This window comes from Pandoraea eparura (genome assembly GCF_902459725.1).
In the GTDB taxonomy this organism is placed as follows: Bacteria; Pseudomonadota; Gammaproteobacteria; order Burkholderiales; family Burkholderiaceae; genus Pandoraea; species Pandoraea eparura.
In genome coordinates this window covers 341,818-399,488 of record NZ_CABPSH010000004.1, presented here as the reverse complement: position 1 = coordinate 399,488, position 57,671 = coordinate 341,818, and the positions used below count along the sequence as shown (strand labels likewise).

Annotated in this window: 44 protein-coding genes (1 of these 44 running past the window's edge); 9 read left to right on the top strand and 35 right to left on the bottom strand. The window is 63.4% G+C overall.

Features of this window, described 5'->3' with window-relative positions:
* From PEP31012_RS12465 to PEP31012_RS12340, 26 genes are all read right to left on the bottom strand, one after another.
* On the bottom strand, positions 1 to 1,208 hold the 5' portion of the coding sequence (locus PEP31012_RS12465) for an NAD-dependent succinate-semialdehyde dehydrogenase (protein WP_174978216.1). 226 nt of this gene lie to the left of the window's left edge; only the first 1,208 of its 1,434 coding nucleotides appear in the window; its start codon is at positions 1,206 to 1,208; its stop codon lies beyond the left edge, outside the window.
* Between the two features lie 236 nt (positions 1,209 to 1,444).
* Complete coding sequence (hisC, locus tag PEP31012_RS12460) at positions 1,445 to 2,515, bottom strand: histidinol-phosphate transaminase (protein ID WP_150589636.1); 1,071 nt, start codon at positions 2,513 to 2,515, stop codon at positions 1,445 to 1,447.
* Positions 2,516 to 2,529: 14 nt separating this feature from the next.
* On the bottom strand, positions 2,530 to 3,717 hold the full coding sequence (locus tag PEP31012_RS12455) for an O-succinylhomoserine sulfhydrylase (RefSeq protein ID WP_150589635.1): 1,188 nt from the start codon (positions 3,715 to 3,717) through the stop codon (positions 2,530 to 2,532).
* 224 nt (positions 3,718 to 3,941) lie between these two features.
* Complete coding sequence (gene purF, locus PEP31012_RS12450) at positions 3,942 to 5,462, bottom strand: amidophosphoribosyltransferase (protein ID WP_150589634.1); 1,521 nt, start codon at positions 5,460 to 5,462, stop codon at positions 3,942 to 3,944.
* A 55-nt stretch (positions 5,463 to 5,517) separates the two neighbouring features.
* Positions 5,518 to 6,372, bottom strand: coding sequence for a CvpA family protein (locus tag PEP31012_RS23835; RefSeq protein WP_246171260.1), 855 nt, complete (start codon positions 6,370 to 6,372; stop codon positions 5,518 to 5,520).
* Position 6,373: 1 nt separating this feature from the next.
* Positions 6,374 to 7,321 (bottom strand): SPOR domain-containing protein, encoded by a 948-nt coding sequence (locus PEP31012_RS12440; protein ID WP_174978215.1) that lies wholly within the window; start codon positions 7,319 to 7,321, stop codon positions 6,374 to 6,376.
* A 116-nt stretch (positions 7,322 to 7,437) separates the two neighbouring features.
* Positions 7,438 to 8,736 carry a bifunctional tetrahydrofolate synthase/dihydrofolate synthase gene (folC, locus tag PEP31012_RS12435; RefSeq protein ID WP_150589632.1) on the bottom strand — a complete coding sequence of 433 codons (1,299 nt, stop codon included), beginning with the start codon at positions 8,734 to 8,736 and terminating at the stop codon, positions 7,438 to 7,440.
* Positions 8,737 to 8,923: 187 nt separating this feature from the next.
* Complete coding sequence (gene accD, locus PEP31012_RS12430; RefSeq protein ID WP_150589631.1) at positions 8,924 to 9,799, bottom strand: acetyl-CoA carboxylase, carboxyltransferase subunit beta; 876 nt, start codon at positions 9,797 to 9,799, stop codon at positions 8,924 to 8,926.
* 194 nt (positions 9,800 to 9,993) lie between these two features.
* Positions 9,994 to 10,818 carry a tryptophan synthase subunit alpha gene (gene trpA, locus PEP31012_RS12425; protein WP_150589630.1) on the bottom strand — a complete coding sequence of 275 codons (825 nt, stop codon included), beginning with the start codon at positions 10,816 to 10,818 and terminating at the stop codon, positions 9,994 to 9,996.
* Complete coding sequence (locus tag PEP31012_RS12420) at positions 10,772 to 11,644, bottom strand: DNA-methyltransferase (protein WP_150589688.1); 873 nt, start codon at positions 11,642 to 11,644, stop codon at positions 10,772 to 10,774. Before PEP31012_RS12420 ends, trpA begins: the two co-directional genes overlap by 47 nt.
* A gap of 195 nt (positions 11,645 to 11,839) precedes the next feature.
* Positions 11,840 to 13,042: a tryptophan synthase subunit beta gene (trpB, locus tag PEP31012_RS12415; RefSeq protein WP_150589629.1), complete on the bottom strand. Its 1,203-nt coding sequence runs from the start codon at positions 13,040 to 13,042 to the stop codon at positions 11,840 to 11,842.
* A gap of 57 nt (positions 13,043 to 13,099) precedes the next feature.
* Entirely contained in the window at positions 13,100 to 13,756 is a 657-nt protein-coding gene (locus tag PEP31012_RS12410; RefSeq protein WP_150589628.1) for a phosphoribosylanthranilate isomerase, read from the bottom strand.
* Positions 13,753 to 14,553 carry a tRNA pseudouridine(38-40) synthase TruA gene (gene truA, locus PEP31012_RS12405; RefSeq protein ID WP_150589627.1) on the bottom strand — a complete coding sequence of 267 codons (801 nt, stop codon included), beginning with the start codon at positions 14,551 to 14,553 and terminating at the stop codon, positions 13,753 to 13,755. The genes PEP31012_RS12410 and truA overlap by 4 nt, the downstream gene beginning before the upstream one ends.
* Positions 14,554 to 14,650: 97 nt before the next feature.
* Positions 14,651 to 17,830 (bottom strand): motility hub landmark protein FimV, encoded by a 3,180-nt coding sequence (locus PEP31012_RS12400; RefSeq protein ID WP_150589626.1) that lies wholly within the window; start codon positions 17,828 to 17,830, stop codon positions 14,651 to 14,653.
* Between the two features lie 125 nt (positions 17,831 to 17,955).
* A complete protein-coding gene (gene asd, locus PEP31012_RS12395) occupies positions 17,956 to 19,086 on the bottom strand; it encodes an aspartate-semialdehyde dehydrogenase (RefSeq protein ID WP_150589625.1) in 1,131 nt (376 codons plus the stop codon).
* A 60-nt stretch (positions 19,087 to 19,146) separates the two neighbouring features.
* The gene (leuB, locus tag PEP31012_RS12390) at positions 19,147 to 20,214 is read right to left on the bottom strand and encodes a 3-isopropylmalate dehydrogenase (RefSeq protein WP_150589624.1); all 1,068 of its coding nucleotides are present in this window, start codon (positions 20,212 to 20,214) and stop codon (positions 19,147 to 19,149) included.
* 24 nt (positions 20,215 to 20,238) lie between these two features.
* Complete coding sequence (gene leuD / locus PEP31012_RS12385) at positions 20,239 to 20,889, bottom strand: 3-isopropylmalate dehydratase small subunit (protein ID WP_150589623.1); 651 nt, start codon at positions 20,887 to 20,889, stop codon at positions 20,239 to 20,241.
* Positions 20,890 to 21,010: 121 nt separating this feature from the next.
* Positions 21,011 to 21,139 carry an entericidin A/B family lipoprotein gene (locus PEP31012_RS12380; protein ID WP_150589622.1) on the bottom strand — a complete coding sequence of 43 codons (129 nt, stop codon included), beginning with the start codon at positions 21,137 to 21,139 and terminating at the stop codon, positions 21,011 to 21,013.
* Between the two features lie 99 nt (positions 21,140 to 21,238).
* Positions 21,239 to 22,648: a 3-isopropylmalate dehydratase large subunit gene (gene leuC, locus PEP31012_RS12375; protein WP_150589621.1), complete on the bottom strand. Its 1,410-nt coding sequence runs from the start codon at positions 22,646 to 22,648 to the stop codon at positions 21,239 to 21,241.
* Positions 22,649 to 22,928: 280 nt separating this feature from the next.
* Positions 22,929 to 24,230, bottom strand: a complete 1,302-nt coding sequence (locus tag PEP31012_RS12370) for a citrate synthase (RefSeq protein WP_150589620.1) — start codon at positions 24,228 to 24,230, stop codon at positions 22,929 to 22,931.
* A gap of 29 nt (positions 24,231 to 24,259) precedes the next feature.
* Positions 24,260 to 24,532: an FAD assembly factor SdhE gene (locus tag PEP31012_RS12365; RefSeq protein ID WP_150589619.1), complete on the bottom strand. Its 273-nt coding sequence runs from the start codon at positions 24,530 to 24,532 to the stop codon at positions 24,260 to 24,262.
* A gap of 10 nt (positions 24,533 to 24,542) precedes the next feature.
* Entirely contained in the window at positions 24,543 to 25,247 is a 705-nt protein-coding gene (locus PEP31012_RS12360; RefSeq protein ID WP_026131782.1) for a succinate dehydrogenase iron-sulfur subunit, read from the bottom strand.
* Between the two features lie 12 nt (positions 25,248 to 25,259).
* Positions 25,260 to 27,035, bottom strand: a complete 1,776-nt coding sequence (gene sdhA, locus PEP31012_RS12355; protein WP_150589618.1) for a succinate dehydrogenase flavoprotein subunit — start codon at positions 27,033 to 27,035, stop codon at positions 25,260 to 25,262.
* A gap of 3 nt (positions 27,036 to 27,038) precedes the next feature.
* Positions 27,039 to 27,404, bottom strand: a complete 366-nt coding sequence (gene sdhD, locus PEP31012_RS12350; protein WP_150589617.1) for a succinate dehydrogenase, hydrophobic membrane anchor protein — start codon at positions 27,402 to 27,404, stop codon at positions 27,039 to 27,041.
* A 1-nt stretch (position 27,405) separates the two neighbouring features.
* On the bottom strand, positions 27,406 to 27,819 hold the full coding sequence (gene sdhC / locus PEP31012_RS12345; protein ID WP_150589616.1) for a succinate dehydrogenase, cytochrome b556 subunit: 414 nt from the start codon (positions 27,817 to 27,819) through the stop codon (positions 27,406 to 27,408).
* A gap of 184 nt (positions 27,820 to 28,003) precedes the next feature.
* Positions 28,004 to 28,846, bottom strand: coding sequence for a GntR family transcriptional regulator (locus tag PEP31012_RS12340; protein ID WP_150589615.1), 843 nt, complete (start codon positions 28,844 to 28,846; stop codon positions 28,004 to 28,006).
* Positions 28,847 to 29,186: 340 nt separating this feature from the next.
* Between PEP31012_RS12340 and PEP31012_RS12335 the strand changes: the two genes are divergently transcribed.
* From PEP31012_RS12335 to acnA, 3 genes are all read left to right on the top strand, one after another.
* Positions 29,187 to 30,170 (top strand): malate dehydrogenase, encoded by a 984-nt coding sequence (locus tag PEP31012_RS12335; protein WP_150589614.1) that lies wholly within the window; start codon positions 29,187 to 29,189, stop codon positions 30,168 to 30,170.
* A 630-nt stretch (positions 30,171 to 30,800) separates the two neighbouring features.
* The gene (locus PEP31012_RS12330; RefSeq protein WP_150589613.1) at positions 30,801 to 31,298 is read left to right on the top strand and encodes a hypothetical protein; all 498 of its coding nucleotides are present in this window, start codon (positions 30,801 to 30,803) and stop codon (positions 31,296 to 31,298) included.
* A gap of 217 nt (positions 31,299 to 31,515) precedes the next feature.
* A complete protein-coding gene (acnA, locus tag PEP31012_RS12325; RefSeq protein WP_150589612.1) occupies positions 31,516 to 34,224 on the top strand; it encodes an aconitate hydratase AcnA in 2,709 nt (902 codons plus the stop codon).
* Positions 34,225 to 34,348: 124 nt separating this feature from the next.
* Here acnA and PEP31012_RS12320 read toward each other — a convergent pair whose 3' ends face one another.
* From PEP31012_RS12320 to PEP31012_RS12300, 5 genes are all read right to left on the bottom strand, one after another.
* The gene (locus PEP31012_RS12320) at positions 34,349 to 35,701 is read right to left on the bottom strand and encodes a TolC family outer membrane protein (RefSeq protein ID WP_150589611.1); all 1,353 of its coding nucleotides are present in this window, start codon (positions 35,699 to 35,701) and stop codon (positions 34,349 to 34,351) included.
* A 156-nt stretch (positions 35,702 to 35,857) separates the two neighbouring features.
* Complete coding sequence (locus tag PEP31012_RS12315; protein ID WP_150589610.1) at positions 35,858 to 42,631, bottom strand: S8 family serine peptidase; 6,774 nt, start codon at positions 42,629 to 42,631, stop codon at positions 35,858 to 35,860.
* A gap of 22 nt (positions 42,632 to 42,653) precedes the next feature.
* Positions 42,654 to 43,235, bottom strand: coding sequence for a hypothetical protein (locus PEP31012_RS12310; RefSeq protein WP_150589609.1), 582 nt, complete (start codon positions 43,233 to 43,235; stop codon positions 42,654 to 42,656).
* A 17-nt stretch (positions 43,236 to 43,252) separates the two neighbouring features.
* Positions 43,253 to 44,680, bottom strand: coding sequence for an HlyD family type I secretion periplasmic adaptor subunit (locus tag PEP31012_RS12305; RefSeq protein ID WP_150589608.1), 1,428 nt, complete (start codon positions 44,678 to 44,680; stop codon positions 43,253 to 43,255).
* Positions 44,681 to 44,682: 2 nt separating this feature from the next.
* Positions 44,683 to 46,848, bottom strand: coding sequence for a type I secretion system permease/ATPase (locus PEP31012_RS12300; RefSeq protein WP_150589607.1), 2,166 nt, complete (start codon positions 46,846 to 46,848; stop codon positions 44,683 to 44,685).
* A gap of 314 nt (positions 46,849 to 47,162) precedes the next feature.
* On the opposite strand from PEP31012_RS12300, the gene PEP31012_RS12295 reads away from it, so the two are divergent.
* The 3 genes from PEP31012_RS12295 to PEP31012_RS12285 all read left to right on the top strand — a co-directional run bounded on the left by PEP31012_RS12295 (position 47,163) and on the right by PEP31012_RS12285 (position 50,522).
* Complete coding sequence (locus PEP31012_RS12295) at positions 47,163 to 48,650, top strand: DNA-3-methyladenine glycosylase 2 (protein WP_150589606.1); 1,488 nt, start codon at positions 47,163 to 47,165, stop codon at positions 48,648 to 48,650.
* Positions 48,647 to 49,210 carry a methylated-DNA--[protein]-cysteine S-methyltransferase gene (locus PEP31012_RS12290; protein ID WP_150589605.1) on the top strand — a complete coding sequence of 188 codons (564 nt, stop codon included), beginning with the start codon at positions 48,647 to 48,649 and terminating at the stop codon, positions 49,208 to 49,210. Before PEP31012_RS12295 ends, PEP31012_RS12290 begins: the two co-directional genes overlap by 4 nt.
* 133 nt (positions 49,211 to 49,343) lie before the next feature.
* Positions 49,344 to 50,522 carry a DUF2863 family protein gene (locus tag PEP31012_RS12285; RefSeq protein WP_150589604.1) on the top strand — a complete coding sequence of 393 codons (1,179 nt, stop codon included), beginning with the start codon at positions 49,344 to 49,346 and terminating at the stop codon, positions 50,520 to 50,522.
* Between the two features lie 168 nt (positions 50,523 to 50,690).
* Here the strand turns inward: PEP31012_RS12285 and trmB are convergent, their stop codons facing one another.
* Positions 50,691 to 51,410, bottom strand: a complete 720-nt coding sequence (trmB, locus tag PEP31012_RS12280) for a tRNA (guanine(46)-N(7))-methyltransferase TrmB (RefSeq protein ID WP_150589603.1) — start codon at positions 51,408 to 51,410, stop codon at positions 50,691 to 50,693.
* A 424-nt stretch (positions 51,411 to 51,834) separates the two neighbouring features.
* On the opposite strand from trmB, the gene PEP31012_RS12275 reads away from it, so the two are divergent.
* Positions 51,835 to 52,509, top strand: a complete 675-nt coding sequence (locus tag PEP31012_RS12275) for a BspC domain-containing protein (protein WP_150589602.1) — start codon at positions 51,835 to 51,837, stop codon at positions 52,507 to 52,509.
* Positions 52,510 to 52,662: 153 nt separating this feature from the next.
* Here PEP31012_RS12275 and PEP31012_RS12270 read toward each other — a convergent pair whose 3' ends face one another.
* Together PEP31012_RS12270 and yaaA are read right to left on the bottom strand one after the other, a co-directional pair.
* Positions 52,663 to 53,811: a M14 family metallopeptidase gene (locus PEP31012_RS12270; RefSeq protein ID WP_150589601.1), complete on the bottom strand. Its 1,149-nt coding sequence runs from the start codon at positions 53,809 to 53,811 to the stop codon at positions 52,663 to 52,665.
* A 65-nt stretch (positions 53,812 to 53,876) separates the two neighbouring features.
* Complete coding sequence (gene yaaA / locus PEP31012_RS12265; protein ID WP_150589600.1) at positions 53,877 to 54,656, bottom strand: peroxide stress protein YaaA; 780 nt, start codon at positions 54,654 to 54,656, stop codon at positions 53,877 to 53,879.
* Positions 54,657 to 54,703: 47 nt separating this feature from the next.
* On the opposite strand from yaaA, the gene PEP31012_RS12260 reads away from it, so the two are divergent.
* Together PEP31012_RS12260 and PEP31012_RS12255 are read left to right on the top strand one after the other, a co-directional pair.
* Positions 54,704 to 55,216: a putative toxin-antitoxin system toxin component, PIN family gene (locus tag PEP31012_RS12260; RefSeq protein ID WP_150589599.1), complete on the top strand. Its 513-nt coding sequence runs from the start codon at positions 54,704 to 54,706 to the stop codon at positions 55,214 to 55,216.
* A gap of 239 nt (positions 55,217 to 55,455) precedes the next feature.
* Positions 55,456 to 56,652 (top strand): pyridoxal phosphate-dependent aminotransferase, encoded by a 1,197-nt coding sequence (locus tag PEP31012_RS12255; protein ID WP_246171258.1) that lies wholly within the window; start codon positions 55,456 to 55,458, stop codon positions 56,650 to 56,652.
* Between the two features lie 202 nt (positions 56,653 to 56,854).
* Here PEP31012_RS12255 and PEP31012_RS12250 read toward each other — a convergent pair whose 3' ends face one another.
* Entirely contained in the window at positions 56,855 to 57,511 is a 657-nt protein-coding gene (locus tag PEP31012_RS12250; protein ID WP_150589598.1) for a glutathione S-transferase family protein, read from the bottom strand.
* Positions 57,512 to 57,671: the final 160 nt, after the last annotated feature.

The window sequence follows — 57,671 nt, the reverse complement described above, 5'->3', positions numbered from 1 at the left end:
CGGTTCGCCTCGGCGATGGCTTCGTCTTCCGTGTCGAACGGGTTGATGATCGCCACCGGGCCGAACGGCTCTTCGTGCATGATCTTCGCGCTCATCGGCACATTGCACAGCACCGTCGGCGCGTAGAAGTGGCCGCCTTCGGCCGCGCGCTTGCCGCCGGTCTTGAGCTGCGCGCCCTGGGCGACGGCATCCATGACGATGGCGCTGATCGCCTCGAAACGCTTGCCATTGACCAGCGGCCCCATCGTCGTCTCCGGATCCAGCCCGTTGCCCACGCGCACTGCTTCGGCAGCCTTCACGAAGGCGTCGACGAATTGATCGTACACGCCGCGCTGCACGAGGAAACGCGTCGGCGCGATACACACCTGACCGGCGTTGCGGAACTTGCCCGCGGCAAGATTGCGCACCGCAGCGGCAATATCGGCATCGTTGAAAATCAGCACCGGCGCATGCCCGCCGAGCTCCATCGTCACGCGCTTCATGTGCAGGCCGGCCATCGCCGCCAGTTGCTTGCCCACCGGCGTGGAGCCCGTGAACGACACCTTGCGGATCGTCGGATGCGGAATCAAATACGACGAGATTTCGGCCGGCACGCCGTACACGAGGTTCAGCACACCGTCGGGCAGCCCGGCGTCGGCGAAGGCGCGAATCAGCCCGGCCGGCGAGGCAGGCGTTTCTTCCGGTGCCTTGACGATCACGGAGCAACCGGCGGCCAGCGCGGCCGAGACCTTGCGCACCACCTGATTGACCGGGAAGTTCCACGGCGTAAATGCCGCGACCGGGCCCACTGGCGACGGAATCACCATCTGGTAGACGTTCGGCACGCGGGCCGGCACCAGACGACCATAGGCGCGCTTGCCCTCTTCCGCGAAGAATTCGATGATGTCGGCGGCCGAGAGCAGTTCGCCCTTGGCCTCGCCGATCGGCTTGCCCTGCTCCATCGTCATCTGACGTGCGATGTCGCCGACGCGTTCACGCAGCAGTCCGGCGGCCTTGCGCATGAGCTTGGCGCGCTCGAACGGCGCGATTTCGCGCCACTTGGCAAAGCCGGCTTCGGCCGCTGCCAGGGCCGCGTCCAGATCCGGCTGGGTCGCGCGTGCTACCGTGCCGATGGTTTCGCCAGTGGCCGGGTTTTCGATCGGCAGCGTAAGGCCTTCCGCGCCCCCCTTCCACTGCCCGTTAATGAAAAGCTCTACGTTGTGCGACATGCTGAAGTCTCCGGTTGGCAACACGCCCAACAGCATAACGCAGCCGGCCGATTCCTGTTGCCCTCCCATCGCAGCCAAGCCCGTGCGTTTCCCGAGGCCTGCGCAGACATCTCATCTCATGAAACAAAAGGGCCGGCAGCCCAGGAAACGTTCCACGTCCCCATGCTGCCGGCCCCTGGAGGATCAGTCGTCCCGCCCCTGCCCTCTTGCGGGACGTCGAAGCGCCCCAAGACATGTCAGCTCACCAGAATTTCCTTCAATGCGTCCGTGAACGCCACGCACTGCGCTTGCGTGCCGACCGTGATGCGAAGGAACTGGGCCACGCGCGCCTGCTTGAAGTGGCGCACGATGATCGAGCGTTCGCGCAGCGCCGCCGCCAGTTGGGCCGCGTCGTGCGACGGATGGCGCGCGAACACGAAGTTCGCCGTCGACGGCAGCACGTCGAAGCCGAGCGCCGTCAGACGCGCGACCAGCGCCTCGCGGCTCGCGATCACCGCCCGACGCGTTTCGTCGAAATACGCCTCGTCCTCGATGGCTGCCACACCGGCCGCTTGCGCGAGACGGTCGAGCGGGTACGAGTTGAAACTGTTCTTCACGCGCTCGAGCGCTTCGATCAGGTCCGGATGACCGATGGCAAAGCCCAGACGCAGTCCCGCCAGCGAGCGCGACTTCGAGAGCGTTTGCACCACGAGCAGGTTCGGATACGTCGCGATCAGCCCTGCAGCACTCTCGCCGCCGAAGTCGATGTAGGCCTCGTCGATCACCACCACCGAATCCGGATTCCCCGCCAGCAGGCGCTCGATCTCGCCACCGGCCAGCACGCGACCGGTCGGCGCATTCGGATTCGGGAAGATGATGCCGCCGTTCGGCTTGAGGTAGTCGTCGACGCGAATCTCGAACGTGTCCGTCAGCGGCACGTTCTCGAACGCCACCCCGTACAACCCGCAGTACACCGGATAGAAGCTGTAGGTGATGTCCGGGAACAGGATCGGCTTGTCGTGCTTGAGCAGTCCCTGAAACACGTTCGCCAGCACTTCGTCGGACCCGTTGCCCACGTGCACATTGGCCACGTCGATGCCGAAGCGATTGGCGATGGCCTGCTTGAAGCGACGCGCGTCGGGATCGGGGTAAAGCTTGAGCGCATCGGCGTCGCCGCCGAGCGCCTCGCGAATCGCGGCGAGCACGCGCGGCGACGGACCGTACGGGTTCTCGTTGGTGTTGAGCTTGATCAGACGCTGCATCTGCGGCTGCTCACCGGGCACATAGGGCGTCAGTTCGGCAACGCCCGCACTCCAGAATCGACTCATGACGACCGCTCCGCTCAGCGCACGAAACCGCGAGCCAGATCGGCCCGGATATCGGCCGGCGACTCCAGACCGACCGCCAGACGGATCAGGCCTTCGGTGATGCCCGCCGCGGCACGCGCCTGCGGCGTGATGCGGCCGTGCGTGGTACTCGCCGGATGCGTAATCGTCGTGCGCGTATCGCCAAGGTTGCCCGTGATCGAGCACACGCGCGTGTTGTCGATCACACGCCAGGCGTTCTCACGCTGCTCGGCGGGCGTGGCGCCCTTGAGTTCGAACGCGACAATCGCCCCCCCAGCCTTCTGCTGGCGCTGTGCGAGCGCGTACTGCGGGTGCGACGGCAGTCCCGGGTAGAACACGCGGCCGACCTGCGGCTGCTGCTCCAGCCACTGTGCGATCGCCAGCGCGTTCTCCGATTGCTTCTCGACGCGCAGCGACAACGTCTCCAGTCCCTTGAGCAACACCCAGGCGTTGAACGCGGACAGCGTCGGGCCCGCGCTGCGCACGTATGTGAACACCTTGCCCATGATGAATTCCTTCGTGCCGACGATCGCACCGCCGAGCACGCGGCCCTGACCGTCGAGGAACTTCGTCGCCGAGTGAACGACGACGTCCGCGCCGTACTCGATGGGCCGTTGCAGCGCCGGCGTGCAGAAACAGTTGTCGACGACGAACAACGCCCCCGCTTCCTTCGCGATCTGACCGATGGCAGCAATGTCGGCGATGTCGGTGAGCGGGTTGGACGGCGTCTCGAGGAAGAACATCTTCGTGTTCGGACGGATCGCGGCACGCCAGGCGTCGAGATCGGTCGGGTCGACGAACGTCGTCTCGACACCGAAGCGGTTGAAGATCGTGGAGAAGACGTTGAGCGTGGAGCCGAAAATGCTCTGCGAGCTCACGAGGTGATCGCCGGCCGACAGCGCCGCCATCACCACCGAGACGATCGCGCTCATGCCCGAGGCGGTCGCCATGCAGGCCTCACCGCCCTCAAGCGCGGCCAGACGATCCTGGAACATCGACACGGTCGGGTTGGTAAAGCGCGAGTAGGTGAAGCCCTCCTCCGAATGCGCAAAGCGTTCGGCGGCCTCGGCCGCGCTCTTGAATACGAAGCTCGAGGTCAGGTACAGCGCCTCGGAATGCTCACCAAATTCGGAGCGCTGCGTGCCTGCGCGCACCGCCAGGGTATCGAAGTCGAAGGAGTCCATCGTGTGTCTCGTCATCAGGTTGGCCCGACCGCCGGCCAAAAAAAGAAAAGCCCGTTTCGCTGGTCAGCAAAACGGGCTCGAAATCCATCTGTCTAGGCCTCGCTTTAGCTGTTTCGGGGAAGATCCCCACGTCCGCAAGCTGAAATCAAATCGACGTGAAATCGAGTGTAGCACGTTGCAGGCGGGGAAGGAAAATCCCCGCCGCCGGCCTGCCCCGGTTCGACTCAGAGGCCGAGCTGCGCTCCGCGCGGCTCATTGTCGTCGCCTTCGCCAGACTCCACCACCGGCGCCTTCGGCGCCTTGCGCTGCTGTTCCAGACGATTCAGGTACTCTGGCGTGACGTCGCCCGTGATGTAGTTGCCGTCGAAACACGAGGCGTCGAAGTCGGCCAGCGCCGGGTTGATGTCACGCACGGCGGCCTTCATGTCCTCGACGTCCTGATAGATCAGTTCGTCCGCGCCGATGATGCGCGCCACTTCCGCATCGCTGCGGTCATGGGCCACCAGCTCGCTGCGCGTGGGCATGTCGATGCCATACACGTTCGGGAACTTCACCGGCGGTGCGGCCGATGCGAAGATCACCTTGCGAGCGCCGGCGTCACGCGCCATCTGCACGATTTCCTGACTGGTCGTGCCGCGCACGATCGAGTCGTCGACGATCAGCACGTTCTTGTCCTTGAACTCGACGCGCATGGCGTTGAGCTTCTGGCGCACCGACTTCTTGCGCATCGCCTGGCCGGGCATGATGAAGGTACGGCCGACGTAGCGGTTCTTGAAGAAGCCCTCGCGATAGTTCAGGCCCAGTCGCTTGGCGACCTGCATCGCGGCCGGACGGCTGGAGTCCGGGATCGGCATGACGACGTCGATGTCCTGGTAGTCGATTTCGCGGCGAATCTTCTCGGCGAGGTAGTCGCCCATGCGCAGGCGCGCATCGTAGACCGGCACGCCGTCGAGCACCGAGTCCGGACGGGCCAGGTACACGAGTTCGAAAATGCACGGATGCAACGATGCGGCTTCGGCGCACAACTGCGACGACAGTTCGCCGTCGTTGCTGATGAAGACCGCCTCGCCCGGCTTGACGTCGCGCTCGAACGCGAAGCCCATGCCCTCGAGCGCCACCGACTCCGACGCCACCATCCACTCCGTGCCGTTCGGGCCGTCGAAGCGGCCGATGCACAACGGGCGGATGCCGTGCGGATCGCGGAACGCGAGCAGACCGAAGCCGGAAATGATGGAGACGATGGCGTACGAGCCGCGCAACCGGCCATGCACCTTGCCCACCGCCTCGAACAACGACCCGACGCTCAGGCCATCACGCGCGCTGTCCTGCAGTTCGTGCGCGAGCACGTTAAGCAGCACTTCGGAATCGGAGGTGGTGTTGATGTGGCGACGATCGACACGGAACATCTCGTCCTTGAGCTGTTCCCAGTTCGTCAGGTTGCCGTTGTGGGCAAGCACGATGCCGTATGGCGCATTCACGTAGAACGGCTGGGCCTGTGCGGCGCTCGATGAACCGGCCGTCGGGTAACGCACCTGACCGATACCGACGTTGCCTGGCAAGTCGCGCATGTTGCGCGTGCGGAACACGTCCCGCACCATGCCGTTGCCCTTGTGCATGTAGAAGGAGTGGCCATCCGTCGTCGCGATACCGGCGGCGTCCTGGCCGCGGTGCTGCAGCAGCAGCAGACTATCGTAGATGAACTGGTTGACCGGGGACTTGGAAACTACACCGACGATGCCACACATGGCATGAATCCTTCAAAAAACATCGAAATCTGCAACTAACGGACCGTATTATCCGTCATTCGGAAACCTTGTGCAGGCCGGTCGACGGCGTGGCCGATCCACCCGCCCCTCCCGCCGCGCCGCTGCGCATGCCCCACCCCTGCGACTGACCGGTCGTGCTCTGGCCATGCAGGCCCTCGCTCGTCAGTCCCGTGCCGAGACTGCCGCCGCCAAGCACACCCACGCTCGTCGAGCCGCCCGTGCCTGACACCCCGGACATTCCGGAAGTCCCGCCACCGCGCTCACCATCTGGATGGGCCGACCCGCCCGATTCCGGCGTGCCGCGATACGGCGCCAACTGGGGCAAGGGAATCGGCGTTCCCAGCGGATTGGCACTCGGCACCGCCGCTTCGGGATTGTGCAGATAGTGCTGCACCGGCTCCGGCAGGTACGGCATGAGCCGCGACAATCCCGCTTCCACCCACGGACGTACCAGCGACTGCTGCCAGACCGGTTGTTGCGGCAATGCCGTCAACTTGGCGGCGACCATCAACAACATCAAGAGCAACATGCCGCGCACGATGCCGAACAGCATGCCCAGTCCGCGATCGGCCGGGCGCAAACCGATCATGTCGGTCATGCGTCCCACCAGCGCGCTGACGATACCCGCGCCGAACACCACCGCGACGAGCACCAGCAGAAAACCGAGGGCGCCCTGCGTCATCTCGCCGCCGGGCAAATCGGCAGGCAGCCAATGCGCAACATCCGGGCCGAAGGCACGCGCCACGAAGAACGCCACGACCCAGCCCACCAGATTGAACAGCTCGCGCACCAGACCGCGCAGCATGCCCAGCAGCATCGAGCCGAGGAGGACCGCGATGGCCGCGTAATCCACCACGGTCAGCAGAGCGCTATGCACCGGATCGCTCAACTCAGCCCGCCTCTGCGACCTGCGCCGTCAGTCCGGCGTCGCGAATCTTCTTGCCCGCCGCCTCCGCGCTGGGACGATCGGGGAACGGCCCGGCGCGCAGCAGGTAAAGCTCACGGCCGCCGACCTTGCTCTTGACCATATAGCTCGGCACGTTCACGAGCTTGAGCTTGACGAGCCAGGCCTGCGCGCGATCCTGCGTCGAGAAGGCACCGATGCGCACCAGGTACTTGCCGCCAGACGCCGCCGGCTTCTGCGCACTGTCGTGACTATCCGCCGACTTGGCGGGCTTGGTCGTCGCATTGTTCTGCGCGAACTGCGCAATCGGATCGGCGACGTTGTTGTTCGGCTGCGCCTTGGCTTGCGCCTTTGGCGTGTCGTGCGACTCCGGCTTCGCGGCCGGTTTCGTCTCGACATGCGCTTCCGGCTTCTTGGCCTCGGGCTTGGTGTCCGGCTGCGCTTGCGCCACCACCGGTGCCGGCACTGCACTCGGGGCCGGCGGCACGGCCGTCGGTGCCGGGGCGGGCGTCGCGGGCGTAGCCGTGGCTGGCTTGGCCGCGTTGGCACCAGCCAACGTATTGCTGTCGAGCGCCACTTCGCCCTTGTCGAGCGACGCGTCGGTCGACGGCGCGGCTGCCGCCTGAGGCTTCACGCGCACGGGCGGCGAGTTGGTGTCTTTTCCGGGTATCTGGATGGCGATGTCGTCGGCCGACGGCTTTGGTTCGGGCGCCAGCACCATCGGCAGAATGATGACGGCCGCGAGCACCAGCGCCAACGCACCGACCAGTCGGCGGCGCGCGCGTTGCTTCTCGGGCAGCAGCGGGTCGAGTTGCTCGTGCTCGCTGTACTCGCCCCCTCCCGCCGCACGGGTGCCGGTTCGGCCGCTCCGGCGGCTACCGCGCTTGGGGGGAACGGCTTCGGCGTCTTTCTTGCGGAAGGAAAACAATCCCATAGGCCCTTGGCTCAGGTCGTAACTCGCGTCGTTGGACGGATGATGATCGCGCATCGGCGGCCCCCTGCGCATGACATTTCTCGTAAGCCAATGTCACGGCAAACGCCCCTCATGCGTCAATGGCGCTGCAATTTGCGGTGCGACATGACGCCTGCCACCGTAAAGAACGATCCGAAAACCACGATTCTATCATTCTCCCCGCACTGCTCGAGCGCGGCGGCATAGGCTTTCTCGGGGGATTCGAAGGTTTCGACCGAATGATCGGCGTCCGGCGCGAACCCCACGGCACGTAGCTTCTCTTCCAACATCTGCGGACTCGCGGCACGCTCGGTCGGCAGCGCACACAGGCGCCAGTGATCGACCTTGTCGATGAGATGCCGCAACACGCCCTCGATGTCCTTGTCAGCCATCGCCCCGAACACCGCATACGTGTAAGGGAAGTAACCCATGCCATCGAGATTGTGGCCGAGCGCGGCGGCGGCGTGCGGGTTATGCGCCACGTCGAGCACCACGGCCGGACGCCCCGGCAGCACCTGAAACCGGCCCGGCAACTCGACCGATGCGAGCCCCAGACGAATGTCCTGCGCGGACACCGGCAGCGTGTCGCGCATCGATTCGAGCGCGGCCAGCGCCGCCGACGCGTTGAGCAACTGGTTCGCGCCGCGCAGGGCCGGATAGGCCAGCGCCGGGCGGCGCATCTGGCGTCCGCCGTAGCTCCACTGTTGCTTGTCGCCCTGGTAGTTGAAATCGCGGCCGAACAGCCACAAGTCCGCGCCGATACGCTCCGCCTCGGCCAGCAGCGTGGCCGGCGGCATCGGATCGCCGCAGATCGCCGGCTTGCCCGCGCGGAAAATGCCCGCCTTCTCGATGGCGATCGCCTCGCGCGTGTTCCCGAGGTACTGGGCGTGATCGATGTCGATGCTGGTGACAACGGCGCAGTCGGGATCGACGATGTTGACCGCATCGAGGCGCCCGCCCAGGCCGACTTCCAGAATCACGGCATCGAGCCCAGCGGTGGCGAACAAGTGCATGATCGCCAGCGTGGTGAACTCGAAATACGTGAGCGAGACCGGCTCGTCGAAGCTAGTGCGCGCGGCTTCGACCGCCTCGAAATGCTTGAGCAGCGTGGCGTCGTCGACGTTCTCGCCGTTCAGGCGAGCTCGCTCGTTGAACGAGATCAGATGCGGAGAGGTATGACAGCCCACGCGATAGCCCGCCGAGAGCAGGATGGCTTCGATGATCGCGCAGGTCGATCCCTTGCCGTTGGTGCCGCCCACCGTGAAGACGGGGCACGGGAATTGCAGTCCGAGAGCCGCTTTCACGCGGCCAATGCGCGTGAGGCCCATATCGATGCCCACAGGGTGGGCGGTTTCCAGATGGGCGAGCCAGGCGTCGAGAGTGGAGTAAGTCGGCATGAATGGTCGGGCAGAAAAACAAAAACGCGGACGTCACGTAACGTCCGCGCTTGCTATCCTGCTGAGTGATGCGTTCAAGCGCCGCATGCGCGGCGCGGCGTGGCGTTGCGACATTCTACGCCGTTGCACTGCCCTTTGGGGCACCGCAGCGGCGCACGACGCCATCGCGCGCGTGAAGCGTCCGCGCTCAGGCGACGGCGTCCGCCGGCTGGCACTGCATCAGGGCGATCAGGCGAGCGATCTCTTCGCGCATCTTGCGACGGTCGACGATCATGTCGATCGCGCCCTTTTGCAGCAGGAACTCCGAGCGCTGGAAGCCTTCCGGCAGCTTCTCGCGCACGGTCTGCTCGATCACGCGCGGGCCGGCGAAGCCGATCAGCGCCTTGGGCTCGGCGATCACCACGTCGCCGAGGAAGGCGAAGCTGGCCGACACGCCGCCCATCGTCGGGTCGGTCAGCACGGAGATGAACGGCAGCTTGGCGTTGGACAGCTTGGTAAGCATGGCCGTGGTCTTCGCCATCTGCATGAGCGAGAGCAGGCTTTCCTGCATGCGCGCGCCGCCCGAAGCGGTCACGCAGACGAACGGCACGCCCTGCTCCAGTGCGTTCTGCGCGCCACGCACGAAGCGCTCGCCGACCACCGACCCCATCGAGCCGCCCATGAACGCGAATTCGAAGCAGGCGACCACAACCGGCAGCGTGTGGATCGCACCGCCCATGACCACCATCGCGTCGGTCTCGCCGGTGTCGTCCATCGCTTCCTTGATGCGGTCCGGGTACTTGCGGCTGTCCTTGAACTTCAGCGCGTCGACCGGCACGATCTCCTGGCCGAGTTCGTAACGGCCTTCCGGATCGAGCAGCGCGTCCAGACGCGCACGGGCGCCGATACGCATATGGTGATCGCACTTCGGGCAGACGTGCAGATTCGCTTCCACGTCGTTGCGATACAGCACCGCCTCACACGACGGGCACTTGATCCACAGCCCTTCCGGGATGCTCTTGTTGCGCTGCGTCGGATCGGTTTGCTTGATCTTCGGGGGCAGCAGCTTATCGAGCCAGCTCATAGTTTCTCCTTGGCAAACGCCCGCACCAGACGGGGCGGGCGTTTCGGGCGACCGTGCAACACGGCCGTGTCAATTCAGCGTTTCACCGGGCGGGCCGGCGAATCGTCGCCGCGGACGATACCGACGAAATTACGCCGCGAATTTACGCCGCGAATTTACGCCGCGAATTTACGCCGCGAATTTACGCCGCGAATTTACGCCGATTTGGCGCCCTCGTCGAGCGCCTGGCGAATACCGCCGATGAATTCAGCGAGCGATTTTACCGCGTTCTGGCCTTCGAGATCACGCGGCGTGTTCTCCAGACGCTGCACGATGGCGCTGCCGATGACCACGGCGTCCGCCACACTCGCGATGGCGCGTGCCGTCGCGGCGTCGCGAATACCGAAGCCCACGCCCACCGGCAGGGGCGCGACGGCCTTGATTTCCGGGATCTTCGCGGCCACGCTGTCCAGATCCAGGCTGGCAGCGCCCGTCACCCCTTTCAGGGAGACGTAATACAGATACCCGCTGGCCTGACGCGCCACGGCGGCCATCCGCGCCTCGGTCGACGTCGGGGCGAGCAAGAAGATCGGATCGATACCATGCGCGCGCACCGCGCCCGCGTAGGCCTCGGCCTCCTCGGGCGGGTAGTCGACCACCAGCACGCCATCCACACCGGCCCTGGCGGCCCGCTCGGCGAAGGTGTCGAGTCCCATCGCCTCGATCGGATTGGCGTAGCCCATGAGCACGACCGGCGTCCGGTCGTTGGTCTGACGGAACACCGCCACATAGCCGAGCACCTCGGCCAGGCTTACGCCGCGTGCCAGCGCGCGCTCGGACGCGCGCTGAATCACCGGGCCGTCGGCCATCGGGTCGGAGAACGGCACGCCGAGTTCGATGACGTCGGCGCCGTTGTCGGCCAACGCATGCATCAACTTGACCGTCCAGCCCGGTTCGGGATCGCCGGCGGTGATGAACGGAATGAGGCCCTTTTTACCCTGCGCTTGCAAGGCTTGGAACGTCGCTTGAATGCGGGACATGATCGGAAAGTCTCTGAAGTCTTTGGTTGGCGAGCGCGTGGTAATGCGCGTTCAGCTCGAAGCCGACGAAACGCCGGCCGTGCAGCGCGCAAGCCACGGCCGTCGTGCCGCTACCCATGAACGGGTCGAGCACGAGACCGCCGGGCGGGCAACTGGCCAGCACCATGCGCTCGATGATATGCAGCGGTTTTTGCGTCGGATGATCGACGCGCTCGGGGTCTTGCCGGTGCAATCGCGAGATCGACCACAGATCCTTGGGGTTGTACCCCAGCTCCAGCCACTTGCTGCCCTCGAAGATACGGCGCGAGCGCGCCTTCTTCGTGGCGGCGTCGTACGGCACGCGCACCGCATCGAGGTCGAAGTAGTAATCCTTCGACACCGCGAAAAAGCCGATATTGTCGTGTACCGACGAGAACCGCCGGGTGCTCCCGCCCATGCTGGGCACGCGGCGATCCCAGATGATCTCGTTGATCATCAGCATGCGCTGCTTCAGGAACACGAACAGCTCCGGGGCGTACTGCCACGTGCAGAACAGGTACAGCGAGCCGCGCGGCGCGAGCTTCGGCAGCGCCGCTTCGAGCCAGCCATACGTCCAGCCGAGGAAGTCCTCGCCGGAGCGCTTGTCGGAATCGTTGCCATAGTCCTTGCCCAGCCCGTACGGTGGGTCGGCAAGAATCAGGTCGACGCTGCCGTCGTCCAGTTCGTGCAAGTGCGCCAGAAAGTCGGCATGACGCAAGGTGATGTCGCCCGGCGCCCAACGCGCGCGCAGCTCGCCGGCCGCTTCCCTGGCCTCGAGACGTGCGGCGGCGGCGTCGGTGGCGTCCATGGGGCGCTCGCCCACGAGGACGTCAAGCGGTGCCTTGCGATCAGTCAGATCGGTCATGCGGGTTCTGGTGTCCTTAAGGCAACTCAGGGAGCTGCGGGGGCTGAAAACGGGATATCGTGGAATCTGCGGTTCGGCCATCGATGGCGTCTCGCGACGCCACCTGCACGGCATTGACCGTCCATACCGCCTGTGCCGCTATGCCCCGCCCGGCGCGGGCTTGGCCAGCGCCATCACGGTGTGCATGTCTTTGTCGCCGCGGCCCGAGAGATTGACCAGCACGATCTGATCGCTCGGCAGCGTCGGCGCCAGCTTGCACGCATAGGCGAGCGCGTGGCTCGACTCCAGTGCCGGAATGATGCCTTCGATCCGGCAGCAGTCATGGAACGCGCGCAGGGCTTCGGTATCGGTCACGCCCACGTACTCGGCACGCTTGATGTCATGCAGCCATGCGTGCTCTGGACCCACCCCGGGGTAGTCCAGACCGGCCGAGATCGAATGCGTCTCGGTAATCTGGCCGTTGGCGTCCTGCAGCAGGTAGGTGCGGTTGCCGTGGAGCACGCCGGGCGTGCCGCCGATGATCGATGCCGCGTGGCGGCCGGTCTCGATACCGTCACCGGCCGCTTCCACGCCCACGAGCTTGACGTCCGGCACGTCGATGTACGGATAGAAAATGCCCATGGCGTTCGAGCCGCCGCCCACGCAGGCGAGCACGTAATCGGGCTGACGGCCGGCCAGTTCGGGCATCTGCACCTTGCACTCTTCGCCGATCACGCACTGGAAATCGCGCACGAGCATCGGATACGGGTGCGGTCCGGCCACGGTACCGATGATATAGAACGTGCTCTCGACGTTGGTCACCCAGTCGCGCATGGCTTCGTTCAGGGCGTCCTTGAGCGTCTTGGAGCCCGACTCCACCGGCACCACGGTCGCGCCCAGCAGTTGCATGCGGTAGACGTTGGCCGCCTGACGCTTGACGTCTTCCGCGCCCATGTAGACCACACACTCCATGCCGAAGCGCGCTGCAATGGTGGCCGTGGCCACGCCGTGCTGACCGGCGCCGGTTTCCGCAATCACGCGGCGCTTGCCCATGCGACGGGCCAGCAACGCCTGCCCGATCACGTTGTTCACCTTGTGCGCGCCGGTGTGGTTCAGGTCTTCGCGCTTGAGGTACACCTGCGCGCCACCCAGTTCCTGGCTCCAGCGCTTGGCGTGATAGATCGGCGACGGACGGCCGACGTAGTGCTTCAGTTCGTAATGGAATTCTTCGAGAAAGGCCGGATCGTGCTGATACTTGGCATAAGCCTCGCGCAGCTCGTCGAGCGCGTGAATCAGCGTCTCGGCCACAAAGACACCGCCGTACGGGCCGAAATGGCCGCGGGCGTCAGGCAAATCGTACATGGTCGTCACTCTTCGCAGTACCGGTGCGCGGCTCAAGCGGCCGCCCCGGCGGGTTGCTCATTCGGCGTCGGCGGCACGCACCGCGTGCACGAACGCCGTCATGCGGGCGTGATCCTTCACGCCCCGCGACGCCTCCACACCGCTCGACACGTCGACGGCGTAAGGCGTCACCCGGCCGATGGCTTCAGCAACGTTGTGTGCGTTCAAGCCACCACTCAAAACGGCCCGACGCGCGATGTCTTTTGGAATAAGTGACCAATCGAAAACCTTTCCCCCACCGCCGTAGCCCTCGACCAGGGCATCGAGCAAGATGCCTTGCGCGGCGGTGTATGCATTGGCGAATTGTAGCAAATCGCCGCTGTCTTTCGTCTCCGGGCCGATACGCATGGCGCGCATGTACGGACGGTTGCCCGCGGCGGCCGACAACGCCGCGCATTGCACCGGCGTTTCATCGCCATGGAACTGCAGTGCGGTGAGCGGCACGGCCTCGACCGTCCGGGCGATCTCGTCGGCCGTCGCGTTCACAAACAGCCCGACCAGGCTCACGTACGCCGGCACCCGGCGGGCCAGTTCGGCCGCGCGCGCCAGATCCACGTAGCGCGGGCTCGGCGGGTAAAAGACGAGACCGATGGCGTCGACGCCCAGCGCCACCGCGTGATCGATGTCGGCTGGCTGCGACAGGCCGCAGATCTTGATTCGGGTACGGGATTTCATGAACTTGCCCACGGCATCGGGAACGGCCACGCAGCCCAGTTGGGCTCGGGAACGGCGAAACGCTCAGGATACCCCACCCGTGCCAGATACAGCCCGTCCGGCATGAACGTCGGGGCGGCCTGACGACGGTCGAGACTCGCGAGCACGTGCGTCATCCAGCTCGCCGGCTGGCGCCCCCGGCCCACGGCGACCAGACAGCCCATGATATTGCGCACCATGTGATGCAGGAACGCACTCGCCCGGAAGCGGAACACGAAGAAATGCCCCTGCTGCTCGATGTCGATGGCGTACAGATGCTTCACCGGCGTCTTGGCCTGACACTCGGACGAGCGGAACGCCGAGAAGTCGTGCTCGCCCACCAGCACCCGGCTCGCAGCGCGCATCGCCTCGAGATCGAGCGGCGTGTGCAGCCAGCCGCAACGGCCGTCGAGCAACGGCGAGCGCACGGGGTGCACGTACAGCACATAGAAATACGTGCGCTCGAACGCGGTGAAGCGGGCGTGGAAGTCATCCGGCATCGCCTGCGCCCATTGCACGGCCACCGTCTTGGGCAGAAACGCGTTGACACCGCGCACCCACGAGAACATCGCGCGGTCGAGTTCGGTGTCGAAATGCACGACCTGGCCGATGCCATGCACGCCGGTGTCGGTGCGGCCCGCGACCGTGGTGGGCAGCGCAACGCCGCCGAATTCCCGCATCGCGGCTTCGAGCGTTTGCTGCACGGTGTTGCCGTGCGGCTGCGATTGCCAGCCGGAGAACGCCGTGCCGTCGTAATGGATGCCCAGTGCGATTCGCATATGAAAAAGAAAAATGGGCGCTCAACCTGCGAGCGCCCCAAACTACGGTCAATCTGTGGTGTGTTCGTCAGCCTGTCGTGGCGTCAACTTCGCGTCGTCACTTGCCAAGCTCGGCCAGCCGTGTGCGGGCCACGGACTGCTGCGCGGCGTCGCCGCCGGCGATCACCTCTTCGAGCAGTTCGCGCGCGCCTTCGTCGTCGCCGATGGTCTGATACGCCGTAGCCAGTTCGAGCTTGGTATGGAATTCGTCGGGCGCGGCCGGCTCGGCAGGCGGCACCGCGACCGGGGCCACCGGCGTTGCCGACAGTGCCGGCGCGACCACCTGCGGCATCTGCGGCGCCGCCGGTTCCGCGGCATACGGCGTTTGCGGTGCCGGCGTATTCAGCACATCGTGCTCGATCAGGGCTTCGGCGCCGATGTCGGCCGGTAGCGTCGGTGCGCTCACGAACGCCGGTATCGTTTGCGCGTCGTCGCCCTTCAGATCGAGGCTGAAGTCCGAGAGATCGAACGACAACGGCTTGAGTGATGGCGCCTCGTGCGCGGTATCCGTATAGCTTCGCGGTGCCGCGGGCGTGTTGCCGGCCTGCTGCAGCGCGGCGTCGAAGTCGGCATCGCTCAGTTCGCCATCGGGTTCGTCGGACGCCTCGTCCGCGCTCGCGTGCGAGCGCAGCGGATCGTCCATCGGTGCCATCTTGAACTGCACCGAGCCCATCCCCTTCGTCAGTGACGGCAAGGCATCGCTGGAAATGGTGCCGACCTGGGCCGACTGCCCCGGAATCGCCAGATCCAGATCGCCCAGCATGCCGGCGACGCCGCCGTCAGGCAAGACCTCGGCAATCGGTGCTTCAGTAGCTTCAGTCGCTGAAAGGGCTGAAGCCGTTGAAGTGGCTTCGGAGGCTTCAGCGGCATCGACGGGTTCGGCCGGTGCGGACGCGCTCGGCGCAGGCTCACGCGCCGCCGTGGCCGCCACGCCACCCACGGCGGCGGCAGCGCCCAGCGCTTCGAGCGCCGACAGGCTGGCTGCGGCCGGATCGTCGTGAGCGGCAGGGGCTTCGTGAGATTCCCGAGCCTGTCCGGCTTGTTCAGCAAACGCGGCGTTCCAATCGATTTCCGGCTCGCTGGCGGCTTCGCCCGGCGTTTGCGCGACATGTGTCGCCTCAGCATCCACCAACGGATCAACCGCCGACTCGGACATCTGCGCCGACGCCAATGCCACAGGCGGCACACTAAGATCTTCGCGATGTTCGCTGCCGGCCCCGTCGGCGTGATTGTCTGCGCGTTTGCCGTCGTGTTTCTCAGCGTGCTTGCCGGCGAATTCGTCGTCGAGCGCGTCGGCCGAATGCACTGGCTCCGCGGCCCACGCCCGTCCATTGACATCGGCGGCTGCGGGCGTGTGATGTCCGTCGTCGATGGCGGCAACGCCCTCGTCCGACGCCGACCATGCGCCTTCGGGCACCGGCGGCCGAGCGTCTTCGGCGTCCGCCTGGTTGGCCGCATACAGCGCCGCAGCGCCTGCGGCACCCGCGCTCGCCGCCGTACCTGCCGTGGCCATCCAGTGCGACGCCGGCTCGGCTTCCGGCGCACCATCTTGCGACGCGTCGCGACCATCGTGCGCATCACGCCCATCGTCATACGGCTCAGGCGGCTCCAGCGGCGCCGCGGCACGGCCGCGGCGCATCAGCGCCCACAGGCCGAGCAGCACCACCAGCACACCCGCACCCGGCAGCACATACGGATTCTGACTCACGGCACGCCAGTTCATCACGCCGTTCGGCGCCGCCTTGGCCGGTGCCACCGCAGCACTGGCAGCGGCCGCCGCAGCGACGTCGCTTGCCGGGCCCGCGACCGCAGCCGTCGCCTCGGATGCGGTCGCGCCCGCCGATGCAGCAGAGGCGGCAGCCGTGGCGTCGCTCATTGCCGCTGAGGCGACGGCCGCCATGCCTGCGCTGTCTGCGCGGGTAGCGGCGTCGGTTGCCTTCCTATCCGCATCATTGGCGGCATTCGGCGCCGGCTTGCCCGTCACCGATGCCACCTGTGTATTGCCCTTGCCTTCGGCGGGTTTCGCCGTCTTTTCCTGCGCAGTCGCCCCGGAAGCGGTGGCGGCCTGCTGCTCCAGATTGGCGACGGCCTGATTCTTCAGCGCCAACAACTTCTGGAGATCTGCAACGTTCTTCTGCAACTCGTTCACCCTGCCCTGAGCCTCGGCCTGTGCCTTGCTCTGGGCGATTTGTGCTTCTTCGCTGCCGCCGGTTCGACCGGCCGTGCCGCTCGCCCCTCCCTTCCCGGGTCGCGACAGCTTCAATTCATCGCGTGTCGCGGGCGTGGCAGCTTCCGGTGCCTTGCCCGCTTCGATCGCGCCCTGTGCACTGCGGCCTCCGGCCGGTGCTGCCTGCTGCGCCGTCGATTCGGCAAGCCGCGCGCGATACGCGTCAAACTGCTCCCGCGCAGCCGACACGAACTTGCGTGCCTGCGCCGCCGGAACCCCTTGCACCTGCGCGTCGGCCGGTCGCGTCAGCGTCGCTCCCTGGCGCAGCCGATTCGGATCGTCGCCGATGAACGCCGAGCGGTTCGCGTCGAACAGCGCGGTCATCATCTGCGCCAACGTCACGCCACCTTCGCCGCCCGTGAATTCACGGGCAATCGACGACAGCGAATCGCCGCGCGCCACCTTGCGCTCACGCGCCACGCCCGTCGCAGACGCCTTGCCCGGCTGGGCCGACGTGGCCGGCGCAGGCGCGGGTGCGGGTGCGGGCGTCGTGGACGTCGCGGGCGCGGCTTGACTCGCCACTGCCGCAGGGACAACGGCCTGCGGTTGGGCTGCGCTCGGTTCCGGGATGGCGGACAGCGTCACGGCGTTGGACTGACGGCCAGTGCGCCACTCGAGCACCAGCAACAGGTCGAGGAACGAGGTACTTATCGGCTCGGCCGAGTCGACATGCACGAGGTACGTGCCGCTGTAGCCCGCCTGGCGCCCACCGGTCGGCGAGACCGACACGGAGAGCTTGTCGAGCGTGGGATCGTAGCGCAGACCGGCCTGCTTGAAGGCGTCGCGCGGCGCGAGCTTCACCGACAATCCGTCGGCTTCCGCCGGCGACACGTTGCCCAGCACGATGACGGCACGCAATGGCTGGCCCGGGCCCGAGCGCACCTGCTGCGGGCCGAACTCCGCCGCCCCGGCGTTGAGCAGCCCAAGGCTCCACAAGACGGCCGCTGCCGCGCTCAGGCGGAGCGAATTACGGGACGAGTTTGCACGCTTGCCGATCGAGTATTTCCGCACTGTGTCTTGTCAGGCCTGTCAGTTGTTTGTCACTGGCCGCCCCGGCTGCAAGGGGTGCCTCCCAAAGCGCGGACGGCGGCCTCGCGGGCCGCCGTTCTTCACGCCTTACCGATGCGCTGCGACGCTCAAGCGTCGAGCAGGATGCGCAGCATGCGGCGCAGCGGTTCCGCCGCGCCCCACAACAGTTGATCGCCGACCGTGAATGCCGACAGATACTCCGACCCCATCGACATCTTGCGCAGGCGACCGACCGGAATCGTCATCGTGCCGGTCACCGCCGCCGGCGTCAAATCGGTCATCGACGCCTCACGCGTGTTCGGCACCACCTTCACCCAGTCGTTCGCCTGGCCGATGATGTCCGTCAGTTCATCTAACGGCACGTCCTTCGTCAACTTGATGGTCAGCGCCTGACTGTGGCAACGCATCGCGCCGATACGCACGCACAGGCCATCCACCGGAATGGCGCGGGTGTTCGGGAAACCGTCGCCCAGACCCAGGATCTTGTTGGTCTCGGCACCGCCCTTCCACTCTTCCTTCGACTGACCGTTGCCCAGGTCCTTGTCGATCCAGGGAATCAGGTTGCCGCCCAGCGGCACGCCAAACTGCTTGGTCTCGTCGGCCGTGAGCGCGTGCTGCTTCGCGAGCACCTTGCGGTCGATCTCGAGAATGGCCGAGTGCGGATCGTCCAGCAGTGCCTTGACTTCGGCGTTGATGCTGCCGAACTGCGTGAGCAGCTCGCGCATGTGTTGCGCCCCACCGCCCGACGCCGCCTGATACGTCATCGACGTCAGCCAGTCGACCAGACCGTGCTGGAACAGGCCGCCCAGACCCATGAGCATGCAGCTCACGGTGCAGTTGCCGCCGACGAAGTTCTTCGTGCCCTTGCTGAGCGAGTGCTTGATCACATCGAGGTTGACCGGATCGAGGACGATGATCGCATCGTCCTTCATGCGCAGCGTCGAGGCCGCGTCGATCCAGTAGCCGTTCCAGCCCGCCGCGCGCAGCTTCGGGAAGATCTCGGTGGTGTAGTCACCGCCCTGGCAGGTAATGATGATGTCGCATTTTTTCAGCTCGTTGACATCATTGGCGTCTTTCAGCGAAGTCTCGTTCTTCGCCATCGACGGGGCTTTGCCGCCCGCGTTGCTGGTGCTGAAAAACACCGGCTCGATCAAGGCGAAGTCGTTCTCCTGTTGCATGCGCTGCATCAGAACCGAACCGACCATGCCCCGCCAACCTACCAGACCTACGGTTTTCATTTATCCACTCTCTTATCGTTGCAATTGCGCCGAGGAGCGTCTCACGACGCCCCGTCAACGTTATAGCGCGGCAACCACCGCCGCGCCCATCTCGCGCGTACCCACCTTGGTCGCGCCTTCCTGCCAGATGTCGGGCGTGCGCAATCCTTGCGCCAGCACCTTCTTCACCGCATTCTCCACGCGATCGGCCTGTTCCGCACGGCCCAGCGTGTAGCGCAGCATCATGGCCGCCGAGAGGATCGTCGCCAACGGATTGGCCACGCCCTTGCCGGCGATATCGGGCGCCGAGCCGTGCGACGGCTCGTACAGCCCCTTGTTATTGGCGTCGAGCGACGCCGACGGCAACATGCCGATCGACCCCGTGAGCATCGCGGCCTCGTCCGACAGAATATCGCCGAACATGTTGCCGGTCACCACGACGTCGAAGTTCTTCGGCGCCTTGACCAGTTGCATCGCAGCGTTGTCGACGTACATGTGCGAGAGTTCGACCTCCGGATACTGCTTGGCGACCTCGATCATGGTGTCGCGCCACAGTTGCGACGTCTCGAGCACGTTCGCCTTGTCCACCGAGCACAAACGCTTGTCGCGCTTGGCGGCGGCCTGGAACGCGACATGCGCGATACGCTCGACTTCCGGCACGCTATACCGCATGGTATCAAAACCTTCGCGTGCGCCCTCGAAAGCGCCATCCGGCGACCGGCGAAACCCCTTCGGCTGACCAAAGTAGATGTCGCCGTTCAGCTCGCGAATGATCAGGATATCCAGCCCTGCCACGATTTCCGGCTTCAGGCTCGACGCGTCGGCCAGCTCCTTGTACAGAATGGCCGGACGGAAGTTGGCGAACAGCTGCAGATGCTTGCGCAGCCCCAGAATCGCCTGCTCGGGGCGCAGTGCGCGTTCGAGCGAATCATACTTCCAGTCGCCCACGGCGCCGAACAGGATGGCGTCCGCTTCCTTGGCCAGCTTGAGCGTGGCGTCCGGCAGCGGGTGACCCGCGGCCTCGTAGCCCGCGCCGCCGACGGGCGCCTCTTCCAGTTCGAACGTCTCGCCCAGTGCATTGAGCACATTGACGGCTTCCGTCACGATTTCCGGACCAATGCCGTCACCCGGCAACACTGCAATTTTCATGCGATCTCCTTGAGTGCGCGGGCCTCAGCCCGGCAGACGCGTTGCGAGCCACGGCTGCTTGGCGAGCCGCTCGGCCTCGTAGGCGCGAATCTTGTCGGCGTGACGCAGTGTCAGGCCAATGTCGTCGAAACCGTTCAGCATGCAGTACTTGCGGAACGGCGCGATGTCGAACTCATAAGCGCGGCCGTCGGACGTCACCACCGCCTGCTTGTCCAGATCGATGGTCAACTGATAGCCGTTGAATGCGGCCGTCTCGTTGAACAGATGATCGACCTGCATCTCGGACAGCGCGATCGGCAGCAGCCCGTTCTTGTAGCAGTTGTTGAAGAAGATGTCGGCGAAGCTCGGCGCGATGACCGCGCGGAAGCCGAATTGCTGCAACGCCCACGGGGCGTGCTCACGCGAGCTGCCGCAACCGAAATTCTTGCGCGCGAGCAACACCGTCGCGCCCTGATAACGCGGCTGGTTGAGCACGAAGTTCGGGTTGAGCGGACGCGTGCTGCAATCCTGTCCCGGCTGCCCGACATCGAGATAACGCCACTCGTCGAACAGGTTCGGACCGAAGCCCGTGCGCTTGATCGACTTGAGGAATTGCTTGGGGATGATCGCGTCGGTATCGACGTTTTCGCGATCCAGCGGTGCCACCAACCCCGTATGGACGGTAAATTTTTCCATCACGAACCACCTGATCAAAACAATTCGGCCGCGGCCGGTCCCAAGGAACCCTGGCCATCCGAGCCGGAAATTTCGTGGGTGCGCGCGCGGGGCGATTACCTGCGCGACGCGCACCGTCGCATCACTTCTTCGCGGCGTTCTCAAGGGCCGAGCCAGCGGCTTGCGTATCCTTGCCGAGGCCCGCCATCGTGTTGCACCCCGCCACGCCCAGCACCAGCAACGCACCGATCAACATCCACAGTTTCTTCATGGTTTTTTCTCTGTCAAAGACGAGGTCAAACGACGGTTAACCCAATAGCCGGCCCATATTGAGCCGACACTGAGCCGATGCGCGCCCGATACCCGGGCGTCAAACGAGGCGACGCACGTCCACGAAGTGGCCTTCGATGGCCGCCGCGGCGGCCATCGCCGGACTCACGAGGTGCGTACGCCCGCCCGCGCCCTGACGGCCTTCGAAGTTGCGATTCGAGGTCGATGCGCAACGCTCACCCGGCTCCAGACGGTCGGCGTTCATCGCCAGGCACATCGAGCAACCCGGTTCGCGCCATTCGAAGCCCGCGGCCTTGAAGATCTGATCCAGCCCTTCCTGCTCGGCCTGGTGCTTCACCAGCCCCGAGCCCGGCACGACCATCGCCAGACGCACGTTCGGCGCCACACGACGACCGAGCGTCTTCACGACATAAGCCGCCGCGCGAATATCTTCGATACGCGAGTTGGTGCACGACCCGATAAACACCTTGTCGACATTGATGCTGGCCATCGGCGTGTCCGGCGTCAGCGCCATGTACTCGAGCGCGCGCTCCATCGCACTGCGCTTGACCGGGTCCTTTTCCTTCTCGGGATCGGGCACACGGTCTTCGATGCTCACGACCATCTCCGGCGACGTGCCCCAGCTCACTTGCGGGCGCAACGTGTTCGCATCGATCTCGACGACGTGGTCGAACGCGGCGCCCGGATCGGTGTGGAACGTACGCCAGTAGGCTTCGGCTTGTTGGAATTCCACGCCTGCGGGCGCGAACGGACGGCCCTTCACGTACTGGATCGTGGTGTCGTCCACGGCCACCAGGCCGGCACGCGCGCCAGCCTCGATGGCCATGTTGCACACGGTCATCCGGCCTTCCATCGTGAGCGAGCGAATCGCCGAGCCAGCAAATTCGATCGTGTAGCCCGTGCCACCGGCCGTGCCGATCTTGCCGATGACGGCCAGCACGATGTCCTTGGCGGAGCAACCACGCGGCAGCGTACCCTCGACCTTCACGAGCATGTTCTTGCTCTTCTTCATGAGCAGCGTCTGCGTGGCGAGCGTGTGCTCGACCTCGGACGTGCCGATGCCGAACGCCAGTGCGCCGAACGCACCGTGCGTTGAGGTGTGCGAGTCACCGCAGACCACCGTCATGCCGGGCAGCGTGGCGCCCTGCTCCGGGCCGATCACGTGCACGATGCCCTGACGCAGGTCGTTCATCTTGAATTGGGTGATGCCGAAGCTGTCGCAGTTCGCGTCGAGCGTGTCGACCTGCAAACGCGAAATCGGATCGGCGATGCCTTCCGAGCGGTCGGTGGTCGGCACATTGTGGTCCGACACGGCGAGGTTGGCGGACAGGCGCCAGACCGGCCGCTGCGCGAGTTTTAGCCCCTCAAACGCCTGCGGACTGGTCACCTCGTGCAACAGATGACGGTCGATGTAGAGCAACGTAGTGCCATCGTCCTCGGTATGCACGACATGTGCATCCCACAATTTGTCATACAGCGTCTTGGCCATGATAAAAACGCGGGGCTAAATATCGTTGTGGGAACTGACTTCGTTCCGTAAACTTTTGATTATGCCATAGCGCTTTCGCGCCGGCGGAAGACAAAATCCCCGGAAAACCGGGCGGTAAACGCACGATCAACCGGGGATTTGTGCGAATCACGGCAGCTTGTGCCGTGGCTTCGAATATAGCGCAACGCGCGCTCGTTGCGGCACCAGGGCCCTTGCCGTTTCGGCAAGGTTGCGGTGCCGGCACGGCAAGCAGGGGCCGTGCCGAACGCTTGCAACAGGCTTAGCGCTTGTCGATCGTCGCGACTTCGCGCGGCGTGTGGCCGATGAACAGCTGACGCGGACGACCAATCTTCTGGTCCGGCTCGCCGATCATTTCGTTCCACTGCGCGATCCAGCCCACGGTACGGGCCAGCGCGAAGATGCAGGTAAACATCGACGTCGGGATGCCCAGCGCGCGCTGAACGATACCCGAGTAGAAGTCGACGTTCGGGTACAGCTTGCGCGACACGAAGTATTCGTCTTCCAGGGCGATCTTCTCGAGCTGCATGGCCAGCTTGAACAGCGGGTCGTCGTGCAGGCCCAGTTCGTTGAGCACTTCGTAGCACGTCTCGCGCATGAGCTTGGCGCGCGGGTCGTAGTTCTTGTACACGCGGTGACCGAAGCCCATGAGCTTCACGCCCGAGTTCTTGTCCTTCACCTGCTTGATGAATTCGGGGATATTCTCCGGCGAACCGATCTGCTCGAGCATGTTCAGCGCGGCTTCGTTCGCACCACCGTGCGCCGGGCCCCACAGACATGCGATACCGGCAGCGATACAGGCGAACGGGTTGGCACCCGACGAACCGGCCAGACGCACGGTCGAGGTCGAGGCGTTTTGCTCGTGATCGGCGTGCAGAATCAGGATGCGGTCGAGCGCGCGCACCAGCACGTCGTTGACCTCATACTCTTCGCACGGGTTGGCGAACATCATGCGCATGAAGTTCGCACTGTACGACAGGTCGTTGCGCGGATACACAAACGGCTGGCCGATGCTGTACTTGTACGCCATGGCGACGAGCGTCGGCAGCTTGGCGATCAGGCGGATGGCCGAGACTTCGCGGTGCGTCGGATTGTTGATGTCCAGCGAGTCGTGGTAGAACGCCGACAGAGCACCGACCGAACCGGTCAACACTGCCATCGGGTGCGCGTCACGACGGAAGCCGCGGAAGAAGAAATTCATCTGCTCGTGCACCATCGTGTGACGGGTCACGGTCTTGACGAATTCGTCCTTTTGCTGTGCGTTCGGGAGTTCGCCCTTGAGCAACAGATAGGAGCTCTCGAGGAAGTCGCAGTGGGTGGCCAACTGCTCGATCGGGTAGCCGCGATACAGCAGCTCGCCCTTGTCGCCATCGATGTAGGTGATGGCGGAATTGCACGATGCCGTCGACATGAAGCCCGGGTCATACGTGAACTTGCCGGTCTGGCCGTACAGCTTGCGGATGTCAATTACATCCGGGCCCATCGTTCCCTGGTAGATCGGCAGTTCGACGCTGGGCGAACCGTCAGAGAAAGATAGGGTGGCTTTAACATCAGACGGAGTCATATCGCTTCCTCAAAAAAATACTTAAACCCCTACACGGCACGCAAAAGCGCCAGCAGGCGCTGCACGTCCGGCCCGTCCAGATCCGCGTCGGGCTCTGTACGCGCTAGCAGCAGATCCATCAAATCGTTGTCGCTCAAATCGAGCAACCTGGTGAGGGCGCCCACATCCTCGTCGGTCATCGAGGCTTCGTACTTGGCGAAGAAGCGTTCGAGAATGAGGTCGTTTTCCAGCAAACCGCGGCGTGCCCGCCAACGCAGGCGGGCACGTTTGACCGGATCGGACTGGTGATTGGTATCCGGCATGATCGCTTGGTCAGACGGCGCGACGCACCATCAGCTCCTTGATCTTGCCGATGGCCTTCGTCGGGTTCAGACCCTTCGGGCACACATCCACGCAGTTCATGATCGTGTGGCAGCGGAACAGGCGGTACGGATCTTCCAGGTTGTCCAGACGCTCGCCGGTTGCCGTGTCGCGGCTGTCCGCGATGAAGCGGTAGGCCTGCAGCAGACCGGCCGGGCCGACGAACTTATCCGGATTCCACCAGAAGCTCGGGCACGACGTGGAGCACGACGCGCACAGAATGCACTCGTACAGGCCATCGAGCTCGTCGCGCTGCTCGGGCGACTGAAGACGCTCCTTCTCCGGTGCCGGCTCGGGGTTGATCAGGTACGGCTTGATCGAGTGGTACTGGTTGAAGAAGTGCGTCATGTCGACGATCAGATCGCGAATGACGGGCAGTCCCGGCAGCGGCTTCAGAACGATCTTGTTCGGCAGGTCGTTCATGTTGGTCAGGCAGGCCAGACCATTCTTGCCGTTGATGTTCATCGCGTCCGAGCCGCACACGCCTTCGCGGCACGAGCGACGGAACGCAATGCCTTCATCGAGCTTCTTGAGCTTGACCAGGGCGTCGAGCAGCATGCGCTCATGACCGTCGAGTTCAACCTCGTAGGTCTGCATGTACGGTGCGGCGTCCTTGTCCGGATCGTAGCGGTAGACTTCAAAAATTCGTTTCATGATCTTGCGAATCCCTTAGAACGTCCGCGCCTTGGGCGGAACCGAGTCGACGGTCAGCGGCTTCATCTGCACCGGCTTGTAATCCAGACGGTTGCCTTCGCTGAAGAACAGCGAGTGACGCATCCAGTTGGCGTCGTCGCGCTCCGGATAATCGCTGTGCGCGTGCGCGCCACGGCTTTCCTTGCGGGCTTCGGCTGCGATCATGGTGGCCTTGGCCACTTCGATCAGGTTGTCGACTTCCAGCGCTTCCATGCGCGCCGTGTTGAACACCTTCGACTTGTCCTTCAGGTGAACGCGCGACACGCGCTCGGCCACTTGCTTGATCTCGTCCACGCCTTCCTTGAGCAGGTCCGACGTGCGGAACACGCCGGCATGCTTTTGCATCGTGGCACGGATGTCGTTGGCGATGTCCTGAGCGTACTCGCCCGAGCTTGATGCTTCCAGACGGCCCAGACGCGCCATGGCGTTGTCGCCCGCATCGGCAGGCAGCGGCTTGTGTTCGCCGTGGTTTTTCACGAAGTCGACGATGTGGTTGCCGGCCGCACGGCCGAACACCACGAGGTCGAGCAGCGAGTTCGTACCCAGACGATTGGCCCCGTGGACCGACACGCACGAGCACTCGCCTACGGCGTAGAAACCGTTGACGGGGGTCGATTCGCCGTTCTTCTGCACAACGACCTGGCCGTTGTAGTTCGTCGGAATACCGCCCATCTGGTAGTGGATGGTCGGCACGACGGGGATCGGCTCCTTGATCGCGTCGACGTTGGCGAACTTCAGAGCGATTTCGCGAATCGACGGCAAGCGCTTCATGATCGTCTCGGCACCGATGTGCGAGAGGTCGAGCAGCACGTAGTCGCCGTTCGGGCCGCAGCCACGGCCTTCCTTGATTTCCTGGTCCATCGAGCGCGACACGAAGTCACGCGGCGCCAGATCCTTCAGCGTCGGGGCATAGCGCTCCATGAAGCGCTCGCCGTTCGAGTTGCGCAGAATACCGCCCTCACCGCGCACGCCTTCGGTAATCAGCACGCCCGCGCCGGCCACGCCGGTCGGGTGGAATTGCCAGAATTCCATGTCTTCGAGCGGAATGCCTGCACGCGCGGCCATGCCAAGACCGTCACCGGTGTTGATGAACGCGTTGGTCGAGGCGGCGTACACACGGCCGGCACCGCCGGTCGCGAACAGCGTGCACTTGGCTTCGAGCAGGTAGACTTCGCCGGTTTCGAGTTCGAGCGCCGACACACCGAGCACGTCGCCGTCTTCGTTGCGAATCAGGTCGAGCGCCATCCACTCCACGAAGAAGTGCGTCTTGGCGGCCACGTTCTGCTGATACAGCGTGTGCAGCAGCGCGTGACCGGTACGGTCGGCGGCCGCGCAAGCGCGCTGGACCGGCTTCTCGCCGTAGTTGGCCGTGTGACCGCCGAACGGACGCTGGTAGATCGTGCCGTCCGGGTTACGGTCGAACGGCATGCCGAAGTGTTCCAGTTCGTAGACGGCGTTCGGCGCCTGACGGCACATGAACTCGATCGCATCCTGGTCGCCGAGCCAGTCGGAGCCCTTGATGGTGTCGTAGAAGTGGTAGTGCCAGTTGTCTTCGCTCATGTTGCCGAGCGAAGCGCCAATGCCGCCCTGAGCGGCCACGGTATGCGAACGGGTGGGGAACACCTTGGACAGCACGGCGACCGACAGACCGGCCTTGGCCAGTTGCAGCGACGCGCGCATGCCCGAACCACCTGCGCCCACGATGACGACGTCAAAGCGGCGGCGCGGCAGCGAATTTTTAATTGCAGCCATTCTTTACACTCTCCACAGAATCTGCGCGGCATAGCCGGCACAAGCCAGCAGCCAGACGATCGTCAGCGCGTACAGCGCCAGTCGCACACCGACCGGCTTGACGTAGTCCATCCAGATGTCGCGCACACCGACCCATGCGTGATAGAACACGGCGAGCAGCGTGACGAACGTGGCCAGCTTCATCCACTGATGCGAGAAGATGCTTGCCCAACCTTCGTAGGAGAAATCCTTGGCGGTGAAGAACCACACCAGCAGGATCACGGTGTACACGGCCATGATGACCGCGGTCATGCGCTGCGCCATCCAGTCACGCAGGCCGTAGCCTGCGCCGACGACCAGGCGCTTGGAACCGATATTGTTCTGTGCCATCTTAGAACGCTCCGAACAGCTTGAGGGCGACGGCCAGCGTCAGCACCAGCGACACGACCAGCACGACCACGGCCGAATTCTTGCCGCCTTCCTTGCTCACGGCGTCGTGATTGAAGTCCATGCGCAAATGGCGCACGCCGGCACAGAAGTGCTGCAGGAAGCCCCACGACAGCGCCAGGATGACGAGTTTGACAAACCAGTTGGAGGCGATGCTTCGCAGAACGTCGAAGCTGAGTTCCGACGTGAGGCTCTGTTCGAACAAATAAAGCGCGAACGGCAACAGAAGGAACAAGATCGCACCGCTAATACGGTGCAGAATGGACACGATCCCAGCCAGCGGGAGACGGTACGAGACAATCTGTCCGATACCGATATTCCTGTAGACTGGCCGCTCTTTTTTTACCACTTCAGCCATGCTAGACCCCATGTAGTTACATCAGCCCCAGATTTTAGCGCCGATTCTAGTGCGTTGCACCATACCGGTTCCAATGCTCCGGAAATTCCTGCGGGCAGCGGACCCTGCGCCGCCCTTCATGCCTGGACTTTCAGGCGCTCGCCGGCCACGACGCCGGCTCGCCCCTGGGAAGTCGCCCACCCTCTCAACTTAATTCGTTCTGGTAATGATGTTCCGTCGTCACGTACCAGCCGCGGCGCACTTCCACCGGCTTGTCGCCGTAAGTGTAGGAAACCCGCTCGACACTCAACAACGGAAACCCCTTCGGCACCTTGAGCAGATCGGCGGTCATGTCGTCCGCGGCCACCGCGCGAACTTTTTCCACGGCGCGGATCATGCGTGTGCCGAATTCATCCTCGAACAGGCCGTACATCGGCCCCTTGTACTCATTGAGCTTTTCCGCCGTCAACCCGCGGAACAGCGCACCCGGCAACCAGATTTCATCGAGCACCGTCGGACGGTCCGAGAAATCCATCATGCGGCGGATCAGAATGACGCCATCGCCCGCGCGCAGTTCGAGCTGGCGCGCGATTTCCGCCGGTGCGCGCATGCGGCGGCACTCGATCAGGCGGCTTGGGGGGTGATGGGGTTCGCCCGAATCGGGCGCGAGACGCAGGAACCGGAACTGCACCCGGTCCTCGTGATGGGTCGCGACAAACGTGCCACGTCCCTGACGGCGCACGAGCAGGTTCTCGGCGGCCAACTCGTCGATGGCCTTGCGCACCGTGCCCTGACTGACCTTGTAGCGGGCCGCCAGATCGACTTCACTCGGAATGATTTCGCCGGGCTTCCACTCACCGGCTTGCAGACCCTGAGTAATGAGCCCCTTGATCTGCTGGTAGAGCGGGCTGAAGGTCGGCGACGCCCCTGCGGCAGCCGCGCCCTGTGTGGCCTGGGGGGCCGGTGCGGCGTCGCGCGCGCTGTCCGGTCGCTGCGGAGCATCGACAGGCGGCGTAGGGTGGGATGTGTCGCGAACATTCGCATTCATGGCGGCGATTTGACCACAAATCAAGGCCTTCGTCCATCGAATAACAGCAATAATCCTATGTCTTATATAAGACATAAGATACAGTTGACATTCGGTGTGGCCAATCCTACACTGGCGCGGGCTAACAGGGGCCTGCAGCCGCGGCACGGCTATCTTATAAGAGAGTCCGGCGCTTCGCACTCATTCACGGCAGTCCACCCCGCAGCCCGCAAGCTTCCGTAGGTCAAGGAATTTTAGGAGCTTTGTGTGACGCGGCGCTGTCAGCCTGGCAAATGAGCCACCCGGACGGCGAGCTTACCCCGAGCTTCGCAGGAATTTGTACACGTCTGGAGAGATTCTCATGGCAAAACCCGCAATGCGTGTCGCCGTCACCGGCGCCGCTGGCCAAATCGGCTACTCCCTGCTGTTCCGCATCGCCAATGGCGACATGCTCGGCAAGGATCAGCCCGTCATCCTGCAACTGCTCGACCTCCCGCAAGCGCAAGCCGCCGTCAAGGGCGTTGTGATGGAGCTGGAAGACTGCGCGTTCCCGCTGCTCGCCGGCGTTGTCGTGACCGACGACCCCAAGGTCGCCTTCAAGGATGCCGATGTCGCCCTGCTGGTTGGCGCCCGTCCGCGCTCGAAGGGCATGGAGCGCAAGGATCTGCTCGAAGCCAACGGCGCGATCTTCACGGTGCAGGGCAAGGCCCTGGACGAAGTCGCCAAGCGTGACGTCAAGGTGCTGGTCGTTGGCAACCCGGCCAACACCAACGCTTACATCGCCATGAAGTCGGCACCGAACCTGCCGAAGGAAAACTTCACCGCGATGCTGCGCCTGGACCACAACCGCGCCCTGTCGCAACTCGCCGCCAAGACCGGCAAGCCGGTCGCCAGCATCGAAAAGCTGGCCGTGTGGGGCAACCACTCACCGACCATGTACGCCGACTACCGCTTCGCCACGGTCGATGGCCAGAGCGTGAAGGCGATGATCAACGACGACGTGTGGAACAACGACGTGTTCCTGCCGACCGTCGGCAAGCGCGGCGCCGCCATCATCGAAGCCCGTGGCCTGTCGTCGGCCGCCTCGGCAGCCAATGCCGCCATCGATCACATCCATGACTGGGTGCTCGGCTCGAACGGCAAGTGGGTCACGATGGGCATTCCGTCGGACGGCTCGTACGGCATTCCGCAAGACGTGATCTACGGCGTGCCGGTGATCTGCGAAAACGGCAAGTACCAGCGCGTGGAAGGCCTCGAGATCGACGCCTACTCGCGCGAAAAGATGAACTTCACGCTCAACGAACTCGAAGAAGAGCGCGCTGGCGTGGCACATCTGCTGGGCTAATCCCCCAGGGACCCGGCCTCCGACGGCGCCACAAGCGCCGTCGGAGGCCGACACTGCGCCGGCGACTTACCCCCAGTGCCGGCGCAACTCCCACGATCAAGGGAATGGCTTCAACGTTCGCAGCCCCAGTGACGGTCGGTTGTGCAAAGGACGGTGCCGTGCATTGCGCCCTCCCTTGCCCCATGCCCCCGGCACGACGTCACGCAACACCGAGCGATTTCTTGGCCAAGCCAATGCAACGCCTGACTGCCGCACCCCGCGCGCCACACCGGATGACCGGCGATCGCGCAACGTCCGCAGCGACCGCGGCGCACGATGCCCTGCGTTGGCTTCGCCAAGCTTTCCGCCCGATGGCCGTCATGGCCCCGCCAGCCCCCCGTTTCACGCGCGAGCGCAGCCCCGCCCCGCGCCCTCTTGCACGACGCACCACGGCATCCCGCGCGGCCATATCCCGCACCACGACATCCCGCACTGCAACACGCCACCCAGCGACGCCGGTCCGTACCGCTGGCGCCCGCGGCACTCGGCCCAGCGGAATTGAAAAAATTTGTATGGTGACGCCGACCAACGCAGACTTCGTACGATAATCTGCGCTTTTGTCGGCCCTTACCTATTGTTTGGAGATTCACCATGAAGAAGCTTTGTCTGACCGTGCTGGTTGCCCTGTGCTCTGCTGCCGTCGTGCCGGCCGCGTTGGCCGCTGAACCGGCCAGCAAGACGACGGCCAAGAAGACCGCACCGAAGAAGAAGCTCAGGAAGGCGCCGGCCAAGAAGAAGGCGACCGTTGCCGCGGCGCCGGCCCAGCCGGACGAAGGCTCGGAACTGTGGAGCTGCAAGGAAAACGAGAAGCTCTACATCAAGGGCAACATGAAGCGCGACCAGGTGCTGACCATGTTCTGGGAAGGCCGCAACTACAAGCTGCCGCGCGAGCAGACGACGACGGGTGCCGACCGCTTCTACGACCCCGCCAGCGGTTTGGATCTCGTGGTGATTCCGGCCAAGGCCATGCTGTTCACGCACCGCGATGGCGGCAGCCGACTGGCCGACGAATGCTTGACGCGCGAGATGGCCGAACATGACAAGCTCGCCCCGACGCAATCGGTCGAACTGATCAAGGTGACCAACTGAGCCGAGCTCGGTTGACCCGGATCTCGATCGCATGAGGCGCCGGCCGCTTTCCTGTTGCCGCCTCGGCAAGACATGCAGTCCCCGGCGTGCCGGCAACGCCGGTCGCTAGACGTACCGGCATCGCCACGGGGCGCCCACGCAGGTCCCGTTGCGATGCCTGGTTTCATTGAATGGCATTACCACCGCTTCGTTTTTCTGTATCACTCAAGGAAAGATCATGGCCCACAACCTCCACAAAACGCTTAAAGAGTTCAAGCTCAGCGGCGACAAGAAAGGCAAGTTCTACTCGCTGCCCCAACTGGGTAAAGCCCTGGGTGTGAACGTCGAACGCCTGCCGGTGTCGATCCGTCTCGTGCTCGAGTCGGTGCTGCGCAACTGCGACGGCAAGAAGGTCACCGAGGAGCACGTCAAGCAACTGGCCAACTGGAAGCCGAATGCCGAGCGCGTCGACGAAATCCCGTTCGTCGTGGCACGCGTCGTGCTGCAGGATTTCACGGGCGTGCCGCTGCTGGCCGACCTGGCCGCCATGCGCAACGTCGCCGAGCGCCAGGGCAAGAACCCGAAGCGCATCGAGCCGCTCGTGCCGGTGGATCTGGTGGTTGACCACTCGGTCACGATCGATCACTTCCGCGAGAAGAAGGCGCTCGATCTGAACATGAAGCTGGAATTCCAGCGCAACAACGAGCGCTATCAGTTCATGAAGTGGGGGATGCAGGCGTTCGACACGTTCGGCGTCGTGCAGCCGGGCTACGGCATCGTGCACCAGGTGAACCTGGAGTACCTTGCACGCGGCGTGCACAAGAAGGACCACGTGTTCTATCCGGATACCCTGGTGGGCACCGACAGCCACACGACGATGATCAACGGTATCGGCGTGGTGGGCTGGGGCGTGGGCGGCATCGAAGCCGAAGCCGGCATGCTGGGTCAACCGGTGTACTTCCTCACGCCTGACGTCGTTGGCGTGGAACTGACCGGCCGCCTGCGCGAGGGCGTGACCGCCACCGACCTGGTGCTGACGATCACGGAAATGCTGCGCCGCGAGAAGGTCGTGGGCAAGTTCGTTGAATTCTTCGGTGAAGGCACCGCCAGCCTGGCGCTGCCGGATCGCGCCACGATCGCGAACATGGCCCCGGAATACGGCGCCACGATGGGCTTCTTCCCGGTCGACGAAAAGACGATCGACTACTTCAAGGGCACGGGCCGCACGAAGTCGGAAATCGACGCCTTCGAATCGTACTTCAAGGCCCAGAAGCTGTTCGGCATTCCGAAGAAGAACGACATCGACTACACGAAGACGCTTTCGCTGGATCTCGGCACGGTGGCCCCGTCGCTGGCCGGCCCGAAGCGTCCGCAGGACCGTATCGAAATCGGCAATGTGAAGTCGACGTTCAAGGACCTGTTCACGAAGCCGGTCGCCGAGAACGGTTTCAACAAGACCGAAGCGCAGCTCGACACGACCTACCAGACCGCCAGCGGCATCGACGTGAACAACGGCGACGTGCTGATCGCAGCGATCACGTCGTGCACGAACACGTCGAACCCGAGCGTGCTGCTCGCCGCCGGCCTGCTGGCCAAGAAAGCCGTGGAAGCCGGCCTGAAGGTTGCACCGCACATCAAGACGTCGCTCGCCCCGGGAAGCCGTGTGGTGACCGAGTACCTCGAAGCGGCCGGCCTGCTGCCGTACCTCGAGAAGCTGGGCTTCGGCGTGACGGCCTACGGCTGCACGACCTGTATCGGCAACGCTGGCGATCTGACGGCCGAACTGAACGACACGATCGTGAAGAACGACATGGTCGCTGCTGCAGTGCTCTCGGGCAACCGCAACTTCGAAGCGCGCATTCACCCGAACATCCGCGCCAACTTCCTGGCCTCGCCCCCGCTGGTCGTGGCCTACGCCATCGCCGGCAACGTGACGCGCGACCTGATGACGGAACCGGTCGGCAAGGGTCGCGGCGGCAAGGAGATCTTCCTGGGCGACATTTGGCCGACCAGCGACGAAATTCACAAGCTGATGAAGTTTGCGATGAACGCGAAGACGTTCAAGACGAACTACGACACGGTGAAGGATCCGAGCCCGCTGTGGGCCAAGATCAAGGGGTCGAAGGGCCAGGTCTACGATTGGCCGGGTTCGACGTACATTGCCGAGCCGCCGTTCTTCGAAGGCTTCACGATGGAGCCGAACGCCGACATCAAGCCGATTCATGGCGCACGCGCCCTGGGCGTGTTTGGCGACTCGGTCACGACCGACCACATCAGCCCGGCCGGTTCCATCAAGGAAACCTCGCCGGCCGGCAAGTGGCTGCTCGAGAACGGCGTGCTCAAGGCCGACTTCAACAGCTACGGCTCGCGTCGTGGCAACCATGAAGTGATGATGCGCGGCACGTTCGCCAACGTCCGAATCAAGAACCTGATGATCCCGGCGAAGGAAGATGGTTCGCGCGTGGAAGGCGGCCTGACGATTCACCAGCCGAGCGGCGAACAGCTGTCGATCTACGACGCCGCGATGAAGTATGTCGGCGAGAACACCCCGACGGTGGTGTTCGGCGGTGAAGAGTACGGCACGGGTTCGTCGCGCGACTGGGCGGCCAAGGGCACGCAACTGCTGGGCGTGAAGGCGGTCATCGCGCGCTCGTTCGAGCGCATCCACCGCTCGAACCTGGTCGGCATGGGCGTGCTGCCCCTGCAGTTCAAGGGCTCGGACAGCGCACAGTCGCTGGGCATCACGGGCGAAGAAACGTACGACATCGAAGGGCTGACGGCCGATATCAAGCCGCAACAGGATGTCACGCTGGTGATCCACCGCAAGAACGGCGACACGCAAAAGGTGCAAGTCCTGCTGCGCATCGACACGCCGATCGAAGTGGATTACTACAAGCACGGCGGTATCCTGCCGTTCGTGCTGCGTCAGTTGCTCGCCGCTGCGTAAGCGCGCCAGATAGCGAGCCAGATGGCGTTACACGTCGAATTGCCCCGCGTACGACAATGTCGTTCGCGGGGCAATTTTTTTGTGAGAAACCTCCTGTTGGATCCAAGGCTCCGGGCACCTTTAGTCACGCACTTGACAGCAGGTGGCTCGTCGCTGCGATGTCCGACTCGGCAAGGGACGCGGTACTCGCCTTGAGCTTCAGGCTTTCCATCAGCGTGCGATATCGGGCTTGCGCAAGCTCGCGACGCACGCGATATAGCTTGTATTGTGCGTTAAGCACATCCACGTTCGGGCGCACATGATGTTCGTATCCAAACCGGTTTGATTCGAACGCCGTCAGTGCAGACGTTTCCGCAACCTGAAGTGCGGCGATGCGCATCAACCCAGTGGTGACGCCTAAAAAGGCCTTTCGTGCTTCCAGACCTGCGGCACGCCGCACGTCCATGAGTTCATCCGACGCCTGCTCAACCAAAGCCAGCGTCTCGCGAACTCGGCTCTGAACGGCAAACCCGGCGAAAATTGGAATCTGAACCTGAATCCCCACCTGGCTCGCGTCCCGCCGTCCGTTCCAGTAAGGCAGGCCGCCATCGCTGTACCGGCGCTCACGGCTCGCCACAAGGTCAACACGAGGCAGATGTCCGGCGTACGCCTTAGCCGTTTCCCTTCGAGCCATTTCAAGCGCCATTGTGCTCAACTGCACCGGATACGCCTGACGTTCAGCCTGATCAATCCAGGGATCGACGTCCCTCGGCACCGGCGCTGGTAGCGGCTGCTTGAATCGAGGCAATTCGCCCGCTTCGACCCTGCGCCCCACGATGGTTGCCAGTGCGCTCCTCCTGACATCGACGATGCCTTGGGCATCAATCTCGTCGGCAATCGCCTGATCATGACTGGCGGCGGCCTCATGAACGTCAACGATGGTGGCATTTCCTAACGGAACGCTCGCCGTCGCTTGTGCCAATTGCTCGGCAACCGCAACGCGATGCGCATGCGCGAGCGACGCGATATGTTGCGCTTCCAGAAATTCGAAATAAGCCTCGGCAACGCGAAGCATCAACTCCTGATTCGCCTTGGCTAGCGTGATATCCGCTTTCGCCGCTGTGAGCATGCCTTGTTGAAAACCTTGCCAGGCATCCCAATGAAATACCGGTTGCTTCAGGGAAATGGTGTACCCGGTGGCAGTTTGTCCGGGAGTGCTGCCCCGGGACGTGCCCCCGTCCTCACGTGTCAGATGACCTCGCACCTCCACCGACGGAAGCAATGGCGCTCGCGCCCGAGGCAACGCCTCCTGGCCGGCAAAATGCGCGGCTCGCGCGCCAGAGATTCGCGCGTCGAAGCGCAATGCCTCGTGATAAAGACTCAGCAAGTCGGTGGCAGACGAAGACTCAGGCAAGAGGATGCAAAGACAAATGCCCAGCCAGCGGAACACACGGCGGCGCGCGCTCTTCCCGAGCGGAGGTTTGTATAAATTGAACATCGCTTAGCCATTTGGGGAGCCGGAATCGCCCGACGACAGGGGGTTCCGGCGGAAGGATCCAGGGCCGTCGCGGCGTGTCGACACGTCATGGAGCGCCCGCCTCGATGTTGGGAGACGCCCCGTCGGACGGCCCTGGCATTCGTTAATTCACAGAAATCACTGCCAGTTGGCGGCGAGCACCGGCGTAAGTGCCGTCCGGTAGTCATTGGGCAGCGAGGACTGTCCGGCAGCGGGTGGCGCAAAGGTGGCCATGGCATCCACCAGTTGATCGACCTGGATATCCGTCAGCGTTCGACCATCCGACAGTTTGACCTGATCAAGCCGGAATTCCTGGCCCGCGTACCACTTTCGAACCGTCGCAACGTCTCGGGAACCCACAATGCTGACTTCCAGATCGTCGCCCTGACGGCGAAACCAGATCTGGTCCGCCCCAACGTCAGCACCAAGCTGCAATACGTCGAGCGCGCCCTGTCCTTCGTCGTGGTTGAAGATCGTATCGTGCCCGGAGCCCCTGCCGAACAGATAGGTATCCGAGCCCGCGCCGCCCATCAGGTAGTCGTTGCCGGCACCACCGTCCAACCAATCGTTGCCCGCGCCGCCAAGCAAACGGTTGTCAGCAGCGTTACCGATCAAACGATTACTCAGGGCATTGCCTGTTCCGTTGATGTCCGCATCGCACGTCAGTGTCAGGTTTTCCAAGTGATCCCCCAGCGTGAAGGACACCGATGACAGAACGGTATCCATGCCCTGGCCCTCGTACTCCACAACACGATCCGACGTGTGATCAACGATATAGGTATCGTTACCCTTGCCGCCCAGCAAAAGGTCGGCGCCAGCGCCGCCGTCCAATCGGTTGTCTGCATCGTTGCCAACCATCCGGTTTGCCTTGGCGTTACCCGTGCCGTTGATCGCCTCCGGTCCGATCAACGCCAGTGCCTCGACTTCATCCGGCAACGTATAACTGATGCTCGACTTGACCGTATCGTAGCCACCTCCTGCAAGCTCTTTGACGACGTCCCCCGGGTTATCGACGACGTACGTATCGTCTCCGGTACGGCCTTCCATGACGTCGGCACCGGCACCACCATCCAGCGTGTTCCCTCCGGCATCACCAACCAGTAGATCGTTACCGCCGGCACCCGAGACGCGGACGTTGATGGCTTGCGTGCGGGGTTGACCGAAGATGAAGTTTCGCGCCGACAGTTGCTCCTGACGAACACCCCGAAGCGTGACGTATTGCGTCCCGGACGCCATACGCCCCAAAAAGACACGTAGGAACTGTTGGCCGGCGATCATGATGTTGCTGAACGTCAGATCACTAAAAGATGACACCGCCCTGATTTGAGACAGATCGATCTTTTCACCAGGATTGTTGACTTCAAAATCCTCGATAAGATTCTTCATCAGACCATTCGACGCCGACGGACTGCGATCCTCGACCACCACGAACCGATCATTGCCGGCACCGCCCGCCACGGCGGCCCCCGTCAACGTGCCGCCTTGCAAGTTGAGATTTTGGGCAAACAGGTCGCCATTCGCAAACTCGTTCAAGCCTTGGTCGCCTTCAAGGTAAAGGGTGTCATCGCCGGCATCGCCGTTTAGATAATCCAGGCCCTCATCGCCCCAAAGACTGTCGTTACCGGGACCACCGCGGACAACGTCGTCGCCCTTGCCCCCGTGAAGAACATCGTTGCCGCCCAACAATGCGTCGGTCGACGTCTCACCGACCAGCACATCGTTTCCCGCGCCACCATATACGATGTCGTTGCCAGTACCGCCAAAGACACGGTCATCCCCGTCGCCCGCCCAGTAGTTCGCGCCGCCATCGGGCAGCACCTGCTCGCGGTCCGACGCATCGCTGCCAAACCCAAAAGGTTTACCGTGGGTCACCTCCGATGGTCGCAATCCTGCTTCGATCGTCAGAAAATTACGAGACGTCAATTTCCCTGCATTCACGTTCTTCAGAATCATGATCTGGCCCTCTGGCAGTTCGATGCGGGTATCGCTCCCCGCTTGCGATAATTTCAGGCGCGCCAACGGATTCGCACCCAGTCCGGACAACACGATGCAATCCTCCCCAATGGCAAAGTCGGCAATCGTATCTGTTGATCCAGGGTCGCTTTCAATGACGAAAAAGTCCGCATCGGTTCCGCCGGTCAAGGTGTCGTTACCGAGTCCGCCGAACAAGACATCCATACCGCCATTACCGCGAAGGGTATCGTTACCTCGACCGCCTACGAGGATGTTGGTGCCGTCGTTGCCGGTCAGCGCGTCATCGAACTCGCCGCCGACGAGGTTCGTAAAGTTGGTCGAATTCCGGATGGTGAGCGCAGCGCCGGCAATGGTCGCGTTTCCTGCCGCGAGATCCACCCGACTGCCGCTGGAAACGGCGGCAACGTTGATCGTGTTACTCCCGCCATTGGTGTCGTCCAGAACGTCACGTCCGTGGACCGCGAGTTTGGCAAACTCGTCCGTATACACGTATTGGTCGTTGGCGGTCCAGCCCCGGCCCATGGCATTCAGACTCCAGTCATGCAGGATGCCTGTGTCGCCCGACACCGTGTCAATGACTTGCAGGGTCCAATTGCCATCGGCACGCTCACCGCGATGCCGGGCCGATCCGAAGACAAAGTCGAGTGTGTTCGAACCGTCAAAGCGCGCATCTCCTCGGGAGGCGGCATCGCCGGGTATCCGTCCAGGACGATCCATCAGGATGGACTCCGTGCCGGACGGCGATATCAATTTGATGATCAGATCGCCGGGGCGAGCATGCGTGAGCCGGATGCGAACCTCCACGTGCTCCGTGGTAACGCCAGTGCCCGCGATACCCAATGTGTGCTTGAGGCCGGCAGCATTTCCGTCTGGGATAGCGCGATCCAGCACACCGGATTCCGGGCTTTTCACCGCCCCGTAAAGGTTGTCTGCCGCTTGCCGATCAACCCAGGTTTCAGCGAGTCGAACCGCCGCCCGCGCGTCGACTTGTCCATAACCGTAGTCGTGGCTGACATGCATGCCGCCGCCGTTCCAACGCGTGGCACCGTTGATCTGCCAATCCGTCTCCGAATCGTCGACCTTGCGCGCGGACAGCGCCAGGATCTCCTGGACGTCTCGATAGCCCAAGCGCGGATTCGCCTCCAGCATCAACGCGACGATGCCCGACACGATCGGCGTCGCAAAACTGGTGCCCTGCACCGTTTTCGCATCGGCACCGAACGTGGAGCCATTGGCGTTTTGCTGCAGGCTCGATGTCGAGGTCACGTTCGAGCCCGGCGCGCTCACAAGGATGCTGGCCCCTCGTGATGAGAACGGCTGTTGGTGGACCTGAAACTGCCCCAGATCCGTCTTTGCGTTGATCGCGCCAACAATAATGCTCGAACGGGAGTTTGTCAGGCTACTGTAGTTAGCATTGCCGCCTACGGCACGGTCATTGCCTGCCGCCATCACGATCACCGTACCGAGGCCATCGCGCCCGCGTTCGAGGGCGTCCACGTATTCGCGCGGCAGATCGCCGATTTTCGCCTCCGAGTACCGCAGCGTAAATCGTTCGCGCGATCCCCAGCTATGGTTCACAACGTCATACTCCTGCATGCGTGCGAGAGACGACATATCCTTGCCATCGAGCCAATGCCCGCCAAGGGTTGCACCGTGCGCGACGCCGACTCCGCCGGCGCCATTTCGGGAGGCCACCATGACACCGGCTACCAGCGTCGCATGGTCGGAGATTTTGCCGTCGCTCCCCTCACCTGCCCTGCGCCCCGGCGTGGCATCGGCCAACCATTCGGGATCGATGTTGTCTTTCAGATCGCGATGCCGATAGTCGAGCACTTCGTTGCTGTTGCCGAACGATCCATGGGTCTCGAATTGCCCGATGCGCACCCCCTTGCCGCTATAGTCGCGCCAGGCCGGTAGGACGTTCGTGTCGCCCAGGTACCATTGATCGGTCACCAGATCGTCCAACGGCAAATCGCCAGTCTTCAGGAACACCGCCGCCCTCGCCGACGCCTGCTCGCCGGTGCTGACTTGCGTTACGAGGGCCGCGGGATTGCCTTTGGCATCGGCTACCGTGTATTTGAAGCTCATGAACCCGGTAAAACTGGCGTCCGGGGTGAATAGCACGTCTCCGGCGTCCGTCAACGTGACCGTGCCGCCAACGGCTTCCATCACCGCCGAAATATGCAACGCATCGCCCTGGAAATCGATATCGTTGGCCAATAGTTGCTCTTTCGCGATCAGGTGCACGCCGCTGCGCTCAAGACGCTTACCGTTCTTGTCACGCGTAAGAACATCCTTGACCGGCATCGGGTTTTCCAACCCTGCGCCGCTGCTGCTCGGAATGTCGACCAACGTGACATCCGCGAAATTCGCCTTCTCAACATTCTTAACGAAGTCCGTGCCATCGCGACCCGCAACGGTATCGCTGATCCAGACGCCGTCTTCGCCCGGCACGATGCGGTATTCGGAAAGCCGGCCGGACAACTCGATGATGTCGATACCGTCTGCGCCGTCGATGGTGTCGTCACCACCCCCGCCTCGCAGGACATCGTTGCCCGCTCCGCCGATCAGCACGTCATCGTCAGTACCGCCGTCCAGATAGTCGTCCCCTTCGCCGCCAAACAGGCGGTCGCGCCCACGATGCCCACGAATCACATCGTTGCCAGCACCTCCATCTATGACGTCGTCGCCATCCTCGCCCGACAGTGCGTCGTTGCCCGCGCCACCGACGATTATGTCGTCGCCGTCACCCCCCGCGATGAATACGCTGCTTCGGCCACCGCCGACGAGTACGTCGTTGCCGCGTCCGCCCTGGACGATCTCGACTTCACTCTGCGCGAGATTCAATGTGACGCCGCGATCGCCGACGACATGCACGATGTCCGTGCCGGCACCGCCGTTGACCAAGACATCGTCCGCGTCGATCAACAGGACATCGTCGCCGTTGCCACCCTCAAGACGATCCGCCCCCGCACCGCCGGCCAGCCAATTGTTGCCTGCGTCGCCCTTCAGAATGTCGTTGCCTTGACCGCCGACGCCATTGCGCACACCTTTCTTCGCCACGTCGATGATTTCTCCCGCGCTGCCCGCAACGTATGCGCTTCCCGGCGCCAGGCGTGAATCGCCTTGTTCCGTGCGAACTATCGTGCCGCTGCCACTCGGCGTGAAGGTATTGCCATTCGGATTCACCAACAGGTTGGCGGCCACGGCCTCTTTCGTTTGTCCGTGTTGAACGAATGTCCCTCTGGCCAGAATCTCGTTGCCATCACGGACTTCGCCGCTTTGTCTAACGGGGTCGAGATCGATACGCGTAATGCCCAACGCATCAAGGCCTTCCAGTTCACTGCGCTCGCCAGGATCGAGGCGGCCATCGCCGTTCGCATCCATCCAGCTCTTGCCGTCGTGGTTGGCGTCGACCCAGACCTTGACCTGTTGCCAAGCGTCATCGCGGATATCGAAGACATTGTCGCGATTACTGTCGAGACTCTTTAGCGCCGCGAAGCCGTCCTTGTGGCGCTTTTCTCCCCCCGCGCCGTCGATACCAGACGTCCCAGCGAAATATTCCGAGAGGACTTCGGACATATTGTCGATCTTTCCGTTGCCGTTGCGATCGAGGACAACGATGCCGTCCTCAGGCGAAACCCATCCTGTTTGCTCCAGGCTCCCACCGTCGTTATCGGCATCGAACCAGACCGGCGCGCTCACGTAGTCCGTCAACATCACGCCATCGCCGTTCAAATCGAGCACGAGCGGATCGGTTGGGGCAGCCTTCTGCGCCCATGCGCCGAGACTGTTGACGATGGCCCCATTGACACCGTTCAGGATGCTATTGCCTTCCTTCAGTGGAATGCGATCGATGACAGGCTCGGAAAGATTTCCGTTACCCGGCCGCCAACCGTCGGCAAGAATACGCGTGGAAGCAACGGAGGCCGTGTTGTCCACGAAACGACCGACCATCTGGTCGCCGTTCAGCTTGTCTGCTGCCGAGCGGATATCCCACCCGCCGCCGCCAGTGACGAAGCCGTCCTCAACCCGTTGGGTTTGCTTTTCGAAGTCGCCAGCGCCGGCTTCGGCTAGCTGATGTTCCGGTTTAATACTCAGGTCGAAGTCGTTGGTGACGGCGGGCAGGTTCGGCCGGTTGATGACTTGACCTTCCTGGATCAGATCGGGATGCTTGATCTGCGGGTTGGCACGCAGGTAGTCGTCCACGGTAACGCCGTCTCGCGTGGCAAGTTGCCAAAGGCTTTCGCCTTTCTTGACGGTGTAGTTGCGGTCCGAATGGGCGGCGTTCGCATCTCGGGTAAAGCGCCATCCGCCGCCAAGGATCTCGGTGTCGCCGTCGGCCGTTTGACGAGCCACGTCGATTGACGTCTCGTCATGCGGGCTTGCCACTGGCTTGAAGACGGTTGCGGTCTCCGAGATTGCGGTGTGCGCTCCGGGAGCCAGGATGCGGGGCGCACCCTTCAGGCTGAATTCCACTCGGGCGAAGCCGAGATCCAGGATGGCGTTCTTGCCGGAGGATTCGCTGATTTCTTTCCAGAGGAAGTCGCCCGCAGCTATTTCTCCGAGCTTGACTCCCCCGACGGCCCCAATGACTCGGCCAATCCAAATCCCACCAGGCATGGGGGTCGCCGCTCCTAAGGCGCCCAAAAAGGTGGCTCCCACTGCCCCGCCTATCGAACCACCAATAATCTTGAATAGTGCTTCACCGACTATGTTGGCGTCGCCTTTGCCGAAACCAATGCCAATTTGGAGTGTATTCCCGAGATTCCCGACCAGCCATATCTTGGCACCCGGAATTTTTGCTGCGAGCTTCGCTTGAGTATCTGCATTCTTTAACGCATTCGCCAACATGTCTTGCATGCCCTGACTGAATACCCCCATGCCAGAATCGAACACAACCTGAATAACACTTGTCTCTTGCCTGCCTTCACTCATTGTCGCCTCCAAATTCGCAAAATTACTTCGTCGAATCGTGCCTAAACCATGGAACTCCTTTTGAAAACAAAAACAATTCCACCAACTTTGAAAACCCAACCCCAAAAGCCACGAACAACATCATGTATGGTATGAAGCCTGAAAAAAAAAGACTCTCCCTTGAATACCAAAGCGATGCCATTTTTCCGTAGCGATATCCAAATCCAAAAAAACACCAAGATATTAAAAAAGTCAACAATCCTAAAAATATCTCATAAATAATCCAAAGCTTATATCGCCCAATAAGCCTTCCATCAAAACAGTCTCCCTTTAACTTATTTAACGAAACAAAAATTAACGCAGGAGCCCAAATTAAAATGCTTGAAAGCATAGTTGCGTGATAGAACTTCACAACCTGTGGAATTTCAGATTCAACAGGAACATCCAGCATCTTCGGCGCAACCTGCAAAACAAATTCAACCCATTGTCTTGCCAAATCACGCGTCAGTATGTCATTCGGCACCAGCAAGGATATGACCGCGGACAGGCTTATCGGCCCACCCCAGAAAAATGCCGCAAGACACCAATCGTAAAACGTCAACTTTTTCTTCTTTACATCCTGCATACGCCCTCCCAATACCCTCATCTTTCCCGGAAGCTCTCCGCCTTGTATTGCATCAACGGGCTCAAGAAATATTCAATCACTCGGCGCTTACCGGTTTTAATTTCCGCCGTGATCACCATCCCAGGCGCCAGCCGCACCCGCTTCCCATCGACATCGATCGTCGATCGCGACAATCTGATCTTTGTCGCATATATCAAGCCTCGTTTCTCGTCCCGAATCGCGTCTTCAGAAATGCTGACCACCGTCGCAGGGATCGTCCCGTACTTGGTGTACTGAAACGTCTCCACCTTGACTTCCACACCTTGGCCGACGTTGACGAACCCGATATCCTTGTTTTCCAGAAACGCTTCGACTTCCACCGGGTTGTCCTTCGGCACGATGGCCATCAGGGCCTGCGCTGGCGTCACCACGCCGCCGATCGTGTGCATCGCAAGCTGCTGAACCGTGCCATCCACGGGCGCCACCAAATGCATCAACTGTTCTCGCGTTTCAGCCTTGACCAGTTCGTTTTCCAAACCGGTCACTTTCTGCATCCCCTCGTTGAGCGCATCGAGATGGATACGGCGCGTCTCCGCCGTCAGCGCGCTACGTTGTCGCTCCGCTTCGCGCTTCGCCGCCGAGATCTCCCGCAGCCGGCCGCGTTGCGCGGCGAGGTCGGCCTCCTGTTCGATGCGAAACTGTTCCCTCTCCAGATAGCTGTGACGAGACGCGAATTTCTTATCAGCCAACGCCTCGAAATCGCGCGCCCGTTGCTTGGCGATCGGTACTGTCTGTTCGAGCTTGCCCACCAGCGCGCGAGTCGATCGCGCCTCTTCCACACGGCGCGCTATTTCCGCATCGACTCGGGAAACGCGCGCTTCGTACTCGGAGTACTGTCCCGCCAGATGCCGCCGCGCCTCCAGCACCTGAGGTGCCGGCGCGCCCTCCGGCGCGACCATCGCATCAAATCGTCCATCGTTCAGCGCCTTCAACATCGCCCTTGCCCGGGCGACCTGCAAACGCGCGACCAGCAGATCGTTAGCGACACGTCCCCGGTCAGCGCTTGCGCCGGTGGCATCCAGGTCGATGAGCACATCCCCTGCCCGGACAGCGTCGCCATCGCTCACGTGTATCGCTGAAACCATCGCCGTTTCCATCGGTTGAATCGTCTTGGTGCGATCGCTCGGAATGAGCCGGCCTTGCGCGGTCGCGACGACGTCGATTTTTCCGAACACCGCCCACAGCACGGCAAGCGCCGCCAACCCCATCAGCAGCCTCATCGTGACCCTGGGCAATACGGGTGCCGGCTTTTCACGCAACGCCAGAGCCGCAGGCAAGAAGTCGGCCTCCTGCGGCAAGTAGCGCGCTGCGCCGTTCTCACGACGTTGTCGCCACGCTTCGCGAAACACATCCGCATACCGCTGCAACAGGTCGCCAAACGCCCGCCATCGATTTGTGTGGATCATCGTCAGCCCCGTTGCATGCCGTACAACTTCGTGTACATCCCGTCCGGCTTCTGCAAAAGCTCCGCGTGCGATCCCACTTCCGCGATCGTTCCCCGTTCCATCACCACGATTCGATTGGCGCCACGCACCGCCGAGAGTCGATGCGCCACGATGAGCACCGTGCGCCCGTGACAAATGGCGCGCATGTTGTTCTGGATAACGCGCTCCGATTCGTAGTCAAGCGCACTGGTCGCTTCGTCAAAAATCAGAATGCGCGGGTTGGACATCAGCGCCCGAGCAATCGCGATGCGTTGTCGTTGCCCGCCGGAAAGTGTCGCGCCATGCTCGCCAACCAGCGTGTCGTAGCCATCCGGAAGCTCGGTAATGAACGCATGGGCGCCGGCCAGCGCCGCCACGCGCATCACCACGGACAGCGACGCGCCTGGGTCGACAAGCGCAATGTTTTCGCGCACCGTGCCGTTGAACAACACGTTCTCCTGAAGTACGACGCCGACTTGGCGACGCAGCGAAGACGCGTCGATCAGCGCCAAATCGACACCGTCGACCAGCACTCGCCCGCTCTCTGGCACATGCAAACGCTGAATCAGTTTGGTGAGCGTGCTCTTGCCCGAGCCAGAGCGTCCGACCACCCCGATGACTTCTCCGGGCCGAATGTCCAGGTCGATGGCCTTGATCACTTCCGGCGCGTCCGGGCGATAACGAAACGTGGTGCGTTCGAAACGGATCGCACCGCGTATCGCAGGCAATACACTTTTGGCGCCCGAAATCTCGGTTCGGGTATTGAGAATGTCCCCGAGTCGCTGGACCGATATCCCCGTCTGCTGGAATTCCGTCCACATTTGCGCCAACCGCATGACCGGCGTTGCGACGTGTCCTGCCAACATGTTGAAGGCAATCAATTGCCCAACCGTCATATCGGCGTCGATGACCAACTTGGCGCCGACATACATGGTGGCAACAGTGACGATCTTGCTCACCAGCGACACGCCGCCATTCGCGAACGTACCCACCATCGCCGTCCGGAAGCTCGACGCGACGTAGGCGGCCAGTTGCTGGTCCCATTTCCGCATCCATTGCGGTTCGACCGCCAACGCCTTTACCGTGTGGATACCGCTTATCGTCTCCACCAGAAACGCCTGGTTCTCCGCGCCACGGTTGAACTTCTCGTTCAATCGGGCGCGCAGTATCGGCGTAAAGGCCAGCGTCAGCGCGACGTAGCAAGGCAAGGAGCCGACGACGATCCACGTCAGCGTCGTGCTGTAATGGAACATGACAGCGAGAAAGGCCACCGAAAAGAGCAGATCGAGGACCAGCGTGATCGCATTGCCCGTCAAGAACGCCCTGATGTTCTCCAACTCACGCACACGCGCCACCGAATCGCCAACCCGTCGCGCCTGAAAATAGGCAAGGGGAAGATTCAACAGGTGGCGAAACAGACGCGCGCCAAGTTCGACGTCAATTCGGCTGGTGGTGTGTGAAAAAACAAAACTGCGAAGTGCGGTGAGCACAACCTCGAAAACGACAACCGCGAGCAAGCCCGTGGCGATCACGTCGAGCGTGCTCAATCCGCGGTGCACAAGCACCTTGTCCATGACGACCTGGAAGAAAAGCGGGGTCACGAGCGCAAATAGCTGCAACACAAATGACACCAGCACGACTTCAGCCAGCAACCGCCGGTACTTCACGATGGCGGGAATGAACCATGCAAAGTCAAATTTCGCCATTTCGCCCGCGAGCGAAGCCCGCGACGCGAAGAGAATCAGCTCGCCCGTTGCACGTTCGGAGAATTCTGCAAGCGTCAGCGTTTGCGGGCGATTCTCGTTCGGATCCTGGATCAGCACGTTGACGCCGTCACAGCGCGCAACGATGACATACCGGCCATCCTGTGTCGCAGCCATGGCCGGCAACGGCGTGTGTGCCAGCCGCTCCGGCCGGGGCTTGGCCACTTTGGCCTTGAGCCCGAGGGATTTGGCCGCCAGAAGAATCCCGTCCCGCGCCAGGGGTTTTCCGTCAACGCAGAACTGATGCGTGAGCTGTGCCGCGTCGATGGAGAGTGCGTGAAATCGGGCAATCAGGATCAACGATGCAAGGCCTGAGTCCAGCGATGCGCGAGGTTCGGGATCCGGGGCTTCGACAGCCGCCTGTGGCGTTGATGGTGACGTCGACATGACGGTTTTGATATTCCGAAACGGAATTAGGTACCTCTTTAACCCGACGTAGCGGAACGATTCGGGGACTATGTGAAACAGTCCACGACGTTACCGAATATCAGCGAACGCTTAAATGGGCGGAATCCGAGAAAATTTGGGACGCGGCCTCTTTACCAAGCTTTCCGGGCGACTTTCGACACACGCCCCTTCCTTCGCCCCCGCCGCCTCTGCTGTCATGTCCGAAAATGACTAGCGCCTCATACGCCTCGCGCGTAGAGTGAGGCAGATCGTCTCCGCCCTCTCGCCGCCGGACCGCACAGGCCCCCATGTCCATGCCCCTCGACCCTGAAGTCTGCTACAAGGCCGTCAGCGCCCGCGACCGGCGCTTCGACGGCTGGTTCTTCGTCGGCGTGTCGTCCACCGGCATCTACTGCCGCCCGGTGTGCAACGTGCGCACGCCCCGCTTCGAGAACTGCACGTTCTATGGCAGCGCCGCCGCCGCCGAGAAGGCCGGCTTTCGTCCGTGCCTGAAATGCCGCCCGGAACTCGCGCCTGGCCTCGCCCGTTTCGACGCTACCCGCGAGCTCGCCGACGCCGCAGCCGCCATGATCGACGAAGGCTTCCTCAATCACGCCGGCCTCCCCGCCCTCGCGGACCGAATCGGCATCACCGAACGCCATCTGCGGCGCATATTTGCCGACGAATTCGGTGTCTCCCCCGTCGAATACGCGCAGACGCAACGTCTGCTGCTCGCCAAGCGCCTGCTCACCGATACGGCCATGCCCGTGACCGAGGTCGCCCTCGCCGCTGGCTTCGGCAGCGTTCGACGTTTCAACGGGCTCTTCAAGACCCGCTACGGCTTCGCCCCCGGCCGGCTCCGCCTGAACGCCCGCCACGACGCCCTGCCCGACAGCCAGCTCGTGTTCCAGCTCGCCTACCGTCCGCCCTTCGCCTGGCACGCCCTGCTCGACTTCCTCGGCGACCGGGCCATCGACGGCGTCGAGCGGCGCGATGGCAACGTCTACACCCGCACGCTGAGCCTCGAACGCCAGGACGGGCAGACGGTCGCGGGCTGGTGCCGCGTCACACCGCTATCGGATCGCCATGCGCTTCAGGTGACGCTGCCGCCCACGCTGGCCGGCAGCGTGCCGCAGGTGCTGGGCAAGCTGCGGCATCTGTTCGATCTCGGCGCGCGTCCAGACGTGATCGACGCACACCTCGGCCCCCTCGCCGCGGCAACACCGGGCCTGCGCGTCCCGGGCGCGGTCGATGGTTTCGAGATCGCCGTGCGCGCCATCGTCGGCCAGCAGATCACGGTCAAGGGCGCCCGCCGCCTGCTCGGCCGGCTCGCACAACGCTTCGGCACGCCCCTGCCCGCCCCCGCGCACGGTCTGTCGCACACGTTCCCGAGCGCCGCGCAACTCCTCGCCGTGCCCCCCGACGCCCTCGGCGAAGCCGGTATCATTCGAAGTCGCATCGCCGCCATTCACGGGGTGGCGCAGGCGATCGTCGACGGTCGCTTGCGGCTGGATCCCCTGGCACCGCTGGACGCCACGATCGCTGGTCTGCTCGCGATCAAAGGCATCGGCCCCTGGACGGCGCAGTACATCGCCATGCGCGCGCTTGGCTCACCCGATGCCATGCCGGTCGACGATCTGGTGCTACGTCAGGCGCTTGGCGTGGCCGATGGGCGTGCCGTCGCCGCGCGAGCCGCACAATGGGCGCCATGGCGCGCGTACGCCGCGCTGCACGTCTGGCGGGCGGCGGCGCAGGGACCGGCAGGCCAGCCGGTCGAGACTTTGCAGGAGGTGTGTGCATGACCCGCTACGAAACGCTTTACGACAGCCCGCTCGGCGACATGCTGCTCGTCGCGAACGGCGACGCGCTCACCGGCGTGTATTTCTCGCATCAGAAGTATTTTCCGCACGAGGGCGACACCCGCCGCGATGGCGCCGACCTCGCCGTCCTCCATGACGCTAAGCGGCAACTCGACGAGTATTTTCACGAAGGGCGACGCACCTTCGACCTGGCACTGGCGGCCGACGGCACGCCGTTTCAGCAACGCGTCTGGGCCGAACTGCAACGCATTCCGTTCGGCGAGACGCGCAGCTACGGCGACCTCGCGCATGCCTTGGGCGATCTCAACAAATCGCGCGCGGTCGGCGCCGCCAACGGACGCAATCCGATCGCGATCATCGTGCCCTGCCACCGCGTGATCGGCGCAGACGGCACCCTCACCGGCTATGCCAGCGGGGTCGAGCGCAAACTTGCCCTGCTCTCGCTCGAAGGGGCCGCACTGGCCCCGATCATGGGCGCCGCCGTGGCGGCCACGCGTCGAACGCGACTCTCGGCCCCCGCCAATCTCGCGTTCGACTTCTGACGGCCGGGCGTGCCGGCGGCGCGACATGTTGTCATTTTCAGGACGGGGCGACGCGATAGCTGCGCGCGTCCCATCAATCGCGTTCACGCATGCCGTACAATCGTGAGTCCATGTATTTCTGCTTTGCACGACTATGCGCTCACGCACCGCCAAACGACTGACTCCCGACGCTGAAAAGCTGGTCGGCCACGCGCTCGCGCTCGCTGCCTCGGGCAGCCGTATCGAAGACCGCTTCTGGGAAGCCCAGCTCGACACGCTGCTCACGCGCGTGCTGCGCACCGGCAACCAACCGGCCATCGATGCTGCACTCGACCACCTCCAGGCCAACCACAGCGAGGCCTATGGCGCGCTCGCCGACCTGATCGAGTCGCAAAGCGAATCCGCCGAACCGGAAGCCGAAGGCCAGGTGTGGGACGGCCTGCTCGTCGCCATCCCGATCCTCGCGTGGACCCGTTACGCGATCCCCTCGGGCCCGGTGAAGGCCGATGCCCTCATGCCGGTTCGCGCCCACCTGCACGCCCACGTGCTGGCCGAACCCGCGCGCGTGACCATTTCGCCCTATCTCTACAGCATCGACCAACTGCCGCGCACGCACTGCGAATCGTGGAAGGTGACGCAGCAACTGGTGCGCGCGGCGGTCGACAACGCCGAGGTCAAGCAACCCGGCAGCGACCTGCCGGAAACCGCGCCGATTCTCGCCGACCCGCGCTTCCTGCTCGCCGCCGTCAGCGTGCCCAAGGGGGCGCCGATGTTCCGCTGGCAAGAGGAAGGCGCGCGCCACGCCGAGCGCGGCCAATGCCAGGAGGCATGGTCGGCGCAGGGGGGCCCGAATCTCAACGCACTGCTGCCGGGCTGCGAAATCGAGTGCCTGCTGCCCGACGCCTATTACGCGAGCTGCCGCGAAGCCGACGAGCGCATCCGCCCGCACACGATCCGCACGGCACTGCGCTATCTCGAAGACGTCCTCACGCTCACGCCGCCCGAGTTGCGCGCGGTCGTGGCCGGCTTCGGCGAGCAGAATATCGACGAGTACCGCATCGGCTTCACACAGCGCGGCAGCAACGATGTCATCTATGGGGTGGTATGGCCGTTGTATGGGCGTGAGAACGGCGAGGTCGAAGGCGGCGCGCTCGACGAAGTCACCGATCTGCTCAAGGCCTGTGGCGTGACCGAGATTCGCAAGCATCCGGGGCGCTTCGATCCGGAGTATTGCGACGATTGCGGCGTGCCGCTGTATCCGGACCCGGTGGGCGAAGTCGTCCATGCGGAAATGCCGGAAGATGCCGAACCAAGCCGTCCGCACTTCCACTGATCGGCACCGCGTCGTGTCAATGAATGACGCGACGCGCAACGGCAGCAAGACAATGGCCATGCGTCATCCGCGCACGGCCATTTTTTTGTGCGAGGCGGGCGGCCTGCCCCGCTTAGTCCATCGCTTTGTCGCCCGCTTAGTCGCCCGTTTGGCCACTCGCATGGCCACTCACTCACGCGCCAGCGAGTCCAAGGATACGTCCAACGACGACGGCAACGTCACGACACATCGATGCAGCCCATGCCCCGAGGCGAGGTACTTTCGCTCGAACGGCGTCATGGGCGCGACGTCCCCCTCGGGCGCCCAGGCCTCCACGACCGGCTGTACACCGCCGAGCCATTCGAGCGCCAACGCCATTTCCTCGATATAGATGTCCCAGTTGCTGCGGCACTCCAGTACGCCACCGAGCGCCACCACCGTGGGAAACACCGCGTGGGCATGCCAGCGTCGTGCGAGTTGGCCGATCTTGGGCCACGGGTTCGGATACAGAAGATAATGGCGTGCCGGGCGGATTCCGGCCTCGAACAACTGCCGCCAGAAATCGACCAGATCCGCCCGCACCCATACGAAGTTCTCCGGCCACTCGCCGCCCCACCAATCTTTACCGCGCACGATGCGGCTCTCCGATTGATCGATGCCGATAACGAAGTGATCGGGAAACTGCGTGGCCAGCCGCAACGTGCTCTCGCCGACACCGCATCCCGCGTCGATGATCAGCGGTGCCGCACCGGCGTTGCGCCACGCAGCGATGGCGGCGTCGAAGGCGCCCGCGCTGTAGGCGGCGAGCGGCTTGCGAAAGACCGCGTCGCGATGACGATCGACGAGCGCGGCCAGTTTGTCGTGTGGGCCGGTTTGCGCACTGGCCACCGTGCGTGAATTTGCGAACATGCGGAAATAAAAAAGGCGCGTGATGAGCGACGGACATTCCCGAACGCGCGTCGCGAAAAAACCCCGAAATTCGCCGTTGTTCGAGCGATCGCGGCGCGGGCGCCGATGACAGAATTCGCCGCCTGCCCTCGCAGGAACGCGGGCGCGCCCGTTGTCTGCGCCAGGGCATCCACGCCACAGCGCGCCGGTCAGGCCCGCATTGTAGCGCGCTGTAACGTTCATGGCCGGCGCTGTTACGTCTGAGGGCTTACCCGGCGGGCGTCGGCGACTTTTTTTCGGTTAAGATGGGAGCCGCTTTGCCGTTGTCTATCAAAATGCGGTCAAGCCTCTTCGCGAGCGGCGCGTGCGCAAGACACCCACGATGGGTCATCGCATGCCCGCATTGCTCTGCAATGCCTTAGCGCCCCCGAGAATACGTCAAGCAATGTCGAATCGATTTTTTCAACGCGCCGCCGGCGCCGTGATGCGAGCCGTGCGCCAAGTGGCCGCTGCCGCGAACGCCGCCCCTGTCGCGGTCGTCACGGCCGTCGTGGCCCCCCTCTGCCTGTCCGCCTTCACGGCCCCTGCGCAGGCCTTCACGCTTGAACAGCATCGCGCGCTGGTCGAGCAATTCGTCAACACCCGTCACGCCGATCCGCTGGTGGCCGATTGCGCCGCGCACGCCAGTTTCGTCGTCGCCACGCTACCCGGCTATGCGAGCGTCGAGTATGCCGACAACGCCCTCGACTCGGAGCACGCGAAGGTCTTGCCGTGGTCCGGTCCGTTCGACGACCACAAGCAACGCGTGGACGTCACGCAGATGGTCGAAATCGACGGCGTCGGCAAACGCACCACGGGTCAGACGGACAACATCCATATTCGCTGCGGCTACGCCGACGGCCGCATGATGGGCTTCACCTATACGTCGCCGCTGTCGCAGGTCGAGCAACCGGTCAGGCGAGCCAAACACAGCTCGCATGGCAAGGTGACGCACGCGTCGGCGAAGTCGGGCAGGCATGGCACGACGGCCAAGTCGTCGCGCGGCAAGTCCTCGGCGAGAACGTCGTCGGCGAAGGCGAGCAGCAGCAAGAAGACTGTGACGAAAAAGAAATCGCATTGATCGTCGGGTGACGGTCTGCGATGGCAACCTAGCATGACAAAGCGTACCCAAGCGCGACGCATGGCGCGTCGCGCTTGGGTACGCTCGTGTCTATGTCCCGGTGAGTCTGGTATCGCCGAGGCGTGCCAACCTCGCTGACTGCCCGCGGCCCGGTCAGACGTTATCGGCCTGCATCTGCGCCCAGATGGCGGCGAGCATCGACGCGCCCAGCGCGGCGCTTCGTGCGCCGCTCCACCCGACGTGCGGGTCGGGGCGGTTCGCGTTGTCCTTGAACGGCATCTCGAGCGTGAGCGACAGACAACCGAAGCGACGGGCGACCCACTTCGACGCAAGCTTGAACGAGTCCGGCCCATGCTTGCCCGGCGGATAGCCGAACTTGTCCTGGAAATCGAGGCTCGCCGCTTTCAGGCGCTCACCGAACGCCTTCTCTCGCGCGAGCATCGCGTCGGTCGCGCCTTCCACGCCGTCGTTGCCCGCGAGAAAGACGTAGGGCAGCGCCTCGTCGCCGTGAATGTCGAAGAACATGTCGCAGCCGAGCGCCTCCATGGCCGAACGCACGTGATACACCTCGGGGCTGCGCGCCAGATCCGGCGCCAGCCACTCGCGATTGAGGTTCGCCCCCACCGCGTTGGTGCGCAGATTGCCTCGCGCCGAACCGTCGGGATTCATGTTCGGCACGATGTGCAGCACCGCTTCGTCGAGCACGGCCGTCGCCAGCGGATCGCCCGCCCAATCCCCCGCCCCGAGCAGGCGGCGCAACAGCCCTTCCACGAACCACTCCGCCATCGTCTCACCGGGATGCTGACGCGCGATCACCCACAGATTGCGCTTGCCCGCGCGCGGCTCGCCCACGGTGAGCAGCGTCATATCCCGCCCGTCGACGGTCTGCCCCAGTGAGCGCGAACTCACCCGCGGCGAATTCTGCGCCGTGCCGAGCAACGCCAGATGACGCTCCTCCGCATACGGCTCGAAATACGCCAGGAACACGCTGTCGTGCGCCGGCGTGAACGACACCGTCATGACCTTCGCATCGTACGAGGTCGGCACACGGAACCAGGTCACGCGATCGTACGAGGCCACCGCGCGGTAGTTCTCCCAGCCTCGCGGATACGATGTCTGCGCCGCGTTATCGAACACGATCCGGCACGGCGCACCGCCCACGCCCTGCAAGCGGAAATGGAACCACTGGGCAAACTCGGCGGCACCGTCCTGCGCAATGCGCACGTGAATGTCGTCGGCACGCTCGGCACTCACCACCTCGATGGCACCGCTGTCGAACTTGCTGCTGATCTGGACGCTCATGACTTGTCTCGCTGGCGGAAATCAAAAACCCCGGGCACGCGCCCGGGGTCGGAAGTTGACGAACGTCAGGCCACGCGACGGCGGAAGACCCAGAGCGCATCGTTCGAGACACTGTCGTCGAACGCATAGCCTTCGCTGTCGAAGGCCTTGAGCTGCTGCACGTCGGTCACGCCGCGCTCGATCGCGTAACGCGCCATCAGACCGCGCGCGCGCTTGGCGTAAAAGCTGATGATCTTGTATTTGCCGCTCTTCCAGTCTTCGAACACCGGCGTAATCACCGGCGCGGCCACCAGCCGGCGCTTGATGACCTTGAAATACTCTTCGGACGCCAGGTTCACGAGCACGCGACGCGTCTCGACATGTTCCGCGAGCGACGCATTGATCGTCTGCGTCACACGCTCGCCCCAGAACGCGTACAAATCGCGCCCGCGTTTGTTGGCAAAGCGCGTGCCCATCTCCAGACGATACGGCTGCAGCAGATCGAGCGGGCGCAGCACACCGTACAGGCCGGACAGAATTCGCAGATGCTTCTGGGCGAAGTCGAGCTGCGTGGCGCTGAGGGTGCGAGCGGCGAGGCCTTCATAGACGTCGCCGTTGAAGGCGAGCACGGCCTGCTTGGCGTTGCTCGTATCGAAGCGAGTGTTCCACTCGGCGTAGCGGGTGACGTTGAGGGCCGCCAGTTGGTCGGAAATGCTCATGAGCGAGCCCACCTGCGCCGGGCTCAGTTCGCGCAGGCCGTCGATCAGTTCGGCCGCGTCGTCGACGAACTGCGGCACGGTGTGCGTGCTCACGTGCGGCGGCGTTTCATAGTCGAGCGATTTGGCCGGCGAGAGAACAATTATCATATCGGGTGCAGCGTTCCTGCGAAAACGAGAAACCGACATTCTATCCAATGCTTCAAAACGCCGTTGCCACGCCCGCCGAGCGAGCCTTCGCCGAGCATCTCGATACGCTTGCCACGCCGCCGCGCGTGGTGCTCGACACCAATGTCTGGATCGACCTGCTCGTCTTTGACGACCCCATCGTGCGCCCGCTGCGCGATGCGCTCGTCGAGCGCCGCCTCATCGCCCTGATGGCGACGCGCTGCCGTGACGAACTCGCCGTGGTGCTCACTTACCCGCAATTTTTGTCGCGCGCGATCGACAACGACGCCGCGCTCGCCTGGGTCGATGCCCACACGCACCGCATCGTCGTGCCCGACGACGCCGCGCCGGGCGCCCCGTTGCCGTTGTGCCGCGACCGCGACGATCAGAAATTCCTCGAAGCCGCACGCGACGGCCATGCGCACTGGCTCGTCAGCAAGGATAAAGCCGTGCTCAAGCTTCGCAGCCGGGTAGCGCGCCAGTTCGGCTTCCGTATCGTGACGGCGAGCGCCTTCGCGTCGCTGTTCGACACGCGCGGGTAATGCCGGAGTGCCCCAATGTCCCAATGTCCCAATATCCGAACATCCGATCTGAGCCGCGTTGAATTCAGATTGGAAGCGAGGTCGGGGTCGGATCGAAATCAGTTGCGAGCCGGATCGGAATCGACCGAGGGACGGCTGCGCCTTCTCCGAAAACGCGGTGCGACCTTGCGGCATCGCCCGCATGCCGGACGCTGCGGCGTTAGAATGTCGGCCTGATCACTGCCTCGTCCATTGCCTCCATGAACGCGCCTCACACCGCATCTGTCGCGCCCACCGCCCAGGCGTTGGTCGCCCCGCCGCTGGCATCACGTCTGCCGAACGTCGGCACCACCATTTTCACCGTGATGTCGGCGCTCGCCGCCGAGAAACAGGCGGTGAACCTCGGGCAGGGCTTCCCCGATTTCGCGTGCGATCCGAAAATCGTCGACGCCGTCTCACGTGCCATGCGCGACGGCCACAACCAGTACCCGCCGATGGCCGGCGTCCCCGCGCTGCGCCAGGCCATCGCCGACAAGATCGGCAAGCTTTACGGGCAGCATTACGACTGGAACACGGAAATCACAGTGACGGCCGGGGCCACGCAGGCCCTGCTCACGGCCATTCTCGCGTGCGTGCATCCGGGCGACGAGGTGATCGTGTTCGAGCCGACGTACGACAGTTATGTCCCCTCGATCGAGCTGGCCGGCGGCAAGCCGGTGTTCATCACGCTCGACGCGCCCGAGTTCCGCATTCCGTTCGACAAGCTCGCGGCGGCAATCACGCCGCGCACGCGCCTCATCCTGTTCAACACGCCGCACAATCCGAGCGGCACGGTGTGGCACGCGCAGGATCTCGCGAAGCTCGCCGAGATCGTGGCGGGCACCGACATCCTGTTGATCTCGGACGAGGTCTACGAACACATGGTGTACGACGGCAAGCGGCATGAGAGCGTGGCACGCCACCCGGAACTCGCGCGCCGCAGCTTCATCGTGTCGAGCTTCGGCAAGACGTATCACGTCACGGGCTGGAAGGTCGGTTTCGTGGCGGCGCCGGCGTCCCTGTCGGCCGAATTCCGCAAGGTGCATCAGTTCAACGTGTTCACGGTCAACACACCGATGCAGGTCGGTCTGGACGACTATATGCGCGACCCCGCGCCCTACCTCGAACTCGCGGGCTTCTATCAGAAGAAGCGCGACCTGTTCCGCGAGGGGCTTGCGGGCACGCGCTTCAAATTGCTGCCGTGCGAAGGCACATACTTCCAATGCGTGGATTACAGCGCAATCAGCGATATGAGCGAAGCCGACTTCGCACTGTGGCTGACCGGCGAAATCGGCGTGGCGGCCATTCCCGTCTCGGCGTTCTACCACGAGCCGCACGAATCGGGCGTGGTGCGCTTCTGCTTCGCCAAACAGGACGACACGCTGCGTGAAGCGCTGGCACGACTCGCCAAGATCTGACGCCGAGCGTTTCAGCAAGCCGCAAAATGGGGCCGCAATCTTTTCAAATTGCGGCCCTTTCGCATTGGCTTCAGTGCGCGGTGCGAGGCGGACTCGCCAAGCCGGTTGCGACGTCCCGCTTATCGCCCCAGCTGATCTGGCTTGTCTGTCATAGCCAGCCTTGCCCCGCCCAACCGCGCCTCTCCTCGCTTACCTCGCTGACTTACCCGGCTTTCTTCGCCTGCTGCGCCTGCTGGTACGCCTTCTGCTCGGCGCGCACACGCTGGAATGACTCACGTTCGGCGAGTCCCTTCCCATAACCCTTCCAGTCGATGCCGGCAGCCTGCAGGAAATCCTCGCCATACACGGCGTGCGTGGCCATGCCCAGGATCGGCAGATGGATGCCGGCGGCGACGTCGGCCATCGAGAACGTGTCGCCGGCGACATAAGGCGCAAACTTCGCCAGCCGCTTGAACGCCACGATGTTCCGGCGCAGCAGCTTCTCGGTGCGCTGACGCGTGCCGTCCGACACCGTCGCGCCGAAGAACGCCTGCCCGTAGATGTCGCGCGCAACCAGCTCCAGGTGCAACTCCAACATCGTGAGCAATTCGCGCTCCTTCGCCTGCTTCCACGGATCCTTCGAGAAGAGCGCCGGCGACGGATGCGTCGCTTCGAGGAAATCGCAAATCACCTGCGACTCGGACAAGAACCCTTGCTCGGTCTCCAGATATGGCACCTTGCCGAGCGGCGAGCACTGCAAGATCGACTCGTCCTGGCTGGGGATCGACTCCGATTCTTCAAAGGACAAGCCCTTCTCATAGAGCACGACCTTGACCTTGTTGTAGTAGTTGCTGATGGGAAAACCGTACAACTTCAACATGATGTCTCCGATGCGTCACGGCCAGCGCCTGCTTTGCCTTCAAGGCTGCGGGGCGTGCGCAGTTTCATGATGCGTCCCTGGGCGCTGCCGCCAATGGGCGGTGGCGTCTCGTTGGCGGCCCGTCGCGCGACGGTAGTCGCGCCAGCCTCGATCCACGGGC

Bases quoted from the DNA above. Each gene is read 5' to 3' on its own strand.
- PEP31012_RS12275 (WP_150589602.1), top strand. From the start codon at position 51,835: ATGTCGAATCGATTTTTTCAACGCGCCGCCGGCGCCGTGATGCGAGCC.
- leuC (WP_150589621.1), bottom strand. From the start codon at position 22,648: ATGGCCAAGACGCTGTATGACAAATTGTGGGATGCACATGTCGTGCAT.
- PEP31012_RS12300 (WP_150589607.1), bottom strand. From the start codon at position 46,848: ATGTCGACGTCACCATCAACGCCACAGGCGGCTGTCGAAGCCCCGGAT.
- asd (WP_150589625.1), bottom strand. From the start codon at position 19,086: ATGAAAACCGTAGGTCTGGTAGGTTGGCGGGGCATGGTCGGTTCGGTT.
- leuD (WP_150589623.1), bottom strand. From the start codon at position 20,889: ATGGAAAAATTTACCGTCCATACGGGGTTGGTGGCACCGCTGGATCGC.
- truA (WP_150589627.1), bottom strand. From the start codon at position 14,553: ATGCGAATCGCACTGGGCATCCATTACGACGGCACGGCGTTCTCCGGC.
- PEP31012_RS12285 (WP_150589604.1), top strand. From the start codon at position 49,344: ATGCGCTCACGCACCGCCAAACGACTGACTCCCGACGCTGAAAAGCTG.
- PEP31012_RS12310 (WP_150589609.1), bottom strand. From the start codon at position 43,235: ATGCAGGATGTAAAGAAGAAAAAGTTGACGTTTTACGATTGGTGTCTT.
- PEP31012_RS12255 (WP_246171258.1), top strand. From the start codon at position 55,456: ATGAACGCGCCTCACACCGCATCTGTCGCGCCCACCGCCCAGGCGTTG.
- PEP31012_RS12295 (WP_150589606.1), top strand. From the start codon at position 47,163: ATGCCCCTCGACCCTGAAGTCTGCTACAAGGCCGTCAGCGCCCGCGAC.
- trmB (WP_150589603.1), bottom strand. From the start codon at position 51,410: ATGTTCGCAAATTCACGCACGGTGGCCAGTGCGCAAACCGGCCCACAC.
- PEP31012_RS12290 (WP_150589605.1), top strand. From the start codon at position 48,647: ATGACCCGCTACGAAACGCTTTACGACAGCCCGCTCGGCGACATGCTG.
- PEP31012_RS12365 (WP_150589619.1), bottom strand. From the start codon at position 24,532: ATGCCGGATACCAATCACCAGTCCGATCCGGTCAAACGTGCCCGCCTG.
- sdhC (WP_150589616.1), bottom strand. From the start codon at position 27,819: ATGGCTGAAGTGGTAAAAAAAGAGCGGCCAGTCTACAGGAATATCGGT.
- PEP31012_RS12335 (WP_150589614.1), top strand. From the start codon at position 29,187: ATGGCAAAACCCGCAATGCGTGTCGCCGTCACCGGCGCCGCTGGCCAA.
- leuB (WP_150589624.1), bottom strand. From the start codon at position 20,214: ATGAAAATTGCAGTGTTGCCGGGTGACGGCATTGGTCCGGAAATCGTG.
- PEP31012_RS12260 (WP_150589599.1), top strand. From the start codon at position 54,704: ATGCTTCAAAACGCCGTTGCCACGCCCGCCGAGCGAGCCTTCGCCGAG.
- folC (WP_150589632.1), bottom strand. From the start codon at position 8,736: ATGCCGACTTACTCCACTCTCGACGCCTGGCTCGCCCATCTGGAAACC.
- PEP31012_RS12455 (WP_150589635.1), bottom strand. From the start codon at position 3,717: ATGGACTCCTTCGACTTCGATACCCTGGCGGTGCGCGCAGGCACGCAG.
- sdhA (WP_150589618.1), bottom strand. From the start codon at position 27,035: ATGGCTGCAATTAAAAATTCGCTGCCGCGCCGCCGCTTTGACGTCGTC.
- PEP31012_RS12410 (WP_150589628.1), bottom strand. From the start codon at position 13,756: ATGAAATCCCGTACCCGAATCAAGATCTGCGGCCTGTCGCAGCCAGCC.
- PEP31012_RS12330 (WP_150589613.1), top strand. From the start codon at position 30,801: ATGAAGAAGCTTTGTCTGACCGTGCTGGTTGCCCTGTGCTCTGCTGCC.
- sdhD (WP_150589617.1), bottom strand. From the start codon at position 27,404: ATGGCACAGAACAATATCGGTTCCAAGCGCCTGGTCGTCGGCGCAGGC.
- PEP31012_RS12315 (WP_150589610.1), bottom strand. From the start codon at position 42,631: ATGAGTGAAGGCAGGCAAGAGACAAGTGTTATTCAGGTTGTGTTCGAT.
- PEP31012_RS12320 (WP_150589611.1), bottom strand. From the start codon at position 35,701: ATGTTCAATTTATACAAACCTCCGCTCGGGAAGAGCGCGCGCCGCCGT.
- trpB (WP_150589629.1), bottom strand. From the start codon at position 13,042: ATGTACGATTTGCCTGACGCCCGCGGCCATTTCGGCCCGTACGGCGGT.
- hisC (WP_150589636.1), bottom strand. From the start codon at position 2,515: ATGAGTCGATTCTGGAGTGCGGGCGTTGCCGAACTGACGCCCTATGTG.
- yaaA (WP_150589600.1), bottom strand. From the start codon at position 54,656: ATGATAATTGTTCTCTCGCCGGCCAAATCGCTCGACTATGAAACGCCG.
- trpA (WP_150589630.1), bottom strand. From the start codon at position 10,818: ATGTCCCGCATTCAAGCGACGTTCCAAGCCTTGCAAGCGCAGGGTAAA.
- acnA (WP_150589612.1), top strand. From the start codon at position 31,516: ATGGCCCACAACCTCCACAAAACGCTTAAAGAGTTCAAGCTCAGCGGC.
- PEP31012_RS12250 (WP_150589598.1), bottom strand. From the start codon at position 57,511: ATGTTGAAGTTGTACGGTTTTCCCATCAGCAACTACTACAACAAGGTC.
- PEP31012_RS12340 (WP_150589615.1), bottom strand. From the start codon at position 28,846: ATGAATGCGAATGTTCGCGACACATCCCACCCTACGCCGCCTGTCGAT.
- PEP31012_RS12370 (WP_150589620.1), bottom strand. From the start codon at position 24,230: ATGACTCCGTCTGATGTTAAAGCCACCCTATCTTTCTCTGACGGTTCG.
- PEP31012_RS12380 (WP_150589622.1), bottom strand. From the start codon at position 21,139: ATGAAGAAACTGTGGATGTTGATCGGTGCGTTGCTGGTGCTGGGCGTG.
- purF (WP_150589634.1), bottom strand. From the start codon at position 5,462: ATGTGTGGCATCGTCGGTGTAGTTTCCAAGTCCCCGGTCAACCAGTTC.
- PEP31012_RS12270 (WP_150589601.1), bottom strand. From the start codon at position 53,811: ATGAGCGTCCAGATCAGCAGCAAGTTCGACAGCGGTGCCATCGAGGTG.
- accD (WP_150589631.1), bottom strand. From the start codon at position 9,799: ATGAGCTGGCTCGATAAGCTGCTGCCCCCGAAGATCAAGCAAACCGAT.
- PEP31012_RS12420 (WP_150589688.1), bottom strand. From the start codon at position 11,644: ATGGACGCCACCGACGCCGCCGCCGCACGTCTCGAGGCCAGGGAAGCG.
- PEP31012_RS12305 (WP_150589608.1), bottom strand. From the start codon at position 44,680: ATGATCCACACAAATCGATGGCGGGCGTTTGGCGACCTGTTGCAGCGG.
- PEP31012_RS12440 (WP_174978215.1), bottom strand. From the start codon at position 7,321: ATGGGATTGTTTTCCTTCCGCAAGAAAGACGCCGAAGCCGTTCCCCCC.